Source organism: Flavobacterium sp. N2820, from assembly GCF_025947285.1.
In the GTDB taxonomy this organism is placed as follows: Bacteria; Bacteroidota; Bacteroidia; order Flavobacteriales; family Flavobacteriaceae; genus Flavobacterium.
The window spans coordinates 2,808,801-2,866,471 of the sequence record NZ_CP110008.1 but is presented as its reverse complement, the minus strand read 5'-3'; the positions used below and the strand labels follow the sequence as shown (position 1 = coordinate 2,866,471).

Below are 57,671 nucleotides of genomic sequence, written 5' to 3'. Positions count from 1 at the left end.
ATTAAAAACAAATCTAGCCTTTTAGTTGGAGGTAGAGCAACTTACTCTGATTGGATCTTAAAAATGATTGATAATGAAGAAATTAAAAATAGTAATGCCTCATTTTATGATTTATTTCTAAAATACAACCACAAAATAACTGACAAAACAACCCTTGAAGCACTAACATATTACAGTAGTGACAAATTTAATCTTAGTATTGATTCATCATACAACTACAGCAACAGAGTACTTGGTTTAAAAGTCAAACATTATTTCAGTGAGAAAAGCAATGCAGAAGCTGGAGTTACCAATTCTGAATATAAATTTAATATTGGCTATGATGGCAATAATTTAAACTCGTTTGATTTTGATTACAAAGTCAATGAAACTAAATTATTTTACAAAGGAATTTACAATTTGAATAAAAAACACAAAATCACTTATGGCCTTAATTCAACTTTGTACAATATCAATCCTGGAACATTTCAACCAAAGGATGAAAACTCAATTTTAACCTACAAATCCATTAATAAAGAGAAAGGATTAGAAAGTGCGTTATTTTTATCGGATAATTTTACGTTAAATGATAAACTATCATTAACCGCTGGACTTCGTTTTTCAAATTTTCTTGCGCTTGGGGAAGGTTCTCAAAGGCAATATGAACAAGGTATGCCCATTAATAATGAAAATGTGATTAATGAAATTAGCTATAAAAACAATGAAATCATAAAATCCTATAACGGGTTAGAATATCGTTTGGCTTTTAGATATTTATTAAATGAAACCATATCTTTAAAAACGAGTTATGATACTAATTATCAATATTTGCATAAACTTTCAACTAACACAACACAATCTCCTACCGATACATGGAAACTTTCTGATTTAAATATAAAACCTACATTTGGACAACAAGTTACTTTAGGTATTTATAAAAACTTCAAAGGCACTCCTTATGAATTAAGTTTAGAAACGTATTACAAAAAATCTTCTAACTTTTTAGATTATAAAACGGGTGCAGAATTAATACTTAATGATTACATTGAAACGGAAGTAATTCAAGGAGAAGGAAAAGCATATGGAATTGAATTTTTACTAAAGAAAACCAGTGGTAGATTAAATGGATGGTTAGGCTATACGTATTCAAGAACTTTAGTGAAATTAAAAAGTGATTTTCCTGAAGAAATAGTAAATAATGGAAAATATTTTCCCGCTAACTTCGACAAACCTCATGACATGAGTTTGATTTTAAATTATAAATTCACTAAAAGATATAGTATTTCTACAAATTTTATATATCAAACGGGCCGACCAATAACATACCCAATTGGAACTTATGAATATGGTGGCGCTCAATACACCTTGTATAGCGACAGAAACCAATTTAGAATTCCTGATTATTATCGATTAGACGTTGGATTTAATATTGAAGGAAATCATAAAATCAAAAAATTAGCGCATAGTTTTTGGAATATTTCAATTTATAACTTGTTAGGACGAAACAATCCTTATTCAATCTACTTTGTAACTGAAAACGGCAAAATAAAGGGATACAAAACTTCTATTTTTTCAATTCCAGTTCCAACAATAACCTATAACTTTAAATTTTAGTTATGAAAAAAAATAGTAATATTATATCAATTTTACAATTGCTTTTGATATTTTCAATAGTTAGTTGTACTGAGCCATATGCGCTTCAGTCAAGCACATATGAAAGCGCTTTAGTAGTTGAAGCTGTTCTTACCAATGAAGCAAAACAACATGAAGTAAAACTTACAAGAACATTTAGACTTGATGAAAATGAAAATGAAAACGAAACAGGTGCCATTGTAAAAATTTATGGTGACGATGGTTCTGTTTATGACTTTGTAGAATCTAATGGAACATACAAATCAACTATTACATTTCAAGCAATTCCCGATGTAAATTATCGATTAGACATTGAAACATCTAATGGAAATAATTATGTTTCTAATCTTGAAACATTAACTACAGCAACACCTCTTGATAGCATTACTGCTACTCCAGTTATAAGCAACGGTGTTAGTGGAGTCGAAATCGCTGCATTTAGTTTTGACCCTTTAAATACCTCAAAATATTATCGTTATACGTATGAAGAAACGTATAAGGTAATAGTTCCAAGATGGTCTCCAAATAAACTAACATTTGAAGAAGACAATTCAATTGAAATTTCTCTCAGAGATGACCCTGAAACAAGAACTTGTTACAGTACCAATATATCAAATGATATTATAATCACATCAACTAATGAATTATTAGAAGATAGAATTACGAATTTTCCAATACGATTTATACCACAAGACGACTACAGTATTGCTAATCGATACAGCATTCTTGTTACACAATATGTTGAAAGTTTTGATTCCTATAATTTTTATAGAATTTTGAAAAGTTTTTCAAATTCAGGAAACGTATTGTCTCAAATTCAACCTGGTTTTATCTATGGAAACATTCAATGTACAAATAATCCAAATGAAAAAGTAATTGGAATTTTCAATGTTGCTTCTGTTTCATCAAAAAGAATATTTTTTAATTATGATGACATTTTTCCAGGACAATTATTTCCAGATTATATAGATGTTTGTGACATAAAAGAGTTTGATAGTTCGTGTTTTGGTCCAAGCTGTGTCGCAAATGGTTTTTTTGCTTTAAAATCAGGATATCTAACAGGTAAATTAGTGTACTATCAAAACGAAGGTGTTATTTTCAAAATGGTAAAGCCAGTATGTGGAGATTGCACAAGTTTTTCATCTAACGTAATACCAACCTTTTGGGAATGAAAAAAATCATTTATTTAACGCTAGCAATTATTACTTTTAATACAATTGCATTATCTCAGGAAAATAATTTACCTGCAGAATCGATATACATTCATACTAATTCAACTACTTTTATAACTGGTGAATCACTATTATACAAAGTTTATTGTTTTGAAAACTCAAATAACATTTTAAGCTCAATTAGTAAAATTGCATACATTGAACTTTTTAATAGCAAAGGTGAAAGCCTTTCTCGAAATAAAATTGAATTAAACAGTGGAGTTGGAAACAATGAAATTTTTATTTCAACAAACTTTGAAACTGGAAAATACAAACTTGTTGGCTATACAAGTTGGATGCAAAATAATTCCAACAATAAGTACTTTGAAACCGAAATTACTATCATAAATCCATTTAAACCATTTCAAAATAAAGTAGAAAAAAAGACGCCTAAGCGTTTTGAAAAAATTGAAACTTCTAATGCTAACAATGAAATATCTTTAGTATTAAACAAAAAAATATTTTCGCCACGAAAAAAAATAATTATAGATATAGAAAAAAAGGAGTTAAAAAATGAATTAGGAAATTTTTCATTATCTGTTAGAAAATTAGATAGTCTGCAATTCAACAGCTCTACTACATCTAATGCAAATATATTGAATCAAAATGTTCAACAAGCTTCATTTTTACCAGAAGTAAGAGGCGAATTATTATCAGGCAGAATAAGTACAGAAAATCCAAACAAAAGTCTTATTAATAATAATGTTGCCCTATCCTTTACTGGAGAAAAATTTGATTTAAAAATATTTAAAACCAATGCCAATGGCGAATTCCATTTTGTGTTAGATAAAAATATTTTAAACACTAATGCCCATTTGCAGGTTCTTGATGATGAAACTAATGATTATAAAATCATCCTAAATAATCCTACTTCAATCTTGATAGAGAAAAATGAAACGGAAGAAATTTATATCAACCCAAATTTTGTAAATCAAATTGAAGAGCGACTTATTTCTTGCCAAATTTTGAACACTTATGCGGAACAAGATACGATTTCAACTAATCAACAATTTGTTCCTTTTTATCATCCAAATCAAACGGATTATATATTAGACGATTATAAACGATTTCCAACTTTAAAAGAAACTGTTATTGAAATTATTCCATCCGTTTATTTTAAGAAAAATAACGATCAATACAGCTTACACATTAGAGATTATGTAACAAGTGGCGATTCTTATGGAAAAGCATTGGTTTTAATAGATGGATTAATGATTCAAAATGTAAACGAATTATTTAATTATAACACAAAAAACATATACAAAATAAGTGTTGTAAATAAAGCATATGTGTATGGTTCAAAAATATTTAGTGGATTAATTTCAATTATTACTTTTGATAAAAATTACACCTCAATCCCAAAAGAAATAATACCTTTTTCTATTGAAAGATATCGTTCTTCTGCAAAATATATTACTCCTAACTATGAAAATCCAGACGATTTTAAAAGAATTCCAGACTTTAGATACCAATTATTATGGAATCCAGCTATTAAAATGGACCAAGAAAAATCTTCTGTAGAATTTTATACTTCAGACATAAAAGGTAATTTTGAAATAATACTAGAAGGCTTCACTAATAACGGAAAACATATTGTTGTTAAAGAATATTTTTCTGTCCAATAAAAAAATCCCAATTCATTAATTTTGAATTGGGATTTTTTAATTTGAAAAGCTAGAAATTCCAGCTTCCTGATACACCAAAATTAATTGATGAACCGCCAAAATTTCTTTCAACTTTTGAATTAAAAAAATCATAAGGAGCATAATGATAATTGCAATGCAAACCAAAACCATAAAAAACAAATTTTATGCCTTGGGTAACGGCTATAGTATTTAAAGTAGGCTTCAAATCCATTTCATCATAAATTTCATCTTCTGGCTTTGAATAATGAAGATATTTCCACCCAATTCCTGAATTAGATTCGATATGAAAATTTTCATTCTTAGATTGTATTAAAAATCGAGTGTACCGAAACCCTAAGAAAAGAGCCGATTTGCTTCCATCTAATTGAATATTTTCATTTTCAACTTTATAATCAACACTTTTTCCATTCACAATTCCGCTTAATTCTACGCCAAAATCAATAAACTGACGCTTTGCAATTTTCGTACGCATATAAAAAGCTGTTGTGATTGAGCTTTCATATTTACTCGCTAAGTTTCCAAGCGGTTTGCCATAACTAACTTCTAAAATATTTCGTTTAAAAACATCTATTTTAGGAAAAACAATAGTGTCTTGCGCCCAAACCGAACCACACATAAAAAGTAAAATTAATAACTTATTCATCTTTTATAATTTTAAATTTATAATCAAATCCTGAACTCTGACTACCTCCAATAAACAAGAGCATCCCTTCGCTAACATTGTGTTCTTCAAATATAATTTCATTATTATTTGACAAATAAACTGAGTATTTTGTCATTTGTTTACTCATGAAAAGTATAGGAAAAGTAATGGTCTCATAATTGGTATAAAAAACAAATTTTTTATTATGTTGTTTTCCATAAAACTTTAAAACATATTGTTTGTTGAAAGTGTCTTCAAATTTCAAATACAATTCGTTTTGTTTGATTTCAAGATGAATTGGTTTTGAAAAATCAATATCATTTTTATTTGAAAAATCTTTTATAAAACTTCGTGTAACAATTCTATTATCGAATTGCGTTGTAATAGTGTCTAATTTATCATAAAAGCGAACCGACATAGTTTTAGGAATTCTTTTAAATTCTTCTTTATTAATCTGGTTTTGAACGCTACATGAAACCAATAAAAACACGAAAACAAATCGGCACTTTCGTTTAAAATACTGATTCACAATTTTTGAATACTGTTTTAGATCTTTCTCCCGAAAAGACGCTAAATGCTCTTTAATTATTTTTCTCATACTATCGAATTAGCAGACCAAAACTATTTCATATTTCACAAAATTAAATGTGCTAAATAATAATATTTTTTTATATATTTGTGAAAATCGCAAAAATGAAACATCAAGAAGTTCTTTTAGCAACCATTAGAACGTTAATACCAAAAAGCATTTCATTAAATGATGAAATAGCCAAAATACTAGATATTAGCTACGATGCTGCACACCGACGTATTTCATTGAAAAGCAAATTTTCAATTGAAGAAACCATACAACTTTGCAAGCATTATAAAATTTCCATGGATACCTTATTTTGTAATAAAAACCATTTAATCATGGAAAAAACAAAAAAAATCGAAACCTTGTATGATTTTAAAAACTATTTTGAAACAACTAATGCGATAGTATCAACCATAAACCCTAACGAAACAACAATTTTCTATGCTGCAAAAGATATTCCTATGAATTATGCAGTTTCAGGAACTTTGTTTTCCAAATTCAAATTTTTTATCTGGTACAACCTACTTAATAAAGAAAAAACTTCAAGTTTTGAGCAGTTTGCTTTTGAGGAAACTGTATTTAATGAAAATAATTATTTAAAGAATTTCTTTGAAAAAGCTAAAAGAATTGAAATTTGGAACGACACCACCATAAATAGTTCACTACAACAAGTAACTTATTTTTTTGAAGCTGGATTATTAAACTATCAAAATGCCTTACACATCATAAAAGATATAAAAGAAATTATAACTGAAATTGAAAGAAAATGTGAATCAAATGCCGATATTTTTCAACTATATTTTAATGAATTACTAATTTTGAATAATACGGCATTGTTTTCATCAAAAAATAAATCTGCTTTTTTTCTACCCTACAATGCACTTGGATACTTTGTTACTTCTGATAAAAAAACATGTAAAGAACAACAAGATTACATTTCTAATCAACTAACAAACTCAAAATCAATGAACCAATCTGGCAAAAAAGACCGAAAAATATTCTTTAATAAGATGTATCAAAAAATTGAATTTCATATCCATAAAATTGAAAATTCAATACTGTAATAACTTTTTCTAAAACTTTTGTAACTTTTTTGAAACCACATACGTATAACTATCAGAACTTTTAAAAAGTAAGGAGAAAATATAAATGAGACAACTTAAAATTACCAAGCAGGTTACGAATCGTGAAACTGCTTCCTTAGACAAATACCTACAAGAAATTGGAAAAGTTGACCTTATTACTGCTGACGAAGAAGTAGAATTAGCACAAAGAATTAAAGCCGGAGATCAACGTGCTTTAGAAAAATTAACAAAAGCTAATTTACGTTTCGTAGTTTCAGTAGCAAAACAATATCAAAATCAAGGACTTACACTTCCTGATTTAATTAACGAAGGAAATTTAGGATTAATTAAAGCCGCTCAACGTTTTGACGAAACACGTGGTTTCAAATTCATTTCATATGCTGTATGGTGGATTCGTCAATCGATTCTTCAAGCTTTAGCAGAACAATCTCGTATCGTTCGTTTACCATTAAACAAAATTGGTTCGATTAATAAAATCAATAAAATGTATGCGTTATTAGAGCAATCTAATGAGCGTCCTCCTTCTGCCGAAGAAATTGCAAAAGAATTAGACATGACCGTGAATGATGTAAAAGAGTCTATGAAAAACTCTGGACGTCATTTATCTATGGATGCACCACTTGTTGAAGGTGAAGATTCAAACCTATACGACGTTTTACGTTCAGGTGAATCTCCAAATCCTGACAGAGAATTAATTCACGAAAGTTTACAAACTGAAATCGAAAGAGCATTAGAAACATTAACTCCAAGAGAAGCTGATGTAGTGCGTTTATATTTTGGTTTAGGCGATCAACATCCAATGACTTTAGAAGAAATTGGTGAAACATTTGATTTAACTCGTGAGCGTGTGCGTCAGATTAAAGAAAAAGCAATTAGACGATTAAAACATACTTCTAGAAGTAAAATATTAAAAACATATTTAGGATAACACCTAAATTACAATAACAACAGTTTAAAACTGTTCGTTTTTTGATTGATGATTGAAACTCCGGCTGATTACCGGAGTTTTATTTTTTACAAAAACTACAAAATGAAACATTCCCAATTCATTGTCCAACATTTTTAAACTTGGAATATTTTAAATTATTGTACCTTTGCCAAAACAACATAGCTACAATAACACAACATGAAAAACACACTTATTGCTCCATCAGTTCTTGCTGCTGATTTTGCAAATTTACAACGCGATATCGAAATGATTAATACTAGTGAAGCGGATTGGTTTCATATTGATATTATGGATGGCGTTTTTGTTCCAAATATTTCTTTTGGAATGCCTGTTTTAGATGCCATCAACAAACATGCAAAAAAAACTATCGATGTACACTTAATGATTGTTGATCCTGATAGATATATCACAACATTCAAAAAATTAGGTACAGATATATTAACCGTACATTACGAAGCTTGTACACATTTACACCGAACACTTCAAGCTATAAAAGCTGAAGGAATGAAGGCTGGAGTAGCTTTAAATCCTCATACAAATGTTGATTTATTAGAAGATGTTATTCAGGATATTGATTTGGTTTGTATTATGAGTGTAAATCCAGGTTTTGGAGGGCAATCATTCATTGAAAATACATATTCTAAAGTTGAAAAACTAAAAGCTTTAATCAACAAAAAAAATGCTCCAACTTTAATTGAAATTGACGGCGGTGTAACCAATAAAAACGCTAAACAATTAGTTGATGCTGGTGCTGATGTATTAGTTGCAGGAAGTTATGTTTTTGGCGCTCAAAATCCCATTGCAACTATTGCAGACTTAAAAGCAATTACAAAATAGTACAATTCATACTTTTAAATAATAAAATCTGACAGGTCTGAAAATTCCTGTCAGATTTTTTAATATTGCTCAATCAAATATTTTATTAAATCGGTTGTAGTTACAATTCCCACTAATAAATCTCCTTCACAAACAGGAAGCGCATGAAACTCTTTTTTAGATAAAATTTCTGCAGCCTCTCTAATAGTTGTTTCTGGCGTAATAGAAACTAATTTTTTTGCCATTACTTGTTCAACTGTAAACATATTATAAACCGTTGTATCTACAACATCTTCATCGTCGTCAATTGCGTCTGCAAATGAAATTCGTAACAAATCGGTATAACTCAACATCCCTACAATCTTATTGCTATAAACAACAGGAATGTGTCTTATATGATGCTTTTTGAATAGCATTTCAGCTTTTGTTAAATCATCTGATAAATTTAACTTTACTACATTTTTTGTCATTATTGTTGACACAGGAACCTTTTGTTTCATGACCTTGATTATTTATTGACATAAAGTTACTCAATAAATCAAAGCAAAAACATGATAGATGTCAGCAATTTTACTTAATTATGAAATAAAATAATTTTCATTATAATTAATCATATGCTTGACTTTCAAGAAAATAGACGGGAATTTAGTTTTAAATTCTTGTGGTGATTCAAAAAAGTATTCCAATAAAACCGCAACAAACTCAAATTGGTTTTCATAAGCATAATCACGTAAAAACCCAGATGAAATTAACTGCTCTTTCAATTGCGGATTAGATACTACTCGAAACAAATTCTGCAACGATTCATTAAATAAAACAGAGGTGGCTTTTTCGCTTTTTAAGGAATGTATGTGAAAAGCATGGGTAAATTCATGTAATCCTAAATTCAAATTATCATTTGTTATTTCAATGCCTTCTTTAAAATGTTTCCACGAAAAAACAATGCTTTTTAATCTAGGATTAAATTCTCCTTTATGATAATTTTCTGTTTGATCTGAATAATAAATATCTGGAAAAATGATAATTCGCTGGAATAATGGATTTAAATAATCTCTCATACCAAAAGTAAGCATAATTGCAGTTCCGGCAACAGTAACTTTCATTTCATCTGTTATCGAGATGTCTCTCCCCACAAACTCATAAGTATTGATGAAATTGGCTACTCGATGTTCAAAATAACGCTTGTATTTAGGCTTTAATCGTGTATAAAAATGAAAATTTTGCGACAATAAATGCTTTTGAGAATCTTTTAATTGATAAAAATTAACATTTGCAAAAACCACCAAAGGTTTTTTATAATTACGTAAATAAATGATTTCAACCACATAAAATGAGAAAAACAAAAACAATCCAGCTAATGGTGTTATCAGAAAAAAAATTCCAATGTAGTCCCCTAAAATTAGTTCGGGCTTATTTTCAAAATTTATTGCGATTAGACTGCTTATCATATTTACAAATAACGTAAAAAAATGTGTTTTATGAAATAAAAAACGCCAAGAAATCTTGACGCTTTTTTGTGACCTCGAAGGGATTCGAACCCCCAACCCTCAGAGCCGAAATCTGATATTCTATCCAGTTGAACTACGAAGCCTTTTTTTTAACAAAATAGAACAAAGAAGAAAGAATAAAGACCTCAATCTTTTCTCTTTTATCTTTGTTCTTCCTTCTTATTTTAAACTAATAATTTCTTTACGATTCCCGAAATAACTTTTCCTTCTGCTTGACCTCCAATTTGTGCTGAAGCCAACCCCATAACTTTTCCCATAGAAGCAATACCTGAAGCACCTGTTTCTGCTATGATTTTTGCAACGATTGTTTCAACTTCGGCTTCTGACAACTGTGCTGGTAAAAATTTTTCAATAACAGCTATTTGTGCTAATTCTGGCTCAGCTAAATCAGGACGGTTTTGTGTTGTAAAAATTTCAGCACTATCCTTACGCATTTTTACCAAACGTTGTAACATTTTGATTTCGTCAGCTTCTGACAAACCATCTGCTGCACCTGTTTCTGTTTTTGCTAAAATAATTGCAGATTTAATTGCTCTTAATGCTTCTAAAGCTACTGTATCTTTTGCTTTCATGGCTTCCTTCATGTGGTCCATGATTTTTACTTCTAAACTCATATATAACAATTGTTGTTTGTGATTTATTATTTTAAAACGCTGTGCAAAGATACTAAAAAAACCCGAAAATTGCTCTTCGGGTTTAATAGGGTAGGTTAGTTTATTATAGATTTAATCCACATTATCATGAAGAAATGAATTGTTTGAACGAAGTTGAATATCGTCGTTACTATCCATTCCTAATGACATACGAGATTGATTATTATTTACTGGTGTTGATGTTACATCAATTCCCATTCTTTTATAAGCTGGTTCTTTCTCAATTTCATCAATATGTGCATTGCTATTGTTGAATTTGTGATTGAAATCTTTCATTTTTCTTTTGCGTTCTTCAGCTCTGAATTTTAATGTTTCTTCGATTGACATTTCTAATGGAGAAACGGCATCAAACTGAATATTGTTTTCTAATTTTTCAACTTCTTTTTTCATTGTGAAGTTTAACTCCTCGTCAACAGGTTCAGCAACAACTTCAATTGGCTTAGAAGCAACTAATTCGTTTTCTTTTTCTAAATAATCTTCTAACGAATATTTGATGATCCCATTTTGATTTACTTCTGTAACAGGAACTACGTTTATTGGATCTTTTACCTCCATGGAACGTGTTTCTTCTGTTAAATCAAAAACAATTGTATTTTCTACTTTGTTCTCAACTTTAGATTCAAATAAGTCCAATGAAAAACTGAAATCGTCTTTAGCAACAACAAACTCAGGATCTTTTACTTCAATTTCTCTAATTTGAGGCGTAATAATTTCGAATCTAGTTTGTGCTGGTGCAGTTACTACTTCAAAAGTTACATCAATATTTTTTAAAAAATCTGTTGTAGGCACTAAATCAATAGTTGCAACAGGAGTATGAATTTCAAAAACTGGTTCTTCTACTTCTTCTTCTAAAGTAAAAACTACTTTTTGTTCTACTACTTCATCACAAATTGGATTAATGATATCCGATTTTACTTCTGTTTCAATTGGTGTTTCAAAAATAGGCTCGTTAACTGGAAGACTCGCAATGGTTTTATTCAACAATTCGTGAACAATTTTTTGTTCATCTTCTAAAGAATGAATAATTTTCTTAGGTTCCGTATTAACGATTTCAGCTTGTTGTTCGATGTTAAAGCCAGTAGCGATTACCGTTACCGAAATTGCCTCACCTAAAGCTTCTTCTTCACCAACACCCATAATGATGTTTGCATTGTAACCTGCTTCAGATTGAATGAAATCATTGATTTCTCCGATTTCATCAATTGTAATTTCATTCGCTTCATCAGTTCCAGAAACGATTAATAGCAATACGTTTTTCGCACCTGTGATTTTATTATCATTCAATAATGGAGAATCTAAAGCGCTTGAAATAGCTTGTTTTGCTCTATCTGTTCCTGCCGCTGTTGCAGAACCCATAATAGCTGTTCCGCTGTTTGACAACACGGTTTTAGCATCTTTAAGGTCAATATTTTGTGTGTAGTGGTGTGTAATTACTTCAGCAATTCCTCTAGATGCTGTCGCTAATACTTCATCTGCTTTAGAGAAACCTGCTTTAAAACCAAGGTTTCCATATACTTCACGTAATTTATTATTATTGATAACAACTAAAGAATCTACTTGTTTACGTAAACGTTCTACTCCGGCTAACGCTTGCTCAGAGCGAACTTTTCCTTCAAATTGAAAAGGAATCGTCACAATACCAACTGTTAAAATGTCGCGCTCTTTTGCCAACTGCGCGATTACTGGAGCTGCACCCGTTCCAGTTCCGCCACCCATTCCTGCAGTGATGAAAACCATCTTAGTATTGCTGTCCAACATTTTTTCAATTTCGGCAATACTTTCAATTGCAGATTGTTGACCTACTTCAGGATTTGCGCCCGCACCTAATCCTTCAGTAAGGTTAACACCTAACTGAATTTTATTGGGTACTGGACTATTTTGCAATGCCTGAGAATCAGTATTACAAACTATAAAATCAACACCTTTAATGCCTTGCTTAAACATGTGGTTTATGGCATTACTACCTCCACCTCCAACGCCAATTACTTTAATTACGTTAGATTGGTTTTTAGGTAAATCGAATGAAATGTTTCCAAATTCTGACATAGTATCTTCTTTTATTCTGCGTTATCTAAAAATTCTTTAATCTTATCTATATACTTATCAAAAAACGAACGTTTGATTCTATCATCCGTTGTTTCAGATTTAGTTGGTTGAGTTGCTTTTGGCATCTCTTTTTCTTCCTCAACAGCTGGCTCTTCAATCACAACTTGAGTATGAACAACTAGTGGCTCATCTTTTTTCATTTCTACGAATGGTGTAGCACTTTTCGTATTATTTCTAATACTATTCATCACTAAACCAACCGCTGTTGCATATAATGGACTTGACAATTCCTCATCTGAATCTCCTGCTAAATGCTCGTTTGGATAACCAATTCTGGTATCCATTCCTGTGATGTATTCTACCAGTTGTTTAATGTGTTGCAATTGTGCTCCACCACCTGTTAAAACAATACCTGCAATTAATTTTTTCTTAGGATCTTCGTGTCCATATAATTTTACTTCCGCATATACTTGCTCAATAATTTCCACAACTCTAGCATGAATAATTTTTGACAAGTTTTTTAGCGAAATTTCTTTTGGTTCTCTGCCTCTTAAACCTGGAATAGAAACAATTTCGTTGTCTTTATTTTCTCCTGGCCAAGCGGAACCAAATCGAGTTTTTAACAACTCGGCTTGTTTTTCGATGATTGAACAACCTTCTTTAATATCTTCTGTAATAACGTTCCCTCCAAAAGGAATAACTGCCGTATGACGAATGATTCCATCTTTAAAAATGGCTAAATCTGTTGTTCCACCACCTATATCTATCAAAGCAACTCCTGCTTCTTTTTCTTCCTGACTTAATACTGCATCAGCTGATGCTAATGGTTCTAAAGTTAATCCCGACAATTCTAATCCGGCGCTTTTAACACATCTTCCTAAATTACGAATCGATGCAGCTTGACCTACAACCACGTGAAAACTTGATTCTAATCTTCCACCGTACATTCCGATTGGTTCCTTAATTTCGGCTTGACCGTCAATTTTAAACTCTTGTGGCAACACGTGAATAATTTCTTCACCTGGCAACATGGCTAATTTATGCACTTGACCAATTAAAGCGTCTATATCAGCATCTCCAATTACTTCTTCTGCTTTTGGACGACTTACATAATCACTGTGCTGAATACTACGAATATGTTGTCCCGCAATGCCCACCACTACATCGTTTATTTTATAACCTGAATCGTTTTCAGCTTCTGCAACTGCTTGCTGAATTGATTGTATGGTTTGTGTAATATTATTTACAACACCTCTATGAACACCTAAGCTTTTAGATTTTCCTACTCCTAGGATTTCTAGCTTACCGTATTCATTCTTCTTCCCTATCATTGCTACAATTTTGGTTGTACCAATATCTAATCCTACTGCAATGTTGTCTTTGTTCATAACGCTAACTATTTCTTACAAACCACTTGTTGTGTAAACATCACGTTTACCTCTTTATAACTTTTAATCAATGTATCTTTTATAGCATGTTGAAAAAATGCTTTGTAATTCTTGAGCTTTTTTTCAACATTTATTGGTTTCCCAAATGCTATTTTATAATCATAACTTCTGTTGGTCAACACCACATTACCAGAAGGCATAATTTGTGCACCTGTAATGTTTTTACTTAAGAAATCGTCTTTTTTGATTTCATTAAATAACAACAAATAGGGTTTTTCGTTTCCTATACTAATTTCGCCAGATACTAGCGGAACTCGTGCCGAAAAATTTTGTGACAACGACATTCTATCACCTTTAGAATCAAGATAATAACTATCATTATCAGTAATAACTCTTACGATTGGGGTCTTTTGAGTAATACGCGTATTTAGAAGCCCGTCTATTGTTGAAAAAACTTGTGCTTTTTCAATCATCTCGTGATCATCGAGAACAGTTTCTAAAGTATTCAAATCTAATTTATCTTTTTGAATTGATGATGTCCCTCCCAATTTTTGTATTAACAAGTTATTAACCATTTCATGTGTTAAAAACATATTTTCATTTGACTCAAATTTGATGTCTATCTTACTGATTTTACGTTCACTATTCCTCTTTGATGAGAAAGAATAAAGGAAAATCATTACAAAAATGATTAACACCAATCGAATAGTATGCCAATTAATTTTTTTCATGAAGCGCTTTTTTTAGATCTTTTACAAGCTCACCAATGTCGCCCGCACCAATAGTTATGAACACCTCGGCATCTGAATTTTCAAAAGAAGTGAACAACTGGTCCTTGTTTACTAATTTTTTATTTGGATTATCAATTTTACTCAATAACCAAGTCGAATTTACCCCTTCCATTGGCAGCTCGCGAGCAGGATAAATTTCCATCAATAAAATTTCGTCAAACTTGCTTAAACTTTCAGCAAAACCATCGACAAAATCTTTCGTTCTGCTGAACAAATGGGGTTGAAATGCTGCAATAATTTTTTTACCAGGATATAATTCTCTTACCGCCTGATGCACTGCGTTAATTTCGGTTGGATGATGCGCATAATCATCAATATAAACCAATTTTTCTTCTCTAATTTGAAATGAAAATCGTCGACGAACTCCTTTAAAACTTGCTAAAGCTGCACTAATTTTTTCATTGGAAACACCATACGATTTCGCCATCGCAAAAGCTAATAATGCATTGGTTAGATTATGATGTCCTGGCAAACCAAATTTTACATTTTGCACTACTTCATTTGGTGTTTTAACATCAAACACATAAAACCCATTTTCAATTCGGATATTTTGAGCTGAAAAATCAGCGTCATTGTTAACTCCGATAGTATTCCCTTCTAATGGTAATCCTTTAATTACGTATAAATTTTCGCTTGGTGTTTTGGCTGCGAATTCTCTGAATGATTCTTCAATACTTGCGGCATCACCATAAATATCTAAATGGTCAGCGTCCATTGAAGTTACGCAAGAAACATTTGGATGCAAATGCAAAAACGAACGATCAAATTCATCCGCTTCCACCACCGTAACTGTTTTTCCTGAACCGATTAAATTAGAATTATAATTTTCGACAATTCCGCCTAAAAATGCCGTTACATCTACACCACTTTCGTATAAAACATGACCTAAAATGCTTGATGTTGTTGTTTTACCATGTGTTCCTGCAACAGCGAAACAATACGTGTCTTTTGTAATGATTCCTAAAACTTCCGCACGTTTTTTTATATTGTATTCTCTTTCTATAAAATAATTCCATTCGGAATGTGAAACTGGAACCGCTGGCGTAACAATTACCAACGTGTTTTCTACATAAAAATCTTCAGGAATTAAATGAATATTGTCTTCAAAATGAATTTCTAAACCGATAGCTTGTAATTCATCAGTTAATTGCGTTGGTGTTTTGTCATAACCCACTACTTTTTTTCCAATGTATTGAAAATAGCGAGCAAGAGCACTCATTCCGATGCCTCCGATGCCGATGAAATAAACGTTATGTATTTGATTTAGATTCATTTTTTTAGTTAAATTGTTTAACTGTTAATTTGTTTAATTGATTAGTTTTATTATCTCTTCAACAATATCTTTAGTTGCATTTGGTTTTGCTAATTTTTTTATGCTTTGACTTAATTCAGATTGTTTGTTTTCGTTAGAAATTAAATCGGAAAATATTCTTTCAAAATTTTCATTCAATTCAGATTCTTTGATTAAAATGGCTCCGTTTTTATCTGAAATTGCTTTAGCGTTTTTAGTTTGATGATCTTCAGCTACGTTTGGTGATGGAATAAAAATTGTTGGTTTTCCCACAATACACAATTCCGAAACAGATGATGCTCCTGAACGTGAAATTACAACATCGGCAGCTGCATAAACCAAATCCATTCTATCAATAAAAGCTACCACTTGAACAGCCTCCCCAACCCCTCCAACAGAGGGGCTTTTATCGTTATACTTTTTATATTCGTCGAAATATAATTTTCCGCATTGCCAAATAATTTGAATGTTTTGGCTCAGTAAAAAATCCAACTCTTTTTCAATTAATTGATTGATTCTTCTAGCACCTAAACTTCCGCCTAAAACTAGTAATGTTTTTTTATTCGCGTCTAAATTAAAATAGGCAATTGCTTCCTTTTTATCAGCAGCTTCAATTAAATCTTGACGCACTGGATTTCCTGTTAAAATCATTTTATCTTTTGGAAAAAATCGTTCCAAATTTTCGTAAGCTACACAAATTTTATGTGCTCTTTTTGCTAATAATTTATTGGTAATTCCAGGATATGAATTTTGCTCTTGAATTACTGTTGGAATGTTCAACATAGATGCCGCTCGTAAAACCGCTCCACTCGCAAAACCACCAGTTCCAATAACTACATCGGGTTTAAAACTTTTTATAATTTTGAATGAATTCCACATGCTTGAAGCTAATTTCAATGGAAACATTGCGTTGTTAAAAGTAATTCTTCGTTGAATACCTGAAATCCACAATCCTTTGATAGCATAACCTGCATGAGGCACTTTTTGCATTTCCATTTTATCTTTGGCACCTACAAAAAGAAACTCAGCGGCTGGAAAACGAGATTTTAATTCGTTTGCAATAGCAACTGCTGGATAAATATGTCCGCCTGTTCCACCTCCGCTAATTATGAATCTTGGATTTTTCATTTATCTTTTATTTAAAACAGCGTTCATCGGATTTTGTCCGTTTACTAACACATCTCCGTTTTCATCTTCTAGTAATGATTCTCGGATTGAACTTTTGATATCGTTTATTTTTTGCTGATTTTCATCGCTTTCTTTTTCTTCATTTAATGCCACTTGTGCATCAATAATTTGTTGCAAAGCTTCATCACGTTTGCGTTTTTCTTCTAAATCTAACGCTACTTCTTCTTCTTTTTTCGTTACACTTAAAATAATCCCAATAGCGATACAGGTCATCCAAATTGAAGTTCCTCCACTACTAATCAAAGGCAACGGTTGTCCTGTCACGGGAAGTAATTCTACAGCAACCCCCATATTAATTAAGGCTTGAAATATAATTGGGAATCCGAGTCCGATGATTAAAAGTTTTCCAAATAATGTCGTTGCTTTTTGTGCATCAATAATGAATCGAACAAATAACAACAAGTACAAAAACAGAATTCCTACTGCACCTATTAATCCATATTCTTCCACAATAATTGCGAAAATAAAATCAGATGAAGATTGTGGTAAGAAGTTTTTCTGCACGCTTTTTCCTGGTCCTAATCCGTACACTTTTCCAGATGCGATGGCAATTTTTGCTTTTTCAATTTGGTAATCATCTTCGTTTGGCTTGTCATCAAAAAAACTATCTACACGATTCATCCAAGTATCTACACGATTGGGCATTGCATCTGGAAAAGCTTTTGCTACTAAAACAAACATAGTCAAACTAACAATTCCTGCCCCAATAATAATTCCGAGATATCGCATAGGATATTGACCAATGAAAACCAACATACATACCATTGAAAAAATCAGAGCTGTTGTTGAAAAGTTTGCTGGAAGCACTAATGCTAAAACAGCAAAAACAGGAGCCCATAATTCTAATAACGAATCTTTGAACGAATATTCTTTATCACTTACTTTGGATAAATAACGCGCAACGTATATCATTAATACAATAAAAGCAAGTGTTGATGTTTGAAAACTGATTCCCACAAAAGGTATTTGAATCCAACGACTTGCATTTGCACCACCAATGACCGTTCCTTTAAACAAGGTATACACCAAGAGTAAAATCACTAACGGAATTCCGAAAATAGAAAGTGCCTTAAAGTAATGATAAGGTGTTTTATGCACAAAATAAATAATCATAAAACCCAACATTACATGCACAAAATGTTTAAACAAATACCCAATGGTAGTCCCTTTTCCGATGACGTAAACCAAGTTGGTACTTGCGCTATATACTGGCAAAAACGAGATAAGTGCCAATAGAAAAACTATGGCCCAAATGGTTTTATCTCCTCTTATTTTACCAATGATATCGAACATTTCTTATTTTTTTTGAAACACATAGGAACATAGTTTTATTTCCTAGATTGTGTTTAGTTATTGCATTTTATATAGTTAACAATAGACTTTACAAATTATATATAGCTTGTTTGAATTGTTTTCCTCTGTCTTCGTAGTTTTCAAACAAATCAAAACTTGCACATGCTGGCGACAACAAAACAGTATCTCCTTTTTCAGCTAAACGTTGTGCTATTTGAACGGCTTCTGCCATTGATGTGGTTTCCACCATAATATCAACTACATTATTGAAAGCGTTGCTGATTTTTGTATTATCAACACCTAAACAAACAATTGCTTTAACTTTTTCACGAACTAACGGCATTAGCTCATCATAATCGTTTCCTTTATCTACACCACCCACAATCCAAACGGTTGGCGTTGTCATACTGTCCAAAGCATAAAAAACCGAATTTACGTTTGTAGCCTTAGAATCGTTGATGTATTGCACCCCTTGAATTTTCAATACCTTTTCTAATCGGTGTTCAGCACCTTGGAAATTTGTCAAACTTTCTCTAATGGTTTGTTTTCTAATATTCAACAATTGCGCTACAGCAGTTGCTGCCATTGCGTTTTTTATGTTGTGTTTTCCCTCTAATGCAAGTTCGTTGATTGGCATAGTAAATGTGTCGTTTTTAATTGTGGTATTCATGTTGTTTTCTTCTAAAAATCCTCCTTCGTTTTCTGGTTTTGTTACCAGCGAAAAAGGAACTTTATGGGCTTTAATCGCATTATTTTTTAACCAATTTTGAATCGCTTCGTCTTCATTATCATAAATCAAATAATCGGCTTCTGTTTGATTTTTTGTAATTCTAAATTTGGAATCGATGTATAAATTATAATCGTAATTGTATCTGTCTAAATGATCTGGACTAATGTTTGTAATAATCGCAATGTGTGGCTTATAGTTTATAATTCCGTCCAACTGAAAACTACTCAACTCCAATACATAAATATCGTGCTTGTTTTCGGCTACTTGCCAAGCGAAGCTTTTTCCAATATTTCCTGCTAATCCTACATTTAAACCTCCTTGTTTTAACAAATGATAGGTTAAAAGTGTTGTGGTTGTTTTTCCATTGCTTCCTGTAATTCCAACTGTTGTTGCATCGGTAAACTGAATGGCAAACTCGATTTCAGAAATAACCGAAATTCCTTTTTCGATTAGTTTTTTTACGATGGGAGCTTTATCGGGAATTCCTGGACTTTTCATTACTACATCAGCATTTAGAATGAATTCTTCTGTGTGCTTTTCATCTTCCCAAGCGATTCCATTAATAGTAAGAACTTCTTTATAATTTTCTTTTATTTTTCCAAAATCCGACACAAAAACATCGTATCCTTTTTTCTTTCCTAAAATGGCGGTTCCTACTCCACTTTCGCCTCCGCCTAAAACTACCAGTCGCATCTTATCTTAATTTTAAAGAAACGAGTGAGAAAATCGCCAATAGAATTCCAACAATCCAAAAGCGAGTTACAATTCTGCTTTCGTGATAGCCTTTTTTCTGATAATGGTGGTGCAAAGGCGACATTAGAAAAATTCGTCTTCCTTCGCCATACTTCTTTTTAGTGTATTTGAAATAACTCACTTGTATCATTACGGATAAATTTTCGGCTAAGAAAATGCCGCAGATAACTGGAATTAATAATTCTTTACGAATAGAAATTGCAATTACAGCGATGATTCCACCAATTGTTAAACTTCCGGTATCTCCCATAAATACAGATGCTGGATAAGCATTGTACCACAAAAAGCCAACCAACGCTCCAACAAAAGCGGCGATGTAAACCGTCATTTCACCCGAATTTGGGATGTACATGATGTTCAAATAATCAGAAAAAATGATATTTCCCGAAACAAAAGTGAATAATCCGAGTGTTAGTACAGAAATTGCGGATGTTCCAGCGGCTAAACCGTCAATACCATCCGTAAGATTGGCACCGTTTGAAACTGCTGTGATGATTAAAATTACCATTGGAATAAAAATCAACCAAGCGTAATCTTTATAATCATCGCCCATGAACGACAATACTTCAGCATAATCGAATTCGTTATTTTTGAAAAATGGAATTGTAGTTGCTGTCGATTTTTCTTCTAAATCGGCAGGTTTGATATTGTTTTCAATTTTTACTCGTGATGTTAAAGTATCTTTACGAACGGTTACATCTGGACTCAAATACAAAACTGTTCCTACAATTAAACCTAAACCAACTTGCCCAATTACTTTGAAAATTCCTTTTAAACCTTGCTTATCTTTCTTAAAAATTTTAATATAATCATCAATAAAACCGATAGTTCCCATCCAAAGCGTAGTCATAATCAATAAAATGATATAAATATTATTCAACTTCGCTAATAACAAAACCGGAATTAAAGTGGCTAAAATGATGATAATTCCACCCATTGTTGGTGTTCCTGCTTTTGCCGTTTGACCTTCTAAACCTAGCTCACGAACGGTTTCACCTACTTGTTGATTTCTCAAATAATTGATGATTTTTTTACCGTAAATTGTTGCAATTAACAACGACAATATAAAAGCTAATGCCGAGCGAAAAGTAATGTATTGAAACACTCCTGCTCCAGGAACATCAAAGGCTTTGTCTAAGTATTGAAAGATGTAGTATAACATATAATCAGTTTAAAAGTTTATGAGTTTAAAAGTTTAAAAGTTGGCTCTAGAAAACTTTAATGCTACTCTTTTATTTGTTTAATTGCTGTAATAACTCGGTTACTATTTGTAAATCGTCAAAATCATGACGCACTCCGTTAACTTCTTGATACGTTTCGTGGCCTTTTCCAGCAATAAGAATAATATCATTTGGATTTGCCAATTGACAAGCAGTTTTAATAGCCTGCTTTCTATCTAAAATTGAAACTGTTTTTTTGAAATTTTGAGGTTCAACCCCTTTTTCCATTTCTTCAATGATGGTTTCTGGGTTTTCAGTTCTTGGATTATCTGACGTAAAAATGGCTTTATCGCTCATTGATGAAGCGATGTTTGCCATAATTGGTCTTTTCGTTTTATCTCTATCGCCACCACAACCTACAACTGTTATTAATTGTTCGTTTTTAGTGCGAATATCTTCAATGGTATTTAATACATTTTCCAAGGCATCAGGCGTGTGTGCATAATCTACAATTGCCGTGATTTTTGTATCGGAAACAATAAATTGAAATCGTCCTGAAACACTTTCCAATTCAGAAAGTAAACGCAACGCTTCCATGTTTTCGATTCCTAATTCGACAGCTACACCATAAATGGCTAGTAAATTATAAGCATTGAACGAACCTATTAATTTTACCCAAACTTCGTTATCATTGATTTTTAACAACAATCCTGATAATTGGTTTTCTAAAATTTGCGCTTTGTAATCAGCATACGATTTTAATGCGTAAGTCAATTTCTTAGCTTTTGTATTTTGAAGCATTACCAATCCGTTTTTGTCATCGATATTGGTAATTGCAAATGCAGCTTTTGGTAAATTATCGAAAAACGATTTTTTTACATCACGATATTCAGCAAACGTATTGTGGTAATCTAAATGATCGTGTGATAAATTAGTGAAAACGCCACCTGTGAAATGCAAGGCTTCCGTACGTTTTTGATGAACACCGTGCGAAGAAACTTCCATAAAACAAAATTCGCAACCTTCTTGAATCATTTGATCTAAATAAAAATTCAGCGTCAATGAATCTGGAGTAGTGTGAGTTGCCTTGAATTCTTCGGCATCAACCATAATTTTTACGGTAGATAACAATCCTACTTTATATCCTGCTTTTTTGAACAATTGGTATAATAAAGAAGCTATCGTTGTTTTACCATTAGTTCCTGTAACACCAACTAATTTTATATTTTCGGAAGGATTATCGAAATAATTTGCTGCTAAAAAAGCCAGAGCTTCGTTAGAATCTTTTACTTTGATGTAAGTAACGCCGTTTACAATTACACTAGGAAATTCTTCACAAATTATAGCAACAGCACCTAAACTTAAAGCTTTTTCAATATAATCATGACCATCAGAAAGTGTTCCTCTGATTGCCACAAAAACATCGTTCAATTCAATTTTTCTCGAATCAAATTCAATTTTTGAAATAGTAATATCTGTAGCGCCATGAACTGCTTCAATTCCTACTTTATATAATATGTCTTTTAATTGCTTCACGATAATTCGATTATGATTGTTTGATTTTTGTTAAAAGCTTGTCCAGATGTAAGAGATTGTTTTTTCACTTTTCCAGCACCAATAACTTTTACTTTTAATCCTAAGTTTTCTAATAATGCAACAGCGTCCATTCCGCTCATTCCTTTTACATTTGGAACAATTCGTTCCTCTTTTTCAACTTTTTTATAATAGTTTGAATAATCCGACTCTTGCGAAACTACTTTGGCATCAATATTTTTTACATGATTAGTTGATGGTGAATCGGTGAATATTTTTTGAGCAATTCTTTTAAAAACGGGTCCAGCAACATCCGCACCATAATATCCCGCAGCGACATTTGGTTTATGTACTACCACAATGCATGAATATTTTGGTTCGTTTGCAGGAAAATAACCCACAAATGAAGAAGCGTAATATAATTTTGATTTGTCTTTATAATTTACCTGAGCAGTTCCTGTTTTTCCTGCCATTGAAAAATCTTTAGAATACAATTTAGAACCAGTTCCTCTTTTTACTACATTTTCCAAAACTGCTTGCACTTTATTTAAAGCGTCTTGCGAACAAATTTTTGGATTAATTACTTCTGTATTGTACTTTTTGATGGTTTTGTTCCATTCTTTAATTTCGCTGACAAAAATTGGCTTAACCATCACTCCATCATTCGCAACCGCATTATACAAAGTCAATGTTTGCAATGGTGTTACTGATAATCCATAACCAAAAGCCATCCAAGGCAATGCTACACCAGACCAACGATTTGTTCCTGGTTGAGGAATAACTGGAATTCCTTCGCCTTTTATTGGTAATCCTAAGGGTTTATTTAATCCATAGCTGTTGATTCTGTCAGTAAATTGCTTTGGATTATTTTTATAACTCTCATAAACCGATTGTACTAAAATGGTATTGGATGACACTTCAAAACCTCTTGCTAACGAAATTTTTCCGTAACCTCCTTTATGTGAATCTCTTACTCTTCGTCCATAATATTGAATTTCTCCGCCATTTGAATCATAAACGGTACTTGTATCTGCTTTTTTATCGTCTAAAACAGCAATTAAATCTACTAATTTGAACGTTGAACCTGGCTCATGAGACTCAGCAATAGCATAATTTTGTGTTTCATAATACGAACCATCATCTGCTCTTCCTAAATTTGAAATCGCTTTAATGTGTCCTGTTTTTGTTTCCATTACTACCACACAACCGTGATCTGCGCTATAATATTCTAATTGTTTCAATAAGGCATGATGTGCAATATCTTGAATGTAAACATCAATTGTTGAAATAATATCATAACCATCTTGTGGCTCTTTTTCGTTGATGTCGCTAATAGGTTTCCATTGATTTTTAGCGATTTTTTGCATCATACGATGTCCGTTTTTCCCATTCAAATAATCGCGAAAAGCATATTCTAAACCTTTTCCATCTTCGTTTGAACGTTCGTAACCGATGGTTCTTTTTGCAACTAAACCAATTGGATGTTCTCTCACAATTTTTTGTTCGATGATTAAACCACCTTTGTTAGCCCCTTTATTAAATAACGGAAATGTTTTTAAACGCATTTGCTCAGTATAGCTCAATTTTTTTGCTAAGAAAACGTAGCGACTTTTATTGGCTCTAGCTTTTTGCAATTTTGCCTGATAATGTCCAGCTGATTTTCCAAACATCACTGATAATGAATCGGAAAGTGCTTCTACATTTTCTTTGAAATTTTCATCAGACGGCGCCACGGCATCAAAATAAATCGCATATTCTGGAATTGAAGTTGCTAACAAGCTACCGTCTGCAGAATACACGTTTCCTTTATTGGCTGGAATTGGAAAATTTTTAACCGTTCTTTCGTTTCCTAACTTGCGGTAATATTTCCCTTCAACCCATTGAATATTATTTAGTTTAATCAAAACAAAAACTGCCATCATGAAAAACATGAAGGCTACAAAATACATGCGATACGATATTTTTTTATCTTCTATTGCCATATTTTCAATTTGTCCCAAAAACTTTTTTTATCTTTTTTACTTTCAACTACTATTTTAACGGGAGGAACTTCTGATGGTAGAATTTGGCGTGCTTCCATTTTTTTTGCCACCGTAGATTCCATTTTTAACTTCATCAATTCAGAACGGCGGTCAACAAATTCGGAGCGCAATTCTTTTACTTGATTAGTTAATTCGGTAATTCTATAATTTTTAGCATCGTATTGGTGATTATTAGCAATCATAATCATTCCTAAAATCACTAAAAAAACTATAAATTTCCAGTTCTTAAGAGCGTCATCACTAATAAGAAATTTGGCTTTTAATAAACTGTAAACTCCGTTTTTCATATCGTTAAATCTTTTCTGCTACTCTTAATTTTGCACTTCTAGCTCTATTATTGATTGCGATTTCCTCTTCAGATGGAACTATTAATTTCTCAATGGTTTTAAAAGGGACTTCAAAATTTCCAAAGAAATCACGTTCTGGTTCTCCTTCAAACATGCCGTTTTTCACAAAACGTTTAACCAATCTATCTTCTAATGAATGGTAAGAAATCACACTCAATCTTCCACCAGGCTTCAAAATCTCTAATGATTGCTCTAAAAATTCTTTCAAAACTTCCATTTCTTGATTCACTTCAATACGAATAGCTTGATAGATTTGCGCTAAAATTTTATTGCTTTTGTGTCCTGGTAAAAACTTAGCCAATATTTGTTTTAGTTGTTCAGAATTCTTAATTTCTTTATCTTTTCTGGCAGTAACAATTACGTTAGCCATCGCTCTAGCATTTTTTAATTCGCCATAATTGAACAATACACGAGAAATTTCTTGCTCATCATATTCATTTACTACGTGATAGGCACTGATATCACCTTTTTGATTCATTCGCATATCCAATTCCGCATCAAAACGAGTTGAAAAACCTCTTTCAGCGACATCAAATTGATGTGATGAAACGCCTAAATCAGCTAAAATTCCATCCACTTGCTTGATTCCGTGGAAACGTAAAAATCGTTTTATGAATCTAAAATTTTCATTAATTAAAGTAAATCGCTCATCGTCAATAGCGTTTTTCAAAGCATCCAAATCTTGATCAAAAGCGAATAGTTTTCCGTTTTCACCCAAACGACTCATAATTTCTCTCGAATGTCCGCCGCCGCCAAAAGTAACATCCACATACACTCCATCAGGACGAATATTCAATCCATCAACCGTTTCTTTTAACAATACCGGATTATGATATTCCATCTTCGTCGTCATTTAAATTACCCATTACTTCTTCTGCTAAATCTGCGAAATCATCCATAGCGTTTTCAATCGCATTTTCATATTTGTCTTTATCCCAAATTTCGATGATATTAATTGCTGAATTCAATACAATATCTTTATCAATTTGAGCAAAAACCACTAAATCTTTTGGAATCAAAAGTCTTCCTGTTGCATCAATCTCTACCATTTTAACTCCTGCCGTAAATCTTCTAATAAAATCGTTGTTCTTTTTTACAAAACGATTTAGCTTGTTGATTTTCAACATCATTTTATTCCACTCACTCATTGGAAACAACTCCAAACAAGGTTGAAAAACGGAACGCTTTAACACGAAACCTTCCTCCAAAGAAACCAATTGTTTCTTTAGCGACGTAGGCAGCATCAGCCTTCCTTTGGCATCTACTTTACATTCGTATGTTCCGATTAATGTTTTCAATTTTTTATTTCGATTAGAATAAGGACAAATTTAGAAAAATTTTACCACTTTCTACCACAAACTACCACTTTGTTAATAAGTTTTTGGATGTAAAAACTAAAATTCCCACTTTTAACAAAAGTTTATTTGCAAAAACAAAGATTTTAGAAGAATTGTTCTAGAAAAACAAACCAAAAAAAATTGGCCATTTCTTGAATAAAAAGCTTGAAAATTGTTGATAACTAACATTTTAGAAGCTGTAAAAGTTTAAAAATATCTCTGTTAAATTTTTCTTTACTTTCTTCAATAAAATAGTATATTTGTCAATCATTAGAACTAATACCTTAAGTGGAATTTATGTTAAGAAAAGAAAAAAAATACACCTATTTTGAAGCTGGCGAAGGAACCCCAATAATCATTCTTCATGGTTTAATGGGCGGACTAAGTAATTTTGATGGTGTGGCTAATTTTTTTCCTCCTAAAGGATACAAAGTGGTGATTCCAGAATTACCGATTTACACGCAAAACATTCTAAAAACCAATGTTAAAGCTTTTTCAAAATTTGTCAAAGATTTCGTGGCTCATAAAGGATTTGACCAAGTAATTCTTGTAGGAAATTCGTTAGGCGGACACATTGGATTGTATTTTACTAAAATGTATCCTGAACTTGTAAAAGCATTAGTAATTACAGGAAGCTCAGGTTTATATGAAAGCGGAATGGGTGAAAGTTATCCAAAACGTGGTGATTATGAATACATTAAAAAGAAAGCCGAAGACGTTTTTTATAATCCAGAAATAGCAACAAAAGAAATTGTTGATGAAGTTTTTGCAACCGTTAACGATAGAATTAAGTTGATTAAAACTTTAACCATTGCAAAGAGTGCTATTCGTCATAATATGGCAAAAGATTTACCAAAAATGACTACACCTACGTGTATTATTTGGGGTAGAAATGACAAAGTAACACCTCCAAATGTAGCCGAAGAATTTGATAAATTATTACCAAATTCAGAGTTATTTTGGATTGACAAATGTGGGCACGCTGCCATGATGGAGCATCCAGAAGCATTCAATCAAATTCTGTTTGATTGGTTACAAAAGAAGAATTTATAATAGTTCCCCTTTTTGGGGAATTTTATTTTATAGCCTATGAAAATTAATACCGCCGAATTCGTAATTAGCAATTCAGAAGTAGATAAATGTCCAAAAGAACGTTTACCTGAATACGCTTTTATTGGTCGTTCCAATGTGGGAAAATCATCTTTGATTAACATGTTGACGAATCATAAAAATTTGGCAAAAACGTCATCAAAACCAGGGAAAACTCAGTTAATCAATCACTTTAAAATCAATAGCAATTGGTTTTTAGTGGATTTACCAGGTTATGGTTATGCGCGAGTTTCTAAGAAAACCAAAGCGGTTTTTCAACAATTTATTATGGATTATTTTGAGCAAAGAGAACAATTGGTTTGTGCCTTTGTTTTGATTGACATCCGATTAGAAGCTCAAAAAATTGATTTGGAATTCATGGAATATTTAGGCGAAAGCGAAATTCCGTTTGCAATTATTTTTACCAAATCAGATAAATTAGGAAAAAACAAAGTCAATAACCATGTCGAAGCTTATAAAAAGCAGCTACTCGCTGGCGATTGGGCCGAGATGCCTCCTTATTTTGTAACTTCCTCATTAGAAGCCATTGGAAGAGAAGGGATTTTAGAATACATCAATCAAATTAATGAAGATATTTTTAAGAATGATGGATTTGCTTAAAAACAGAAAACAAATAAAAAAGCCACTAATTAAACGTTAGTGGCTTTTTTGTTATTCTGCTTTTAGTTCCATTTTTTCGGCAAAGTAATCACAGAAATCGCGCATGGTATCCGACATTTTTTCATCGGCTGTAGCCCTTTGAAACGTATCTGCCATTGCAACTAATGTTTGATGAAAAAACTGCTTCATTTCATCTACTGGCATATCCTTTGTCCATAAATCGATACGAAGTGTTTCTTTGGCTTTGCTATCCCAAACTGATAACAATAAAGCTTTCGCTTCTTCTTGCTCAATTCCACCGTCTTGTGCCGTCCACAATAATTTATCTGGGACATTGTTTTCGTCTAAACCTACTGTAATTTTTATATCTGATGATTTCATTTTTGTGTTATTGTTTTTTTGGTTTGTATTTTGAATTTTCGAAGATGGTTTTTGCATCCATTTCTAATAATTCTTGTAAAGTAACGTCTTCATTGTTTTCCATATAACTTCTAACGATTTGCCAACCAAGCCATTGTCCAACTCTTCCTGGAATTTGATTATCAATTTCTAAATAAAATTTTGAAAATGGAGCCGGATTTATAAAACGTTGTTCGTTTTTTGGATTGGAATCGTATAATAATTTATTTTCCACTAAATTACTCCACATATAATATTCGTTTTCTTGACAAAATTTCAGTTGCAAATCGGTGTATCCCATTTTATCTGCATCAGAATATTCTGGGATTAATTTATCTTTCATGTACAATTCTTTACCGTAGTAAATCATTGCAGAAAGTAATGTTCGATCAGTTGGAGTTGCAATTTTTCCATAACAAAAACTAGAAACTAAATTGGGTAAAATCTGATTTTCTTCGAATTCAAACTTCTTAAATTCAGGAAAATCAACATAAAAACGATGGTCTTTCCCTAAATAACAATCTAGCGAAACCAAAGCCAATGTATCTACATAAAAAACTCGTCCATCTGTATCTACTTCATTAATTAAGGTTATTACACGAGGCGTTTTGTATTTTGGAAAATAATATTGCACATGTGCAAACAATTTTTCCATATCATTTTCAATTTTCCCTAGGTTTGGATATTTCATTTGAACTTCTTTATAAAGTTCTTTCAATAAAGGATTTTTTAATTTATTGATTAATGTTGAATCTGGAATATTAGCAGGAAAAAAATAGGGATATTGCGCTTTTACCTTTTGCAAATCTTCAGGTTTTGAAGTCCAAAAAACTTGATCAAAGCGTTCAACTTTAAATTCTACAGGAATTTGCGCTACTGCTTCTTCTACTTTACTTTCATCTTTACATGAAAACAAAGAAACTGCAATAAGTATGGTTAAAAATTGCTTCATTTGAGGTATTTTTTATATTTTTATCAAAATAAAATTGGTTGCAAATATACAGTTATCGACTCATAAATTTTCATAAAAAAATGACAAATTCTTCTACATTTCAGTCCGAAAAAATAAATCAACATATTGTAAAATGGTTACTTGACTATGCTACTAACGCAAAAGTAAAGGGTTTTGTTGTGGGAATTTCAGGCGGAATTGATAGCGCACTAACCTCAACACTTTGCGCGCAAACAGGTTTACCTACATTATGTGTGGAGATGCCAATTCATCAAGCGCCTAGTCATGTAAATAGAGCTAACGAACATATTGACCAGTTAAAAAATCGTTTTCCGAATGTTTTTAACGAAAGAGCGGATTTGACTCCAATTTTTGAAACGTTTAAAAATCAAGTTCCATCTTCAGAAAACGAAGCCGTTTTAAATTTATCTTTAGCCAATACACGTGCGCGTTTACGGATGACAACTTTATATTATTTTGCAGGGCTACACGGATTTTTAGTTGCAGGAACCGGAAATAAAGTAGAAGATTTTGGTGTAGGATTTTTTACAAAATATGGCGACGGTGGCGTAGATATTAGTCCAATAGCTGATTTAATGAAAAGTGAAGTGCGAGAACTAGCCACTTTTTTAAAAGTTCCTGAAAGTATTTTAAAAGCAAAACCTACCGACGGTTTATTTGGCGATGACAGAAGCGATGAAGATCAAATAGGTGCTAATTATGATGAGTTGGAATGGGCTATGTTACAAATGGAAAAAGGCAAAAAAGCAGAAGATTTTTCTGGAAGAGAAGCAATTGTTTTTTCAATTTACAAACGATTAAATACTATAAATCAACACAAAATGAACCCAATTCCTGTGTGCGAAATTCCTTATAATCTAAAGAAATATATTAAATAATTAATAATTTACTTCTTTTTTTTGATTAACTTTGAATAATTTATATTTATTTCATATAATTTTTTCAATTATGACAAGAGTATGTATCGCAGATAGTTTTCCAATTGTAACCAGTGGAATTCAATCCTATTTTCAAGGAAATTCAAAAATCGAAATTGTCGCAAAATCTAATAACTTAGAGTCGCTTTTGCGTGAATTAAATGCAAAAAAAATAGATGTTTTAATTCTTGAAATTGAACTTGATGGCTTATCAAGTATTCGAGATATTAAGAGTTTATTGAAAGACTTTCCTGAAACAAAAATTATTCTGTATACCTCAGTTTCGGAACAAATGTATGCACCTATTGCAATTAAAGCTGGTGTTTCTGCATATGTTTCCAAAAAAGCCGAGTTAAAAGAACTAGAAAGCATCCTAATAAAAGTTGTTGAAGGCACAGTAGTTTTGAGTGAATCAATCAAAAAAAACATTGCTCTTTTAAACAAAGGAAAAAAAGCAGATCGATTATTTAAAAAATTATCTACTAGAGAAATTGAGGTGCTTCGCTATTTAAATGACGGAAAAAAGAATAAGGAAATTGCTCAGATATTAGGTTTAGATGAAAAAACAATCAGCACGTATAAATTAAGACTTTTAGCCAAATTAAATGTTACCAACTTGGTAGATTTATTGAAAAAAGCAAAAGACTTAGATGTGATTTAATTGTATCTTGACAAAACCCTCCCTAAACTATTAGAAAAAATATGGGTCAAGCCCAAATATGCCATAACCATTTCTAAAGTTTCTCTATTATCAGGTTCTTCATCAGTAGATAAATTATTTTTTAATTCATCGATAATATTGTTTACCAAATACCACCGAAGTGTAATAATCGTTTCGGTTACATACTGACTTATAGTAGCTTCTTTTTGCTTTACATAAATTTGTTGCACTTCCCAATTGTGCAAAACTTCACGCTCTTCATTCATCAAAACAGTGGTAACTTCTTGCGCTAATTCTTCTGGAAGATGCATTAAATACTTATCTAATTCATAAACTTCGTTTTCGTTATAATAGGCAATTAGGTGATTATATATCGCTTTAAAAACAGGGTTCGCCAATTCAACTTCATCCTCTTGCAAACTCAAATAAATGCGTTGATATACTTTGTAATTTTTTTTCTCTTTTACCTCAGCTAATTCGCCTTCTTCATTTTGAGCTAAAATAGTATCTTCAAATTCAACTTCTTTATCTCCATATAACAATAAAATTTGAATAATTTTATGTTCTAATTCATATTGTATGTCAACTTTAGAAGTAGACTGAGTAATATCATTTTTAACAACTTCAAATGCTTTTTGCTCTTCTTTATATTGTTTATTAGCTTCCGATAAATCTTTTTTAACTAATTGAGCCAATGTATTAAAAAGTACATCCTCAGAAATATCCATAATTCTAGAACATTCCTTAATATATACTTCCCGTTTAATTCGGTCAGGAATTTTAGAGATACTCACGACCATATCACGAATTAAATCTGCTTTTTTAATCGGATCATTCTTTGCCTCTTGCATCAATAAGGACGCCTTGAACTGAATAAAATCTTTAGCATTTTCTTCAAAATACAACAACAAATCTTCATACGATGTTTTTCGTGCAAAACTATCTGGATCATCGCCATCAGGAAACGTACATACTTTTACATTCATTCCTGCTTCCAAAATCAAATCAATTCCACGAATGGAAGCGCGAAGTCCAGCTGCATCTCCATCAAAAAGCACAGTAATATTAGGTGTTAAGCGATTGATTAAACGAATTTGATCAGGCGTTAAAGCTGTGCCTGAAGAAGCCACTACGTTTTCAATTCCCGCTTGGTGCATTTGAATTACATCGGTATATCCTTCCACCAAAAAACAATTATTCAATTTTGCAATGGATTGCTTTGCATGAAAAATTCCGTATAAAACTTTACTCTTGTGGTATATATCACTCTCTGGTGAATTCAGGTATTTTGCTGCTTTTTTATCATTGGTCAAAATACGACCTCCAAAACCCAAAACACGCCCACTCATACTTTGAATCGGAAACATTACTCGACCTTTAAAACGGTCAAATTGCTTGTCTTCTTTCACAATAGAAAGTCCGGTTTTGTCTAAATAGTCTAATTTATAGCCTTTTCCAAGCGCTTCTTTTGTAAAAGCATCCCAAGTTTCTGGCGAATATCCTAAACCGAATTTCTTAATTGTATCAGAAGTAAACCCTCGTTCTTTAAAATAGGATAATCCAATAGCTTTACCTTCTTCGGTTTCTAATAAAGTGTGATGAAAATACTTTTGTGCGAATTCAGAAACCAAATACATGCTCTCCTTTTCATTAGCTTGCGCTACATCTTCATCAGACTGAACGGTTTCTTCAATTTCAATATTATATTTTACAGCTAAATATTTGATTGCTTCTGGATACGTAAAATGTTCGTGTTCCATTAAGAAAGTCACTGCATTTCCTCCTTTTCCAGAAGAAAAATCTTTCCAAATTTGTTTTACAGGAGAAACCATAAACGAAGGCGATTTCTCATTTACAAACGGACTTAATCCTTTCAAATTACTTCCTGCACGTTTGAGTTGTACAAAATCACCAATAACCTCCTCAACTCGGGCGGTTTCAAAAACTTTTTCTATGGTGTCTTTTGATATCAAATTTAGATTTTCAGCTATTTAGATTTTCAGCTATTAGAAAATCGAATTCAAAGTTACAAAGTTAATCCATAAAAAACACTCAAAAACAAAAAAAGCACTCCATATAACTGAAGTGCTTTTTCAAACAGAGAACTTAACCTAACCCTAAATTTAATTAAAATCAAAGCGTAATCCTAATGAAACGTTATTTTGATCTATATTATTGTTCTTGAACATTGGATTTAAATCATATTTAACATATAAGCTGGTTTGACCATACCCTACATAAGCACTTAAACCATAAGTAAAATCAGAAACATTGAAATCTCCTTTTTGTTTTTCTTTTACTTTAATGTCATCTGCTTCGTATTTTAAAATTTGTTTTGATTTGATGCGAACACCTCCATAACCACCAATTCCTAAACGAACAGATTGATGCGTTCTAAAATATGTTTTGCTTCCATCAGCAGATAGTTTTTTAGGCGTAAAATCAAATTCTAGATGTAATGGAGCTATCAAATACACATTTCTAAAACGCGATTCATCTAAATTTACACTTGAAGTAACCAAATCTGTTTGATTTCCATTTTTTACAAAATAGCGATTATCGGTTGGACGAAGATTGTTATACATTAATGAAAGTCCGTATTTGGCGTGTAGCAAGTTGTTGTTTTTAAAAATTCGTGAGTTGTATGTAATTCCCCACTCATAAAAATGCGAACCCCAAACTCTGTAATCTGAGTCTTCAAAATTTTCGCCATCTGTAACCACATTATTTAAACCAAATGCGAAAACAAATTGAGAAGTAGTTCTTTTTGATCTTCTTTCTGCTTTGTCTTTCTCTCCCTTGTAGATTTTCATTGAACCAAAGTTAATTTCGGTTTTATTTTTACCGATTGAATCTTTAGAATTACTTCCTAAAATAATTGTAGTTCCACCTCTTGTCGATTCTTCACTGATATCTACAATTTTTCCGTCTACTTTATCTTGTACCAATTGTGCTAATTTTGCTTCTTCAATTGCTACTTTAGTTTCAATGTTATTGGCACGTTCTTGCGCAATTTTAGTTTTTAATTCTTGTGCTTTTTCAGGTGTAATTTTACCTTCCTTTACCTGAGAATCAATCGCTTCAACTTCTTTTTTCAAAGCATTTTTTTCTTCAGTGGTAATCATTTCAATAGTTACAGCAATACTTTTTGCTTGCTGTTCAAATGTTTTTTCTTGTGCAACTGCCTTTGTGAGTACACTAAAAACGATAATAACGGTGTAAAGAATAATTTTGTACATAACTGTTCGATTTTTGATTAATGATGATTTTTAATTTATTCGTAATTTCTGTTGGCTAATGCCGATTTTGCATCTTGAAATTTTCTATTTAATTTATCTAAAGTTGTTTCTCTGTGATTATCGTCTAATTCTTTTTCAACAGTCGTTAGTAAGGAATTAGCATCAACTTTCATCTTAACTTTGGGAATTATTTTTTTATCCGAAGTAATTACTTTTTCTCCTGTTTGTGCTTCGGCTAACAATTCATCTGGAGAAACGTATTTGTATGTGTTTGGTGATGAATGATGGATGATGGGTGATGAATGATCTTTAGTTAAATTCTCCTCATTTGTCAATTTATTTGTCTCTTTTGAGTTTTTATTTGTTGAAGTTTTTGAATAATTCACTGCATTCTGAACCAAAACAGATTGCTCTGTTTTAACTAAAAATTCATCTATTTTATTTATTTGAACTGAATCAATTTCGTTGTTGTTAGTAGTTACAATTGGGTTTGAATTATCAATTTTTGGTGTTTCGTTTGTATTGAAAAGGAAAAACCCCAATCCAAAAAAAAGTAGCGTAGAAGCGGCAACAAAAAACCAACCATAACCTTTCTTTGATTTTTTTTCTTCCGAAACAGCAAGCATAGCATCTAATCGATCCCAGGCTGGAGCAGAAGGCTGAATGTCTCTTGCATTTAGCTTTTCTCTTATTTGATTATCTAATTTATTTGGTGCCATTTAATTTGTTTTTTAAGTCGGTAATTTGTTGTTGCAATAACTTTCGAGCGTGAGATAATTGCGATTTTGATGTGCCTTCACTTATTTTGAGCATTTCTGCTATTTCTTGATGTTTATAACCTTCAATTGCATATAAGTTGAACACCATTTTGTAACCATCTGGTAAATTATCGATCATATTTTGTATATCATCTACCGAAAAGTTCTCCATTTCATATACCGATTCATTTTCGCTTATGGTGATGTCTTCTATATCTTGATGATTGAAAGTATTCTTTTTAACCCTAATAAAATCAATACATTCATAAATCATGATTCTACGAATCCAACCTTCAAAACTACCCTTGTGCTCAAAATTTTTCAAATGGGTAAATACTTTCATAAAACCGGTAATCATTACATCTTCTGCGTGATGAATGTCTTTTATATATTGACGACACACGCTCAACATTTTTGAAGAAAACTTGGCATAAATTTGCTGTTGGGCTTGCCGATTATTTTCGACAGCCAACACTATAAGTTGTTTTTCTTCTTGATGTAATTGAATTACTTTCATTTTCGAATTTAGAATTCTGAATTTAAAATCATGCTTCTATTTACATAGACGAGAAAGTAAAAAAAAAGGTTGCATGGAACAAGAAAAAATATTGAATTATTTTCCTTGTATTTTTTGTTTTATGTATTTTTTTGGAGAAAGACCCGTGTAATTTTTAAAGCAAATAGAAAAATAAGAGGTTGAATTAAAGCCGCTTTCGTTAGCTAAAGTATCTACATTAACTTCTCCAGCCTCAATTAAACTGATAGCATAGTTGAGTCTTATTTCTCTAATGTAAGTAGAAACATTAACCTCTTTAAACTTTCTGATTTTTTTATCTAACGTAGATTTACTAACAAAAATTTCCTTTGAAAGTTTTTCAATAGTAATATCTGTTTTAATATTTCTAATTATAATTTCATCAATTTTTTCAAAAAAATCATTTTTTCTTGATTTTACTTGAATTTTAGAAATCGGATTTTGAGCTTGTTTTATGACATTTTCTTTATAGTAAAGAAAATTTTTAATTTTCAAAACTAATTCTTGAATTTTAAAAGGCTTATTAATAAAGTCGTTTACTCCATTTTGCAGTTGCTTGATTTTGCTTTCAAAAGTCATATCTGCTGTTATAATTATGAATGGAATTTGATCAAACTTTCTAAAATTTCTAATTTTTAAAAATAGTTCTTCTCCAGACATTACAGGCATCATTAAATCACAAACAATTAAATCTGGCGCATTATTTTCTAGGTATTGAAAAGCTTCTAAACCGTTTTGACACCACTTAACATTGTAGTTATTAACTATTAACAACTCAGAAATTGTTTGTCCCAAAGAAACATCATCTTCTACTAAAAGTAATTCTGACTTATTTTTTTTCATGTAGTAAAATTAATTCATATTTTTTTAAACTATCTATAAATAAATTTAAATCATAAGTAAATACACTGTCTGTTATTTTTAAAAAAAATAGATTTGTAAAAATAAAAACGATGAACTTTACACTCGAACCATTTCAAAAATACGAAGACACTCTAGCATGTCATTCTTGTCATGACTCGATTGATTACAACAGTTTCATCAACAACTACAATATTGAAAATATTGATTCTTTAAAGATACTTAGAAAAGAGAAAAAATCATACTTAAATTTTATTTTTATATTAAATATTACATTTATTTGTTTTTATTTAGTAGAATTTAGTTGGCCTATTTTATTTTTACATTCAATATTATATTTAGTAAGCTTTTTGTTTTTTAATCAATATGATTACTTCATAAAATTTTCGACAAATAGCCAAATAAATGAATTTAAAATTTTATCTAAAGATTATGATTTATTTAGTCAATTAGAAAGCAATTTTTACTCGAAAAAAATAATCCCTACACTATTTAAAAATGAATCACCTTTTAAAAGCTATATCAGAAGCAAACAATCATCTTCTTAAAGAAGCAAACATCCACAACGCCTTACAAAACTGTATTACGGCATTAGGAAGTAACATAATGATTGACCGTTGTTACATCTTCAAAAATGAAGTAACTAATGATGGAATTACGATTTTAAATTACGAATATGAATGGTGCAAAATAGGTGCTATTCCTTTTATTGGAAGTCCTGATTTAAACGGACATACTTATGAAGCCTTTCCAGGTCTTTATGAACCTTTATCCAACAACTTACCATTATATGGACTTGTAAAAGAAAGCACAAACGAGTTCTTCAAAGAAATAATGGAGATGCAAGACATCAAAGCTTATTTATTTACACCTATTTTTTCTGATAATAAATTTTGGGGATGGATTGGATTTGATGATTGTGAAAATGAAAGAAACTGGCTAAACGAAGAAGTGAACGCTTTGCACACGGTAGCTCACAATATTGGTTTGAGGCTTAATCAAAACAAAGTAAGACTTGACTTAGAAAACACTTTAAACGAATTAGACTTTTATATGAAAAGTTCTAATCAAGCAAAATGGGAATGGAACTTTATTACTAATGAAGTTAAATTTTCATATAATTGGTTTGGAATGTTGGGCTATGGAGATGATGAACTTGAACATAAATTTGAGACTTGGGAGTCGATAATTCATCCTGATGATTTTGATGAAATCAAAAATAAAGTTGAAAATTACATCAATAAAAAATCAGATAAGTACGAAGGTATTGTAAGACTAAAACATAAGCTGGGCAACTATTTATGGGTTAAATATTCTGGAATTTTAATTGAAAATGATTTTGGGATACCAGAAAAAATCATTGGAACACATATTGACATTAGTGAAATTAAAAACAAAGAAACAGCACTTGCAAACCAACGAAACGAATATGATCATTTGGTAAATAATTTGGCCGAAATTATATTCAAAACAGACCTAAATGGTAATTTAATTTTTTTAAATAATCAATGGGAAGAAATTACAGGTCACAAGATTAAAAACTGTATTGGAACAAGCATTTTTAGTTATCTTAAATACTTCAATACTATAAAAGCGAAGGAATTAATTGTTAACTCAAAAAAACCAAAAAGTTTTGAAGTTCAACTGATTAAAAAAAACAACGAAAAAATCTGGGGCTTACTTTTATTAAGTATTGATTTTAATGTTAGTACTAACGAAAAAATTATCATTGGTAGTATTACAGACATCAATGACACTGTAAATTTCAAAAATCAGCTCGAAATATCTGAACAAAAATATCGATTTATTGCTAACAATACGTCGGATTTTATTATGCAACATTTAAACGATGGAACCATAACCTACGTATCAAATACCGCTGAAAAAATAACTGGATATACACCAGAAGAATTGTTGCAAAAAAACCCGTATGATTTTTTTCATCCAAATGATGTAGACAAAGTACAAAAACAACACCTGAATATTCTCGATAATAAAAATGAAATTATAACATTTAGATTTAAAAAGAAAAGTGGCAAATATATTTGGCTAGAAACATATTCAAAAACCATTTTAGACAATAAAAATAATGTTGTTGGTATACAAACATCAAGTAGAGATATTACTAAAAGAATAAAAGACAAGGAAAATATACAACAAGCCTTAAAAAAGGAAAAAGAATTAAGCGAATTAAAATCGGGCTTTGTCACAATGGCTTCGCATCAATTTAGAACACCATTGTCTGTAATTTATTCAAATGTTGAATTATTAAATTACAAAATTGACTTACTAAATGTGATTCAAAAAGAAGAAATAGAACGCATTTCTGGCAGAATCACAAATGAAGTAAATCGAATGACCGAGCTAATGAATAACATCTTGGTTTTTGGAGCATACGAATCTAAAAATCTTAAAGTAGAATTAAAAGAATTTAATTTAAACGATTTTATAGACAACCTTATTGAAACCTATTTTAATAACGAAAAAGATGGCAGAAAAATAATTGTCGATAAAAGCGAGTATGAAAATAATATTCAGTCTGACGAAAGTTTATTAACTCATATTCTAAACAATTTAATTTCTAATGCTTTTAAATATTCGGTAGGAAGTTCAAATCCAATGATCAGAATAAATTACTTAAAAGATAAATTTAAAATTGAAATTATTGATTTTGGTATCGGAATTCCTGAACTAGAGAACAAACATCTTTTTCAATCTTTTTACAGAGGAAGTAATACATCAACCATTAAAGGTTCTGGTTTAGGATTAATTATCGCTAAACAATTTACCGAATTATTAAATGGAACCATTTCTATTTCAAGTAAAGTAAATGAAATCACAACTGTTACAGTTACAATACCATACAAACAAAATTAACTACAAAAACAAACTCTCAAAAACAAACATGGATTCATCATTAAAAGACTTTTTAAACTATTACAACGGATTTATTAAACACAAAGGTTTTGAACCTACAGCTTATGATGTAAATTTTTGGATAATAAATTTCTTTAAATCGAAGGATAAAAATAAGCCTGAAAAAAACAATAAACTTGAAAAAAACAACTCGTAAAGTTTCCATTAAAGGAAACTTTACTTTTTGCGTTCAATAACGTAATTCACCATTAACACAAGGGAGTCTTTGTAAGCAGAAGCTGGAAAATCATGCAACAATAAAAGTGCTTCTTGCTGAAATTGCACCATTTTTGCTTCAGCATACGTTAACCCATTTTTGTCTTTTACAAATTGAATCACTTCTTTAACACGTTTTTTATCTTTATTGTGGTTTTTAATCGAATTGATTACCCAGCTTTTTTCTTTAGAAGAACAATTATTCAACGCGTATATTAATGGTAAAGTCATTTTTTGTTCCTTGATGTCAATCCCGGTTGGTTTCCCAATAGCATCATCAGTGTAATCAAATAAATCGTCTTTGATTTGAAATGCCATTCCAATTAGCTCTCCAAATTTGCGCATTTTTTCCACCACATCCTTATTTTCGGGAGCAACTGAACAAGCTCCAAGCGAACAACAAGCCGCAATTAACGTAGCTGTTTTTTGTCGGATTATTTCATAATAAATATCTTCGGTGATATCTAATCTGCGCGCTTTTTCGATTTGAAGTAATTCACCTTCACTCATTTCGCGCACTGCAACTGAAATAATTTTTAATAAATCGAAATCATTATTATCAATCGAAAGCAATAATCCTTTTGACAACAAATAATCACCCACTAAAACTGCGATTTTGTTTTTCCAAAGTGCGTTTAAAGAAAAAAATCCACGACGTTTGTTGCTATCATCAACCACATCATCATGAACTAAGGTTGCTGTATGAATCAATTCAATAACCGAAGCACCGCGATAAGATCGCTCATTAATTGTTCCACCAGAAACCATTTTAGCCGTTAAAAAAACAAACATAGGACGCATTTGTTTTCCCTTTCGGTTAACGATATAATGGGTTATTCTATTTAATAAAGCCACTTTTGAAGACATGGAATCGCGAAACTTTTCTTCAAAAAGTTCCATTTCATTTGCGATAGGCAGCTTTATTTGTTCGGTTATTTTCATTTATATAGCAAAAGTAATGAAAACAATCTCGTTAGTCAAAAGTTTATCAAAAGTTTAAATTTTGAAAATTCTGAAAACTGATTCCAAAACGAGTTCAGAATGATAAATCTTAGATTACGATTTATTCGCCAATTGACCACAAGCTGCATCAATATCTTTACCACGACTTCTTCTCACTTTTGCAACAATATTACTTTTTGCTAAAGCAGTAATATAAGCGTTTGTGGCGTCTTCTGATGCTTGTTGAAACATTCCGTCGTCAATAGGATTATATTCAATAAGATTGACTTTACAGGGTACATATTTACAGAATTTAACCAAAGCATCAATCGACTTTTTATCGTCATTGATTCCTTTCCAAACCACATATTCGTAAGTGATTTTGCTCTTGGTTTTTCGGTACCAATATTCTAAACTCTCACGCAAATCGGTCAATGGAAAATTCTTGGTAAAAGGCATGATTTCATTTCGAATTTCTTCAACCGCTGAATGTAATGAAACCGCTAATTTGAATTTTACGTCATCATCGGCCATTTTTTTAATCATTTTCGGAATTCCAGAAGTTGAAACTGTGATGCGTTTTGGCGACATCCCTAAACCTTCGGGAGACGTAATCATATCGATAGCTTTCATTACGTTTGGATAATTCATCAACGGCTCACCCATTCCCATAAAAACAATATTTGACAGTGGGCGGTCATAATACAAACGACTTTCGTTATCAATAGCAGCAACTTGGTCGTAAATTTCACCTGGTTCTAAATTTCGCATGCGTTTTAAACGAGCAGTAGCACAAAAATTACAATCTAAACTGCAACCTACTTGCGAAGAAACACAGGCAGTAGTTCGGGTTTCAGTAGGAATTAAAACCGATTCTACAATTAAATCATCATGCAAACGAACGGCGTTTTTAACGGTTCCGTCTTCGCTACGTTGTAACGTATCAACTTTAATGTGATTGATTACAAAGTTAGCTTCTAACATTGAACGTGTTTCCTTAGACACATTGGTCATGTCCTCAAAAGTATGCGCCCGTTTTTGCCATAACCATTCGTAAACTTGGTTACCACGAAAGGCTTTGTCTCCGTTTGAAACAAAAAAGTTACGCAATTGTTCTTTTGTAAGTGCTCGTATGTCTTTTTTCTCGATTTGCATGGTGCAAAGTTAGGTTAAAATGTTAATTCGTTTAATTGTTAATTCGTATTTTTGTCGAAATTTGATTTCATCATGCATTTTATATCAGAAGATTTAGAAGATTACGTAGCCAATCATTCAGAAAATGAACCTGAATTATTAGCAAAACTTAATAAAGAAACGCATCAGAAAATTCTTCAACCAAGAATGTTAAGCGGTCATTTTCAAGGTAGAGTTTTGAGTATGTTATCTAAAATTATTCGTCCAATACATATTCTTGAAATTGGTACATATACGGGTTATGCAGCTTTGTGTTTGGCAGAAGGTTTGCCTGAAAACGGCACTTTAGACACTATTGATATCGAAGAAGAATTAGTTGATTTCCAAAAAAAATATTTTGATGCTTCGCCATGGAGTACACAAATTATCCAACATTTAGGAGATGCCATTGAAATTATTCCAACATTAAACAAAAAATTTGATTTGGTTTTTATTGATGCCGATAAAGAAAATTATGTGAATTATTTTCATTTGATTGTTCCGATGATGAACAAAGGCGGCATTATTTTATCCGATAATGTGTTGTGGAGTGGAAAAGTATTGGAAGAAGTGAAAGCAAACGACATGAGTACGCAGGTTTTATTAGAATACAATAAGCTTTTAAAAGAAGACCCAAGAGTTGAAACTGTTTTGTTACCTATTCGTGATGGCTTGACGGTTAGTAGGGTTTTGTAGTGTTCAGTCGCAGTGTTCAGTTTTTGGATAACCAATTATATTTATTGGAATAATGGTTATAAATTTTATAAAAAACAAAACCAGAACTCCCTCCAAACAAATACCCAGCTAAAATATCACCTGGAAAGTGCAATCCAAGGTAAATTCTACTATATGCAAATATGAGTGGAAACAAGAATAACAAAAAAGTGTGCTTATAAAATTTTCTAATTACCAAGAAAACAAACATGGTGGAAGCCATTGAATTGGCAGCATGACCAGAGAAAAAACTGAATGATTTTCGGGTGATAACTTCTCTTATTACACCATCAAATTCAGGAACATTACAAGGTCTTAAACGTTCAAAAGTATTTTTGAATACATTTGTTATTTGGTCGGTAAATGTGATTAAAACGGCTAAAAAAAGAATAATAACACCTAAATTCTTCCAACCTACTTTTCGCTGTAGCAAATAAAAAACGGCTAAAAAAAAAGGTGTCCAATAAATTTGCTTGGTGATAATTTTCCAAAAAGCATCAAAAGGTTCGCTGCCTAAATTGTTTAAAAAAACAAATAATTCTTTATCTAAATTAATCAGTTGTTCCAAAATTACAATTGTCTTTTAATAGGTCCAGTAATAGTTTCAATATCTTCTTGTACTTTTTCTATCGGATTTTCGATGCCTAAATCAATATTTTCAATGGGATTTACCATTTTATTAATACCTTCTTTGGCTTTATTAATTTCATCTGAAATACCACCCGTTAAGGTATTCATATCCAAACCGCTGTCTTTTGCACCGTTATGTATTTCATTCTTGATTTCGTTGGTAGCGTTTTTTAATTGCGCCATACCTTTTCCTAGAGCACGAGCAATATCAGGAATCTTATCAGACCCAAATAACATTAATACGACTAAAATGATGAAAAATAATTCACCGCCACCAATTCCAAACATAATCTAATTTTGAAAGTTAACTTCGCAAAGTTACAAAGTTTTTAAACCTATTTATCTTAAAGTAATCAAAAAAAAAGACTATCCGAAGATAGTCTTAATTCTTATTTTTTCTCTAATGAATCAAATTTTGATTCCACCGTTCCGTTTGGCCAAAAATTGTTAGTAACATCTACATCAGCTGTTTCTAATTTTGGATCCAGTTGAATTTTTACTACTTTCTTTTCGGTAGCAAAAACTCGTTTTGCAGTTTCATTATTTCTTCTCCAAATTTGAGCTGGAAACGTTTGTATTTCTGAAGTTCCGTCCTCAAACTGAAGTTCTACAATAATTGGCATAATCAATCCTCCTGGTTTTGCAAATTCTACTTCGTAGAAAAACTTAGGCGTACTTAATTTACTGATTTCTTCCGCGGTATAATTTTTATTCAAATAATCATTTAATGCTTGAACTTTAGAATAATCAAAACCATTTTTCAATTCTGGTTTAAACTCTGTTGAACCTTCTAAAACCATTTTCAACATCGGTTGATTTTCATCACCAATTTTTCTTCCTCTTCTATTGAATTGTGCTTTTGCTTCTTTTGGATCTTGCTCAATAACATAATATTGTTTTACATCTTTCACTGCAATATCAGTAACGTCTGTTGAATAAAACCAACCTCTCCAAAACCAATCTAAATCTACTGCAGATGCATCTTCCATTGTTCTAAAGAAATCTTCTGGTGTAGGATGTTTAAATTTCCAACGGTTTGCATAGGTTTTGAAAGCATGATCAAACAGTTCATGACCCATAATAGTTTCTCTTAAAATATTTAATCCTGTAGCTGGTTTTCCATAAGCGTTTGCACCAAAATTGTAAATATTTTCAGAATTCGACATAATTGGTTCTAAATATTGTTGATTTCCTTTCATATAAGGCACAATATTTTTTGCTGGTCCGCGTGTTGCAGGAAAATTTGGATCAAATGTAGTTTCGGTTAAATATTCTAAAAAGGTATTTAATCCTTCGTCCATCCAAGTCCATTGTCTTTCGTCTGAATTTACAATCATTGGAAAGAAATTATGTCCAACTTCGTGGATAATTACGCCTAACATTCCGTATTTAATTCTATCGCTTACAAATCCTGTTTCATCAGGACGACCATAGTTCCAGCAAATCATTGGATATTCCATTCCTTGGTCTTCTGCAGAAACTGAAACAGCTTTTGGATATGGATAATCAAATGTATAATGTGAATATGTTTTTAAGGTGTGAGCAACTGCTTTTGTTGATAAATCTCCCCAAAGTGGATTAGCTTCTTTAGGATAAATAGAAATAGCCAATGGTTTATTTGTTGGTAAATCAACAGCCATTGCATCAATTATAAATTTTCTTGAAGTTGAAAAACCAAAATCACGTACATTTTGTGCTTTGAACTTCCATGTTTTCTTTTGGTCAGAAAAACTGCTTTCTTTTGCAGTTGCTTCTTCTTGTGTTACAATAACAACTGGCTTATCAAATGTTTTTTCGGCTAATTCCCAACGTTTTACTTGTGCAGGTGTAAACACTTCACCTCTATTTTGTAATACTCCTGTAGCTTCCATTACGTGGTCAGCAGGAACTGTAATATTTACTTCGTAATCTCCAAAAACTAAAGCAAACTCACCTCTTCCCCAAAACTGCATATTTTGCCAACCTTCAACATCATTATAAACCGCCATTCTTGGAAAAAACTGTGCCATTACATACAAGCGATTTCCGTCTTTAAATTGCTCATAACCCGAACGACCATTGTTTGCTTGCTCTTGATAATTTACAATATTATACCACCATTTAATTGAAAATGTAATTTTATCACCACTTTTTAAAGGTTTTGCTAAATCAATACGCATCATGGTTTGATTCACTGTGTATTTCATAGCATTTCCTTTAGCATCTTTTACATAGTCAATATTAAATCCGCCTGGAAAAGGGTTTTCAACGAATTTTTTTGCAAATCCATCCGTTGTAATACTTTTAGGAAGTGTTTCGTTGTCCACTAAAGGTGTTTTAGAATCTGGTCTTTCAATATTTTGTTCTAATTGCACCCATAAATATTCTAAATTTTCGGGTGAATTATTGTAGTATGTGATGGTTTCTGAACCATATAGTTTTTTGTTTTTATCATCTAATTCCAGATTCATTTTGTAATCTGCTTTTTGCTGATAATATGCTGGTCCGGGAGCACCCGAAGCTGTTCTGAACATGTTAGGAGTTGCCATTTCATCATACATTTGACGAAATTTATTCTCATTATAATGTCCTTGTACTGGTTTTTTTTCGTCTGGTTTTACTTCTTGAGCAGTTGCTCCAAAAGCCACCACTATGGATAAAAACGCACTGAAAACAATAGAATTCTTCATAATATAGTTAGGTAGTTAATAGTCAATTTTTTCTTGTAATTCTGTATTAGTCAACAAAATACTTTTTTTGTTACTATTTATATTCGTATGAACAATATTTTGTTGATCAGAGTATACTTCAGTTAACAATGAATTATAGATTTCGAAGGTATTTATTTTTTTTGAAATAGCAATTTTTGTGTATAAAATTAACACATCACCTTCCACTTCCCTAGCCAAAAACTCTATATTTTGTGGTTTTTTATTGATTGATATTTTTATTTTTTCTTTCAGATAACTTTTGATTAATTCTTCGGCTTCGGGTAATTCTTTGGTAGATGTTAAATTTACTTTTTTGTTGAATCTTTTGTTTAATCCCTTTTCTAAATCATCTATAAAGATTCGATAAGTAATTTCAATCCTTTTTTTGGAGGGAACATAATCAATTTGAGTCACCGAAACATAAAATTTATGCGCACTAAATGAACTTAAAAATAAAACGACAAATAAAAGCAACAATTGTTTTTTCATGTGGTAAAAATAGGAATTATTCTTTTTCTTTTTGCAATTTGAATTCAGTTGATTTGTTAATAAGGTATTCAATCAATTTTAATTCATTTTCTGCTTTTAAAAGAGGTGAAAGTTCATAGACGTTTAATTCTGCAAAACTCATATACATTGGAATATCCTCGTTTTTAATTTTTAAAGTTTCTATGAAAAAATTATGTGAAAACCGTTCATAAATATGTTCTGAAAAAGATTTAGACTGAATATCTCTAATTCTTCTTTCTTCGAAAACACGTTCAGAATTCTTTTTCGGATTTTCATTTTTCACAAGCATACTTATTATACCTGCACCAATTGCCATAAAATTAAAATTAGAGCCATTAGGCGCAAACTGACTAGGCATTGCGGTATTTTCTGGCGTTCCAAGTCTTATATCATCATCATAATATTTAACTACTTTGGCGTCAATTTTTGCAAATCCTTCTCCATATACTTGAATACGTTTCGTATCTTCATTTAAATTACCCGTCAAAGTATAGGGTGTAATTATAATTTCATTTAACTCTGTGATTTTTATATGCAATTTTATTTCTAATACAGGCAGCCAAAAATCTTTATCTGTTAATACATATCGCATAGAATCATATGATAACCCTTGAATAAATAATGTATCAGTTGCTCTTGCATTGATTGAGAATTTTCCATCAACATCCGTAATTGCACCTATGTTTGAAGTAATATTATAAACCGTTAAGTTTTCAACTTCTAATGAATCCGCAACAATTTTTCCTCGCAAAACTTTTCGTTCTACACCTTGAGAAAAACTGATTTGGGTGATGATTAAAACAAATAAAAGTAAAATTTTATATTTCATGGTTTGGCTATTTTTCAGTTTCTATTTCTTTTAATTTCAAATATTCAACTGCTAATCCAGACAAAACAAAAGTTGCCATTGTTTTATTTTTGTCTCTCATTGCTCGAATATAACTAGAATTTTCAACTATATAAAATAAAAACCCATCAACATATTCTTCTGGGATTTTTAAATTATCAGTAAAATATTTTCTTTCAAAATAATCAGAAGTTTTTGCTTGCAATTCTTCTTTTCGTTCCACTGCAAGTTCTTTCTTCAACATACTTGTTCTTCCGCTAACGGAATTAATTAATCCGTCAACACTCATACCTCCTAAAGGAATTAATAAAGGACTGTACCAATGAAATTCTTCTGCTGTAACAAGTTTACGTTCAGCAGGAGTATATGTTTTCTGATTTGCAGGAATAATTCCTAATGCAACGGCATTAATATTTTTATATTCTGTAAGCGTAATTTCATCCAGCTCACTAATTAATGATTTCATTTGAACAAAAATTAATTCAGCTTTTAAGTCGTGTTGTTGAATTATATATTGTGTTGCTTTCAAATGAACTGCACTAAATTGCAGGGTATCATTTACTTTTACTTTTATTTTGAAATAACCACGAGCGTCTGTAATTTCACCTTTATTTTGAGAAGTATTTAAAATATGAATTCCTTCTAAACTATTAGATTCTGAAACTACCTTACCGCTAATAACAGTATCATTTTGCGAAAAAATGAACATTGGAAAACACAAAAAGAAGAAAAGTAGTTTTTTTAGCATGAAATAAAATTGAATATTTTTGTAAATGTACCAAATACACCTCAAAACGAAATCCTAACAAGATGATAAACTTATGTTAATAGAATAATTTAAATTTGTAAAAAAAATCAATGAAAAATATACTTATAGCCAGTACCTCAACACTACATAATGGAAGTTACTTAGATTATTTATTGCCCGAATTACAATCTTTTTTTGCCAATTGTAATGAAATTCTTTTTATTCCTTATGCCCGTCCAAGCGGTATTTCACATGAAGAATATACTAAAAAGGTAGGCGAAGCTTTTGCGAAAATTAACATTTCGGTCAAAGGAATACACGAGTTTGAAAATCCAATAGCAGCTCTTGAAAACGCTAAAGGCATATTCACCGGAGGCGGAAACACCTTTTTATTAGTAAGCCAACTTTACAAAAACAATGTAATTGATACTTTAGAAAAAGTAGTTAAAAACGGAACACCGTACCTTGGAACCAGCGCAGGAAGCAATATTTGCGGCTTAACCATGAGCACTACAAACGATATGCCAATTGTGTATCCACCAAGTTTTAGAACTTTAGGCTTTGTTTCCTTTAATATAAATCCCCATTATTTAGATCCAATTGAAGGTTCAACCCACATGGGTGAAACGCGAGAAACGAGAATTAATGAATTTCATCAATTTAATCCGCAACCTGTAGTTGGATTGAGAGAAGGAAGTTGGTTAGCTGTAAAAGGTGATTCTATTAAATTAAAAGGAACTTTAACCGCCCGGATTTTCAAAAGAGGCGAAACACCAATAGAAGTTGCCCCAGAAACTGAGCTAAATGAATTGAAATAAAAAAAGCCTTGCAAATGCAAGGCTTTTTTTGTGGAGCGGAAGACGAGGCTCGAACTCGCGACAACCAGCTTGGAAGGCTGGAGCTCTACCAACTGAGCTACTTCCGCAGGTGATAATTTTTAAAACTTTATCTTGTTTTGGAGCGGAAGACGAGGCTCGAACTCGCGACAACCAGCTTGGAAGGCTGGAGCTCTACCAACTGAGCTACTTCCGCAAATCAAAAAAGCAAATAATACTTATTTTGTGGGTGCAAATATACTTTAAAAGTTTTTTTAATTGCAAATTTTTAAGCATATTTTTTCAATTCCTTTGTTATAAATTTGTTGACGCTTTATCAATATTCGTTAATTCGTTAAAATATAAATAGTTAGAAATGCAAGTTGTTAAAAAAATTACTGCTTTAGAAACTTACATCGTTCGTCAAGAGGTTTTAAGAAAAGGAAAACCAATCGAAACCTGTCATTTTAATGGAGATGATGCTACTACAACTACTCATTTTGGATTATTTGAAAACGAAAATATAATTGGAGTAGTTTCGGTTTTCAAAACAAACTCGCTCCTTTTTTCAGAGAAAACACAATTTCAAATTAGAGGTATGGCCGTTTTAGAAAATTTTCAAAGCAAGGGTTATGGTGAACAACTTTTAAAAGCTGCAGAAAATTTTTGTTGGCAAGAAAAAGCCCATTTAATTTGGTTCAATGCACGCGAAAAGGCAGTTTCATTTTATAAAAAATCAGGTTATACTGTTTTAGGAGATTCTTTTAATATTCCCGATGTTGGCATTCATTTTGTGATGTTTAAGAAAAATTAAAAAGATTTTTATTACATTTATATGTCCAAACGGATTTTCCCTATGAAGATAATTACTTCTCTATTAGTACTAACTATATTTATTTCTTGTAAAAAAGAAGATAAATCAGTTGCCTTTGACGATAGCATCATTAAAGATACTATTCACGACGTAATTATAAGACCTGTAAATCCAGAGCTACTTACAGACAAATCAGATAGTTTAAAATTATACTATCAAAAAATGAATTTTCACGAAATTTGGTATTTGGATGAAAACCGAAATGATTTAATCAACGAAATCAAATTTTGTTATCAAGAAGGATTAAATCCTAGAGATTATTCCATCGAATTTATTGATCTTTTAGAAACCAAAAGAACCGAATTATCTGATGAAGATATTGTAAAGTATGATATTTTGCTTACTGAATCGTTTGAAAAATTGGCACTTCATTTACACAAAGGCAAACTAAATCCAAAAGAATTGTATACCGATTGGGATTTAAAACCCAAAGAAATTGCACTTTCTCCTTTATTGGAAACAGCAATTAAAGAACAAAAAGTAGCTTCTACCTTTAAAGACTTAAAACCAAATCACATTGTATATCAATTACTTAAAAAAAGTTTAATTGCATTAGATAAATTCCCAAATACTACATTTTCTAAAATTGAAATTAAAAAAGATAAAATTGTTTTGAACGATACTTTACCCGAAATGGTAAAAATTAAAAAAAGATTAGCTTATTGGAACGATTACAAAAACAAAGATACCATCCTAACTTGGGCATACGACACATTAACTTTTAAAGCTATTAAAAAATTTCAAGGTCGTCACGGGTTGCTACAAGATGGAGTTATTGGAAAAGGAACTTTAAACGCGTTAAACGTGACAAAAAATGAAAGAAGAGAACAAATATTTGCCAATTTAGAAAGATGGCGTTGGTACCCAAACGATCTAGGCAAACAATATTTAATTGTAAATCTTCCTGAATATATGCTAAATTATGTAGTAGACAACGATACAGTTGCTACACACAAAACAGTGGTTGGAACAGCAAAAAGAAAAACACCAATATTAACTTCAAAACTTTCAAACTTTGTTTTTAATCCTACTTGGACCATTCCACCTACGATTATAAAAGAAGATTTAACACCTTCTGCTTCAAAAAATAGAAATTATTTTCCTTCAAGAAAGTTAACTATTTACAACAATAAAGGTGAAGAAGTCAACCCATACGAATGGAATCCATCAAGAGCAAATAGTTATCGATATGTTCAAAAACCCGGCTACAATAATTCGTTAGGATTGGTGAAATTCAATTTTCCGAATAGTCACTTGGTTTATTTACATGACACAAATCACCGTGATTATTTTGTAAGAAACAATCGTTCTTTAAGTTCGGGATGTGTTCGTATTGAAAACCCATTGGTTTTAGCCAAGCAAATTTTAATTAAAGAAAATGCAAAAAAATGGGAATCAGCAGAAATTGACTCTATTATAAAACGAGAAAAAACAAAAACAGTGTCTGTAAAAGACACTGTAAATATTCATATTTTCTATTGGACAAGTTGGTTCGAAAACAATCAACTTCAATTTAGAGACGATATCTATAATTTAGATAAAGAATTGTTTGAAAAACTTAGAGAAAACTAAGAAACTAACTTAGATTTAACTATGTAATTTCTAGAAGGATGATAGATGAAAATACACGATTTATTTTTGATTGTCTCAATTAATTGTTTATGAACTTCATAAGGAACAGCTGGACATCCTTGACTTCTTCCTATATAACCTTGTGCTCTTGCTAATTTTTTACTTACATAATCCGCACCATGAATCACCACTGCTCTATCACGAGCTCTATCGTTAATTCCATATTCCATTCCATCTAATCGTAATGAAGTTCCATGCTTTCCTTGATAAACTTCACCAGTTATATAAAAACCTAAACTACTTTTATAAGATTCATTTTCATTAGAAAAATTTGTAGCAAATTCAATACCCGAATTTCTCCCATGCGCAACTAGCGTTTTCAAAATTACTTTTTGCGTTTTCATGTCAATTACCCACATTCGCTCTTCAGTTGAAGACAAGCTAAAATCAATAACCGTTAAAACCTCATTCACTATTTTGCCTTGCAATTTCAAGATCTCATAACCTTGAAAAGCAGCAAAAAAACTTTCAAATTTTGGCAATGACAAATTATTAGCATCAATAGCTGTGTAAACTGTTTTACACTTTGTTTCTAAAGTTGCTTTTGCATTAGCTGCTATTAATTTTGGATCGGTAATTGAAACTGAATTTTTTTTCAAATCAGCCGTAGTTAGTGGCTTAAATGAAAAAACGCAGAATAAAATTAGGGGTAAAAACTTGTAAATCATTGTTAATCTTGTAGTTATATTGCTATTGAAAGTGCCAAATATATTTATTATTTTTCAATAAACAAATTAATTTGTGTTTTTTATCGAAATTTTATGTACTTCATCGATTATTTTGAAAAAAGTTAAACATAATATAAAAAAAGTAGACCTATATGATAATCACATAAATTTGTGCGTTAATTTCAGTCATATGGTAAATAAATTCAGCATTACTATCCTTTTTTGCTTAGCAAGTTTTCTTTTTTCGTTTTCACAAACTAAAAAAAGCATCACAACTCAAAAAATTAATAAACCGATTACCATAGATGCTAATTTAAACGAAGAATCATGGAAAAATGCTGAGACAGCTTCCGATTTTGTAATGTTTGAACCTGACAATGGGAAAGCAATTGACAATAAGAAAAAAACAGAAGTCAAAATTTTATATGATGATGAAGCAATCTATGTTGGTGCGCTACTATATGATGACGCACCCTCAAAAATCATGAAAGAAATTACAGAGCGTGATGATTTTGGAACTACAGATGCTTTTGGAATATTTGTAAATGGATACAATGACGGACAACAAGATTTTCGTTTTTTTGTAACTGCAGCGGGCGGACAACTAGATTGTTTAGCTACGGAGCAAATAGGCGAAGATTTTTCATGGAATGCCATTTGGGAAAGTAAAGTAAAAATAACTGATTTTGGCTGGGCAGTGGAGATGAAAATTCCATATGCTGCGCTTCGTTTTCCATCAGACGCAATTCAAACATGGGGCTTAAATTTTGTACGCGAAATTAAACGTGATCGACAAGTTTATACTTGGACTCATGTAGATTCAAAAATTGGAGCGGTTATTCAACAAGCTGGAATTCTAAATGGAATTGAAAATATTAAAACTCCTACACGGTTATTCTTAATTCCTTATTCATCTTTTTACTTATCGGGTAGTGAAACTCAAAAAACGAAAGGAGAATTTAAAGGCGGTTTAGATGTTAAATATGGTATTAATGATGCTTTTACATTAGATGCCATCTTGGTTCCCGATTTTGGCCAAACAAAATTTGACAATGTGGTCTTAAATTTAGGTCCATTTGAGCAACAATTCAACGAAAATCGTCCTTTTTTCACAGAAGGAACAGACTTGTTTAGCAAGGGAAATCTTTTATATTCTAGAAGAATCGGTCAAACACCTGATTTTTACCCAGTGCTTGAAAACAATGAATATATAGATAAATATCCTGGTGCCATTAACTTGTTAAATGCAATGAAAATTTCTGGTCGCGATAAGGATGGATTAGGTATAGGATTCTTGAATGCAATTACCGAAAAGACATCTGCCAAAGTTTTAAATAATGATAATGCTTCTTCAAGAGAAGTTATTGTTTCTCCACTTACTAATTATAATGTCACCGTTTTTGACCAACGATTTAATCAAAATTCATCGGTAACTTTTATCAATACAAATGTTACCAGAAATGGAAGTTTTAGAGATGCAAATGTAACTGGATTGCTATTTGATTTAAACAATAAAACCAACAAATATAACATTTCAGGAGGAATTAAATCTAGCAGTATTAATGATATTGAAAACACTAACGGAATTAACGCTTCGTTATATTTTGGAGAAACTAGTGGTAAATTCAGATATAGTTTTGGAGGGGATTATATTTCAAAAGATTTTGACAATAACGACTTAGGTATTAATTTTAGAACAAACTATTATTCGGTATACAACAATGCAAATTATCGCATTTTAAACCCCAACAAAACCTTTAATACATTCCGAATTAATTTTAATTCTTATTTTGAATTTTACAAACCAACTAATCAAATTCAATCGAGTAACTTCAATGTCAATTTGAATTCTACAAATAAGAAAAATCATTATTTTGGTGGTGGTCTAAACTTCAATCCATTTGAAAATTACGATTATTATGAACCTAGAGTTGCTAATAGATATTTTGTAAACCCAAAGAATGCAGGTGGATTTTTCTACTTTTCCTCAAATTACAATAATAAATTTGCCCTAGACATAAACCCATATATTACTCATGTAATCAATGAAAATCGTTACGAAGCTGGAATAAACATCAGCCCAAGATATAGATTTAGCGATAAATTTTCGCTAGTTTATAGCTTTGATTATTTCAAACAACAAAATGATATCGGCTTTATCGATTTTGAAAATTCAGATATTATTTTCGCCCGAAGAGATAGAGATACTTACACTAATTCTATTACCAGTAAATATTCTATTAGTAGTGTAATGAATTTTAGTTTATCGGTAAGACATTATTGGTCACTAGCCGAAAATAATCAAATAAACACATTGAACACTGATGGGAGTTTAACACCAAATACTACTTACACAGGCAACAAAAACTCAAACTTTAGTACATGGAATTTAGATTTGTCTTATTCTTGGTGGTTTGCTCCAGGAAGTCAAATGTCTATTTTATATAGAAATAACGCTTCAACTTTTGAACGCGAGATTAATAAAAATTTTAACTCAAATTTCTCTAATTTATTTGAAGACAATTTGAACCATGTTTTATCAGTTAGTGTTCGCTATTTCATTGATTATAACCAAGCCAAAAATTGGATTAAGAAAGGGTAAATCACTTAATCGTTTTCGTAATTTTAAAGCTCTTTTTGATTTAAAAATTTGGCAAATGATTATATTTGTACAAATACAAAATCATGAACAAAAAAGTAATTTTAATGATATTGGACGGTTGGGGAAAATCACCTGATCCGAGAGTTTCTGCAATTGACAATGCAAATACACCTTTTATTGATAGTTTATATAGAAAATACCCAAATGCTCAACTTAGAACCGATGGTTTAAATGTAGGTTTGCCAGAAGGTCAAATGGGAAATTCAGAAGTTGGTCATATGAATTTAGGCGCTGGTCGAATTGTATATCAAGACTTAGCAAAAATAAATTTAGCCGTTGAAAATAAAAACGTAAACCAAGAAAAACCACTTATTAATGCGTTCAAATATGCCTTAGAAAATAATAAAAAAGTACACTTTTTAGGATTAGTTTCTAATGGTGGCGTGCATTCACATACCTCACATTTATATGGTTTATTGGACGCTGCAAAAGAATATGGTTTAGAAAAAATATTTGTTCATGCCTTTACTGATGGTCGTGATGTAGATCCAAAATCGGCTTTATTAGACATCGAAAATTTAGAAGAGTATGTAAAAGATTATAATGCAAAAATTGCAACCGTTATTGGCCGATATTATGCAATGGATAGAGATAAACGTTGGGAACGCGTAAAATTAGCTTACGATTTATTAGTTAATTCCATTGGTCATCACACCACAAATTTTGTAGAAAGCATACAAAAAAGTTATGATGAAAATGTAACAGACGAGTTTATTCAACCTTTAATTAAGGTAGATGAAAACAACGAGCCATTGACAAAAATTGAGAATGATGATGTGGTAATTTTCTTCAATTTCAGAACCGATAGAGGAAGAGAATTAACCGAAGTTTTATCGCAAAAAGATTTTCATGAATTCAATATGCACAAATTGAATTTATATTATGTTACTATGACAAATTATGATGATACCTATAAAAATGTACACGTAATTTATGACAAAGATAACATTACCGAAACGCTTGGAGAGGTTTTAGAAAAAGCCAATAAAAAACAAATTCGTATTGCCGAAACTGAAAAATACCCTCATGTAACCTTTTTCTTTTCAGGCGGAAGAGAAGAACCTTTTGAAGGCGAAACACGTATTTTGAAAAATTCTCCAAAGGTAGCCACATACGATTTACAACCCGAAATGAGTGCTTTTGAATTGAAAGATGCCCTAATCCCAGAACTTAAAAAGGGGAAGTTGATTTTGTTTGTTTAAATTTCGCCAATGGTGATATGGTGGGCCATACTGGTGTAATGTCGGCAGCAATTAAAGCCTGCGAAGCTGTTGATGTTTGTGTAAAAGAAGTGGTTGAAACAGCTTTGGAAAAAAATTATACAACAATCATAATAGCCGATCACGGAAATTGTGAAACAATGATAAACCCTGATGGTTCGCCAAATACTGCCCATACAACCAACCCGGTACCAATTATTTTAGTAGATAAAGATTTAAAAGAGATACATGATGGTGTTTTGGGAGATATTGCTCCTACTATTTTAAACTTAATGGGAATTGAAAAACCTAACGTAATGACTTGTAAATCATTATTATAAAAAACATTACACGAAAATTCAAAAAAAAGAGATTCATTAACTTGAGTCTCTTTTTTTTGATTTAACAATTCTAAATTAAAAGTTAAACTTTTACATATCAATAGTATTACTATTATATTTGCATTGTTAAATATTAATTTATGCAAAATTTACTATCTAATTTAAAAATAACCATCAACGAAAAATTATACGTTAAAGATCCAGAGACTTCTGAATTAGGACGTAATATTTTAAAAAACAGCATTCTACTAATTGATGAAATTGGTTTTGAAGCGTTCACTTTCAAAAAATTAGGCGAGAAAATTCAATCAAATGAAAGTTCTATTTATCGCTATTTTGAAAACAAACATAAATTATTGGTATATTTAACTTCATGGTACTGGTCGTGGATGGAATATCGAATGGCTTTTGCAACTACAAATGTTTCAAACCCGTTTGAAAAATTAGAAAAAGCAATTAAACTTGTTACCGAAAACATAATTGACGACCATTCAACACCACATATTAATGAAGAAATTCTAAGTCGAATAATCGTTGAAGAGTTCACCAAAACTTTAATGACGAAAGAAGTGGATAACGAAAATAAAGAAGGTTTTTTCTTAGTATATAAAAGAGTCATTAATCGTATCATTGACATTATAAAAGAAGTAAATCCAGCTTATCCCTATGCAAAAAGTTTGGCTTCAAGCGTTGTGGAAGGCGCACTGCATCAACATTTTTTAAAAAATCATTTAAAAACCATCACCAACTTATCTGAAAAAGAATGTGCTACTGAATTCTATACAGATATGGTAAAAAAAATATTGCTATGACACCTTTAAAAAGATTCAAAAACCTCATCTTAATCGACAAACAAGATATTTACCAAATCTTCTTATATTCCATTATTGCAGGATTAATCAGCTTGTCGCTACCATTAGGTATTCAATCAATAATCAATTTTATCCAAGCAGGAAAAGTAAGCACATCTTGGATTGTTTTGGTAATTATTGTTGTTGTCGGAGTAGCTTTTGTAGGATTACTAAAAATCATGCAATTTAGAATCACAGAAAACTTACAACAAAAAATATTTGTTCGTTCTTCGTTTGAATTTGCTTATCGCTTTCCAAAAATAAAATTCAACGAATTACACAATCAATATCCACCAGAATTAGCAAATCGTTTTTTTGACACTTTAACCGTTCAAAAAGGGTTTTCTAAACTATTATTGGATATTTCCGGAGCAGCATTACAAATTTTTTTCGGAATTGTATTGCTTTCCTTGTATCATTCATTCTTTATTTTCTTTGGAATTATATTGCTTTTGTTGTTGTATTTAATTTTTAAAATGAACTTCAATTTAGGATTAGAAACAAGTTTAAAAGAATCAAAATACAAGTACAAAATCGCACATTGGCTACAAGAAATTGCCAGAAATCACTTGAGTTTCAAAAGTAATTCCAT

At 31.3% G+C, this 57,671-nt stretch carries 53 protein-coding genes, 3 tRNA genes and 1 pseudogene (1 of these 57 only partly in view); 20 read left to right on the top strand and 37 right to left on the bottom strand.

Translation table 11 applies throughout. From position 1 onward, the window contains the following. Positions 1-63: 63 nt before the first annotated feature. From OLM52_RS13460 to OLM52_RS13450, 3 genes are read left to right on the top strand one after another with little or no spacing between them, the layout of a single operon-like run. Complete coding sequence (locus OLM52_RS13460) at positions 64-1,593, top strand: TonB-dependent receptor plug domain-containing protein (RefSeq protein ID WP_264549008.1); 1,530 nt, start codon at positions 64-66, stop codon at positions 1,591-1,593. Between the two features lie 2 nt (positions 1,594-1,595). Further along, positions 1,596-2,783, top strand: coding sequence for a DUF4249 domain-containing protein (locus tag OLM52_RS13455; protein WP_264549007.1), 1,188 nt, complete (start codon positions 1,596-1,598; stop codon positions 2,781-2,783). After that, the gene (locus tag OLM52_RS13450; protein WP_264549006.1) at positions 2,780-4,447 is read left to right on the top strand and encodes a hypothetical protein; all 1,668 of its coding nucleotides are present in this window, start codon (positions 2,780-2,782) and stop codon (positions 4,445-4,447) included. The genes OLM52_RS13455 and OLM52_RS13450 overlap by 4 nt, the downstream gene beginning before the upstream one ends. A 49-nt stretch (positions 4,448-4,496) precedes the next feature. Here the strand turns inward: OLM52_RS13450 and OLM52_RS13445 are convergent, their stop codons facing one another. Together OLM52_RS13445 and OLM52_RS13440 are read right to left on the bottom strand one after the other, a co-directional pair. Further along, positions 4,497-5,111: a hypothetical protein gene (locus OLM52_RS13445; protein WP_264549005.1), complete on the bottom strand. Its 615-nt coding sequence runs from the start codon at positions 5,109-5,111 to the stop codon at positions 4,497-4,499. Beyond that, positions 5,104-5,709: a hypothetical protein gene (locus OLM52_RS13440; RefSeq protein WP_264549004.1), complete on the bottom strand. Its 606-nt coding sequence runs from the start codon at positions 5,707-5,709 to the stop codon at positions 5,104-5,106. Before OLM52_RS13440 ends, OLM52_RS13445 begins: the two co-directional genes overlap by 8 nt. Positions 5,710-5,804: 95 nt before the next feature. On the opposite strand from OLM52_RS13440, the gene OLM52_RS13435 reads away from it, so the two are divergent. The 3 genes from OLM52_RS13435 (at position 5,805) to rpe (ending at position 8,559) form a co-directional block, all read left to right on the top strand. Next, the gene (locus OLM52_RS13435) at positions 5,805-6,752 is read left to right on the top strand and encodes a hypothetical protein (RefSeq protein ID WP_264549003.1); all 948 of its coding nucleotides are present in this window, start codon (positions 5,805-5,807) and stop codon (positions 6,750-6,752) included. A gap of 85 nt (positions 6,753-6,837) precedes the next feature. Next, positions 6,838-7,701 (top strand): RNA polymerase sigma factor RpoD/SigA, encoded by an 864-nt coding sequence (locus tag OLM52_RS13430; protein ID WP_008256407.1) that lies wholly within the window; start codon positions 6,838-6,840, stop codon positions 7,699-7,701. A gap of 198 nt (positions 7,702-7,899) precedes the next feature. After that, the gene (gene rpe / locus OLM52_RS13425) at positions 7,900-8,559 is read left to right on the top strand and encodes a ribulose-phosphate 3-epimerase (protein ID WP_264549002.1); all 660 of its coding nucleotides are present in this window, start codon (positions 7,900-7,902) and stop codon (positions 8,557-8,559) included. Positions 8,560-8,618: 59 nt separating this feature from the next. Here rpe and OLM52_RS13420 read toward each other — a convergent pair whose 3' ends face one another. From OLM52_RS13420 to mraZ, 17 genes are all read right to left on the bottom strand, one after another. Then, a complete protein-coding gene (locus OLM52_RS13420; protein WP_264549001.1) occupies positions 8,619-9,038 on the bottom strand; it encodes a CBS domain-containing protein in 420 nt (139 codons plus the stop codon). A 78-nt stretch (positions 9,039-9,116) separates the two neighbouring features. Continuing rightward, positions 9,117-9,986 carry a zinc-dependent peptidase gene (locus OLM52_RS13415; RefSeq protein WP_264549000.1) on the bottom strand — a complete coding sequence of 290 codons (870 nt, stop codon included), beginning with the start codon at positions 9,984-9,986 and terminating at the stop codon, positions 9,117-9,119. Positions 9,987-10,055: 69 nt separating this feature from the next. After that, positions 10,056-10,129: transfer RNA gene (locus tag OLM52_RS13410), tRNA-Arg, on the bottom strand. 81 nt (positions 10,130-10,210) lie between these two features. After that, positions 10,211-10,660, bottom strand: a complete 450-nt coding sequence (locus OLM52_RS13405; protein WP_264548999.1) for a GatB/YqeY domain-containing protein — start codon at positions 10,658-10,660, stop codon at positions 10,211-10,213. A gap of 111 nt (positions 10,661-10,771) precedes the next feature. Beyond that, on the bottom strand, positions 10,772-12,745 hold the full coding sequence (gene ftsZ, locus OLM52_RS13400; protein WP_264548998.1) for a cell division protein FtsZ: 1,974 nt from the start codon (positions 12,743-12,745) through the stop codon (positions 10,772-10,774). A gap of 11 nt (positions 12,746-12,756) precedes the next feature. Beyond that, positions 12,757-14,133 (bottom strand): cell division protein FtsA, encoded by a 1,377-nt coding sequence (gene ftsA / locus OLM52_RS13395; protein ID WP_264548997.1) that lies wholly within the window; start codon positions 14,131-14,133, stop codon positions 12,757-12,759. Between the two features lie 8 nt (positions 14,134-14,141). After that, the gene (locus tag OLM52_RS13390; protein ID WP_264548996.1) at positions 14,142-14,864 is read right to left on the bottom strand and encodes a cell division protein FtsQ/DivIB; all 723 of its coding nucleotides are present in this window, start codon (positions 14,862-14,864) and stop codon (positions 14,142-14,144) included. Next, on the bottom strand, positions 14,851-16,197 hold the full coding sequence (gene murC / locus OLM52_RS13385; protein ID WP_264548995.1) for a UDP-N-acetylmuramate--L-alanine ligase: 1,347 nt from the start codon (positions 16,195-16,197) through the stop codon (positions 14,851-14,853). Before murC ends, OLM52_RS13390 begins: the two co-directional genes overlap by 14 nt. 33 nt (positions 16,198-16,230) lie before the next feature. After that, positions 16,231-17,343: an undecaprenyldiphospho-muramoylpentapeptide beta-N-acetylglucosaminyltransferase gene (gene murG / locus OLM52_RS13380; protein ID WP_264548994.1), complete on the bottom strand. Its 1,113-nt coding sequence runs from the start codon at positions 17,341-17,343 to the stop codon at positions 16,231-16,233. Beyond that, complete coding sequence (locus OLM52_RS13375; protein WP_264548993.1) at positions 17,344-18,696, bottom strand: FtsW/RodA/SpoVE family cell cycle protein; 1,353 nt, start codon at positions 18,694-18,696, stop codon at positions 17,344-17,346. An 88-nt stretch (positions 18,697-18,784) separates the two neighbouring features. After that, entirely contained in the window at positions 18,785-20,119 is a 1,335-nt protein-coding gene (gene murD, locus OLM52_RS13370) for a UDP-N-acetylmuramoyl-L-alanine--D-glutamate ligase (RefSeq protein ID WP_264548992.1), read from the bottom strand. 1 nt (position 20,120) lies between these two features. Continuing rightward, positions 20,121-21,341: a phospho-N-acetylmuramoyl-pentapeptide-transferase gene (gene mraY / locus OLM52_RS13365; protein WP_264548991.1), complete on the bottom strand. Its 1,221-nt coding sequence runs from the start codon at positions 21,339-21,341 to the stop codon at positions 20,121-20,123. A 70-nt stretch (positions 21,342-21,411) separates the two neighbouring features. After that, the gene (locus OLM52_RS13360; protein ID WP_264548990.1) at positions 21,412-22,875 is read right to left on the bottom strand and encodes a UDP-N-acetylmuramoyl-L-alanyl-D-glutamate--2,6-diaminopimelate ligase; all 1,464 of its coding nucleotides are present in this window, start codon (positions 22,873-22,875) and stop codon (positions 21,412-21,414) included. Continuing rightward, positions 22,872-24,854, bottom strand: a complete 1,983-nt coding sequence (locus OLM52_RS13355) for a penicillin-binding protein (protein ID WP_264548989.1) — start codon at positions 24,852-24,854, stop codon at positions 22,872-22,874. Before OLM52_RS13355 ends, OLM52_RS13360 begins: the two co-directional genes overlap by 4 nt. Beyond that, complete coding sequence (locus OLM52_RS13350) at positions 24,845-25,201, bottom strand: FtsL-like putative cell division protein (protein ID WP_264548988.1); 357 nt, start codon at positions 25,199-25,201, stop codon at positions 24,845-24,847. The genes OLM52_RS13355 and OLM52_RS13350 overlap by 10 nt, the downstream gene beginning before the upstream one ends. Before the next feature lie 4 nt (positions 25,202-25,205). Beyond that, positions 25,206-26,114, bottom strand: coding sequence for a 16S rRNA (cytosine(1402)-N(4))-methyltransferase RsmH (gene rsmH / locus OLM52_RS13345; RefSeq protein WP_264548987.1), 909 nt, complete (start codon positions 26,112-26,114; stop codon positions 25,206-25,208). After that, a complete protein-coding gene (gene mraZ / locus OLM52_RS13340; protein WP_264548986.1) occupies positions 26,089-26,559 on the bottom strand; it encodes a division/cell wall cluster transcriptional repressor MraZ in 471 nt (156 codons plus the stop codon). The genes rsmH and mraZ overlap by 26 nt, the downstream gene beginning before the upstream one ends. Positions 26,560-26,895: 336 nt before the next feature. Between mraZ and OLM52_RS13335 the strand changes: the two genes are divergently transcribed. Both OLM52_RS13335 and yihA read left to right on the top strand, forming a co-directional pair. Then, positions 26,896-27,651: an alpha/beta fold hydrolase gene (locus tag OLM52_RS13335; protein WP_413614415.1), complete on the top strand. Its 756-nt coding sequence runs from the start codon at positions 26,896-26,898 to the stop codon at positions 27,649-27,651. 36 nt (positions 27,652-27,687) lie between these two features. Beyond that, complete coding sequence (gene yihA, locus OLM52_RS13330; RefSeq protein ID WP_264548984.1) at positions 27,688-28,308, top strand: ribosome biogenesis GTP-binding protein YihA/YsxC; 621 nt, start codon at positions 27,688-27,690, stop codon at positions 28,306-28,308. 51 nt (positions 28,309-28,359) lie between these two features. Here yihA and gldC read toward each other — a convergent pair whose 3' ends face one another. Next, a complete protein-coding gene (gldC, locus tag OLM52_RS13325) occupies positions 28,360-28,689 on the bottom strand; it encodes a gliding motility protein GldC (protein ID WP_264548983.1) in 330 nt (109 codons plus the stop codon). Between the two features lie 7 nt (positions 28,690-28,696). Beyond that, positions 28,697-29,659, bottom strand: coding sequence for a gliding motility lipoprotein GldB (gene gldB, locus OLM52_RS13320; protein ID WP_264548982.1), 963 nt, complete (start codon positions 29,657-29,659; stop codon positions 28,697-28,699). Positions 29,660-29,739: 80 nt separating this feature from the next. Here gldB and nadE point away from each other — a divergent pair, with 80 nt between their 5' ends. Continuing rightward, positions 29,740-30,558, top strand: a complete 819-nt coding sequence (gene nadE / locus OLM52_RS13315) for an NAD(+) synthase (RefSeq protein ID WP_264548981.1) — start codon at positions 29,740-29,742, stop codon at positions 30,556-30,558. 70 nt (positions 30,559-30,628) lie between these two features. Continuing rightward, positions 30,629-31,258 (top strand): response regulator transcription factor, encoded by a 630-nt coding sequence (locus OLM52_RS13310; RefSeq protein WP_264548980.1) that lies wholly within the window; start codon positions 30,629-30,631, stop codon positions 31,256-31,258. Here OLM52_RS13310 and dnaG read toward each other — a convergent pair. From dnaG to OLM52_RS13285, 5 genes are all read right to left on the bottom strand, one after another. Further along, positions 31,255-33,231, bottom strand: a complete 1,977-nt coding sequence (gene dnaG, locus OLM52_RS13305; protein WP_264548979.1) for a DNA primase — start codon at positions 33,229-33,231, stop codon at positions 31,255-31,257. The two genes, OLM52_RS13310 and dnaG, sit on opposite strands and share 4 nt — an antisense overlap. Positions 33,232-33,381: 150 nt before the next feature. Continuing rightward, entirely contained in the window at positions 33,382-34,497 is a 1,116-nt protein-coding gene (locus OLM52_RS13300) for a hypothetical protein (protein ID WP_264548978.1), read from the bottom strand. A 35-nt stretch (positions 34,498-34,532) separates the two neighbouring features. After that, positions 34,533-35,216, bottom strand: a complete 684-nt coding sequence (locus OLM52_RS13295; protein ID WP_264548977.1) for a hypothetical protein — start codon at positions 35,214-35,216, stop codon at positions 34,533-34,535. Continuing rightward, positions 35,203-35,772 carry an RNA polymerase sigma factor gene (locus OLM52_RS13290; protein ID WP_264548976.1) on the bottom strand — a complete coding sequence of 190 codons (570 nt, stop codon included), beginning with the start codon at positions 35,770-35,772 and terminating at the stop codon, positions 35,203-35,205. Before OLM52_RS13290 ends, OLM52_RS13295 begins: the two co-directional genes overlap by 14 nt. A gap of 96 nt (positions 35,773-35,868) precedes the next feature. Beyond that, entirely contained in the window at positions 35,869-36,633 is a 765-nt protein-coding gene (locus OLM52_RS13285) for a response regulator (protein ID WP_264548975.1), read from the bottom strand. A gap of 516 nt (positions 36,634-37,149) precedes the next feature. On the opposite strand from OLM52_RS13285, the gene OLM52_RS13280 reads away from it, so the two are divergent. Then, a complete protein-coding gene (locus tag OLM52_RS13280) occupies positions 37,150-39,528 on the top strand; it encodes a PAS domain S-box protein (RefSeq protein WP_264548974.1) in 2,379 nt (792 codons plus the stop codon). A 28-nt stretch (positions 39,529-39,556) separates the two neighbouring features. Then, the gene (locus OLM52_RS13275; protein WP_264548973.1) at positions 39,557-39,724 is read left to right on the top strand and encodes a hypothetical protein; all 168 of its coding nucleotides are present in this window, start codon (positions 39,557-39,559) and stop codon (positions 39,722-39,724) included. 20 nt (positions 39,725-39,744) lie between these two features. Here the strand turns inward: OLM52_RS13275 and OLM52_RS13270 are convergent, their stop codons facing one another. Next, positions 39,745-40,725 (bottom strand): polyprenyl synthetase family protein, encoded by a 981-nt coding sequence (locus OLM52_RS13270; RefSeq protein WP_264548972.1) that lies wholly within the window; start codon positions 40,723-40,725, stop codon positions 39,745-39,747. 114 nt (positions 40,726-40,839) lie between these two features. Then, the gene (rlmN, locus tag OLM52_RS13265) at positions 40,840-41,880 is read right to left on the bottom strand and encodes a 23S rRNA (adenine(2503)-C(2))-methyltransferase RlmN (protein WP_264548971.1); all 1,041 of its coding nucleotides are present in this window, start codon (positions 41,878-41,880) and stop codon (positions 40,840-40,842) included. A 72-nt stretch (positions 41,881-41,952) separates the two neighbouring features. On the opposite strand from rlmN, the gene OLM52_RS13260 reads away from it, so the two are divergent. Then, positions 41,953-42,594, top strand: coding sequence for an O-methyltransferase (locus OLM52_RS13260; RefSeq protein WP_264548970.1), 642 nt, complete (start codon positions 41,953-41,955; stop codon positions 42,592-42,594). A 16-nt stretch (positions 42,595-42,610) separates the two neighbouring features. On the opposite strand, the gene OLM52_RS13255 is transcribed toward OLM52_RS13260, so the two are convergent. The 6 genes from OLM52_RS13255 to OLM52_RS13230 all read right to left on the bottom strand — a co-directional run bounded on the left by OLM52_RS13255 (position 42,611) and on the right by OLM52_RS13230 (position 48,037). Further along, entirely contained in the window at positions 42,611-43,183 is a 573-nt protein-coding gene (locus OLM52_RS13255) for a phosphatase PAP2 family protein (RefSeq protein ID WP_264550553.1), read from the bottom strand. Beyond that, entirely contained in the window at positions 43,183-43,530 is a 348-nt protein-coding gene (locus OLM52_RS13250) for a twin-arginine translocase TatA/TatE family subunit (RefSeq protein ID WP_264548969.1), read from the bottom strand. Before OLM52_RS13250 ends, OLM52_RS13255 begins: the two co-directional genes overlap by 1 nt. Before the next feature lie 101 nt (positions 43,531-43,631). Then, positions 43,632-45,911, bottom strand: coding sequence for a M1 family metallopeptidase (locus OLM52_RS13245; RefSeq protein WP_264548968.1), 2,280 nt, complete (start codon positions 45,909-45,911; stop codon positions 43,632-43,634). Between the two features lie 15 nt (positions 45,912-45,926). Further along, entirely contained in the window at positions 45,927-46,421 is a 495-nt protein-coding gene (locus tag OLM52_RS13240; protein ID WP_264548967.1) for a DUF6702 family protein, read from the bottom strand. A gap of 16 nt (positions 46,422-46,437) precedes the next feature. Beyond that, the gene (locus tag OLM52_RS13235) at positions 46,438-47,271 is read right to left on the bottom strand and encodes a carboxypeptidase-like regulatory domain-containing protein (protein ID WP_264548966.1); all 834 of its coding nucleotides are present in this window, start codon (positions 47,269-47,271) and stop codon (positions 46,438-46,440) included. A gap of 7 nt (positions 47,272-47,278) precedes the next feature. After that, positions 47,279-48,037, bottom strand: a complete 759-nt coding sequence (locus OLM52_RS13230; protein WP_264548965.1) for a carboxypeptidase-like regulatory domain-containing protein — start codon at positions 48,035-48,037, stop codon at positions 47,279-47,281. Positions 48,038-48,147: 110 nt separating this feature from the next. Here OLM52_RS13230 and pepE point away from each other — a divergent pair, with 110 nt between their 5' ends. Continuing rightward, a complete protein-coding gene (gene pepE, locus OLM52_RS13225; RefSeq protein ID WP_264548964.1) occupies positions 48,148-48,855 on the top strand; it encodes a dipeptidase PepE in 708 nt (235 codons plus the stop codon). Positions 48,856-48,886: 31 nt separating this feature from the next. Here pepE and OLM52_RS13220 read toward each other — a convergent pair. Together OLM52_RS13220 and OLM52_RS13215 are read right to left on the bottom strand one after the other, a co-directional pair. Beyond that, positions 48,887-48,962, bottom strand: a tRNA-Gly gene (locus tag OLM52_RS13220). A 31-nt stretch (positions 48,963-48,993) separates the two neighbouring features. Next, positions 48,994-49,069: transfer RNA gene (locus tag OLM52_RS13215), tRNA-Gly, on the bottom strand. A gap of 159 nt (positions 49,070-49,228) precedes the next feature. Between OLM52_RS13215 and OLM52_RS13210 the strand changes: the two genes are divergently transcribed. Next, positions 49,229-49,666: a GNAT family N-acetyltransferase gene (locus tag OLM52_RS13210; RefSeq protein WP_264548963.1), complete on the top strand. Its 438-nt coding sequence runs from the start codon at positions 49,229-49,231 to the stop codon at positions 49,664-49,666. A 42-nt stretch (positions 49,667-49,708) separates the two neighbouring features. Continuing rightward, positions 49,709-51,298 (top strand): L,D-transpeptidase family protein, encoded by a 1,590-nt coding sequence (locus tag OLM52_RS13205; RefSeq protein ID WP_264548962.1) that lies wholly within the window; start codon positions 49,709-49,711, stop codon positions 51,296-51,298. On the opposite strand, the gene OLM52_RS13200 is transcribed toward OLM52_RS13205, so the two are convergent. Continuing rightward, complete coding sequence (locus OLM52_RS13200) at positions 51,295-51,957, bottom strand: murein L,D-transpeptidase catalytic domain family protein (RefSeq protein ID WP_319800212.1); 663 nt, start codon at positions 51,955-51,957, stop codon at positions 51,295-51,297. The two genes, OLM52_RS13205 and OLM52_RS13200, sit on opposite strands and share 4 nt — an antisense overlap. Positions 51,958-52,216: 259 nt before the next feature. On the opposite strand from OLM52_RS13200, the gene OLM52_RS13195 reads away from it, so the two are divergent. The 4 genes and pseudogenes from OLM52_RS13195 to OLM52_RS13180 form a co-directional block, all read left to right on the top strand. Further along, positions 52,217-54,628: a carbohydrate binding family 9 domain-containing protein gene (locus OLM52_RS13195; RefSeq protein WP_264548960.1), complete on the top strand. Its 2,412-nt coding sequence runs from the start codon at positions 52,217-52,219 to the stop codon at positions 54,626-54,628. A gap of 83 nt (positions 54,629-54,711) precedes the next feature. After that, a pseudogene (gene gpmI / locus OLM52_RS13190) lies at positions 54,712-56,228 on the top strand (2,3-bisphosphoglycerate-independent phosphoglycerate mutase). A 140-nt stretch (positions 56,229-56,368) separates the two neighbouring features. Next, on the top strand, positions 56,369-57,040 hold the full coding sequence (locus OLM52_RS13185) for a TetR/AcrR family transcriptional regulator (RefSeq protein ID WP_264548959.1): 672 nt from the start codon (positions 56,369-56,371) through the stop codon (positions 57,038-57,040). Continuing rightward, a protein-coding gene (locus tag OLM52_RS13180; protein WP_264548958.1) for a peptidase domain-containing ABC transporter crosses the window boundary here: on the top strand, positions 57,037-57,671 show its start. It continues 1,018 nt past the right edge of the window; 635 of the gene's 1,653 nt are visible here — the first part of the coding sequence; it begins with the start codon at positions 57,037-57,039; its stop codon lies off the right edge, out of view. Before OLM52_RS13185 ends, OLM52_RS13180 begins: the two co-directional genes overlap by 4 nt.

What these genes read in the sequence shown, in the direction of transcription:
- OLM52_RS13420 (WP_264549001.1), bottom strand. Translation starts at nt 9,038, where the DNA reads ATGAAACAAAAGGTTCCTGTGTCAACAATAATGACAAAAAATGTAGTA.
- gldC (WP_264548983.1), bottom strand. Translation starts at nt 28,689, where the DNA reads ATGAAATCATCAGATATAAAAATTACAGTAGGTTTAGACGAAAACAAT.
- OLM52_RS13450 (WP_264549006.1), top strand. Translation starts at nt 2,780, where the DNA reads ATGAAAAAAATCATTTATTTAACGCTAGCAATTATTACTTTTAATACA.
- OLM52_RS13335 (WP_413614415.1), top strand. Translation starts at nt 26,896, where the DNA reads ATGTTAAGAAAAGAAAAAAAATACACCTATTTTGAAGCTGGCGAAGGA.
- OLM52_RS13235 (WP_264548966.1), bottom strand. Translation starts at nt 47,271, where the DNA reads ATGAAATATAAAATTTTACTTTTATTTGTTTTAATCATCACCCAAATC.
- murD (WP_264548992.1), bottom strand. Translation starts at nt 20,119, where the DNA reads ATGCGACTGGTAGTTTTAGGCGGAGGCGAAAGTGGAGTAGGAACCGCC.
- OLM52_RS13245 (WP_264548968.1), bottom strand. Translation starts at nt 45,911, where the DNA reads ATGAAGAATTCTATTGTTTTCAGTGCGTTTTTATCCATAGTGGTGGCT.
- OLM52_RS13250 (WP_264548969.1), bottom strand. Translation starts at nt 43,530, where the DNA reads ATGTTTGGAATTGGTGGCGGTGAATTATTTTTCATCATTTTAGTCGTA.
- OLM52_RS13405 (WP_264548999.1), bottom strand. Translation starts at nt 10,660, where the DNA reads ATGAGTTTAGAAGTAAAAATCATGGACCACATGAAGGAAGCCATGAAA.
- OLM52_RS13435 (WP_264549003.1), top strand. Translation starts at nt 5,805, where the DNA reads ATGAAACATCAAGAAGTTCTTTTAGCAACCATTAGAACGTTAATACCA.
- OLM52_RS13440 (WP_264549004.1), bottom strand. Translation starts at nt 5,709, where the DNA reads ATGAGAAAAATAATTAAAGAGCATTTAGCGTCTTTTCGGGAGAAAGAT.
- OLM52_RS13210 (WP_264548963.1), top strand. Translation starts at nt 49,229, where the DNA reads ATGCAAGTTGTTAAAAAAATTACTGCTTTAGAAACTTACATCGTTCGT.
- mraY (WP_264548991.1), bottom strand. Translation starts at nt 21,341, where the DNA reads ATGTTATACTACATCTTTCAATACTTAGACAAAGCCTTTGATGTTCCT.
- OLM52_RS13260 (WP_264548970.1), top strand. Translation starts at nt 41,953, where the DNA reads ATGCATTTTATATCAGAAGATTTAGAAGATTACGTAGCCAATCATTCA.
- OLM52_RS13350 (WP_264548988.1), bottom strand. Translation starts at nt 25,201, where the DNA reads ATGAAAAACGGAGTTTACAGTTTATTAAAAGCCAAATTTCTTATTAGT.
- OLM52_RS13185 (WP_264548959.1), top strand. Translation starts at nt 56,369, where the DNA reads ATGCAAAATTTACTATCTAATTTAAAAATAACCATCAACGAAAAATTA.
- OLM52_RS13205 (WP_264548962.1), top strand. Translation starts at nt 49,709, where the DNA reads ATGAAGATAATTACTTCTCTATTAGTACTAACTATATTTATTTCTTGT.
- ftsZ (WP_264548998.1), bottom strand. Translation starts at nt 12,745, where the DNA reads ATGTCAGAATTTGGAAACATTTCATTCGATTTACCTAAAAACCAATCT.
- OLM52_RS13275 (WP_264548973.1), top strand. Translation starts at nt 39,557, where the DNA reads ATGGATTCATCATTAAAAGACTTTTTAAACTATTACAACGGATTTATT.
- OLM52_RS13195 (WP_264548960.1), top strand. Translation starts at nt 52,217, where the DNA reads ATGGTAAATAAATTCAGCATTACTATCCTTTTTTGCTTAGCAAGTTTT.
- OLM52_RS13460 (WP_264549008.1), top strand. Translation starts at nt 64, where the DNA reads ATGATTGATAATGAAGAAATTAAAAATAGTAATGCCTCATTTTATGAT.
- OLM52_RS13285 (WP_264548975.1), bottom strand. Translation starts at nt 36,633, where the DNA reads ATGAAAAAAAATAAGTCAGAATTACTTTTAGTAGAAGATGATGTTTCT.
- rsmH (WP_264548987.1), bottom strand. Translation starts at nt 26,114, where the DNA reads ATGACGACGAAGATGGAATATCATAATCCGGTATTGTTAAAAGAAACG.
- OLM52_RS13290 (WP_264548976.1), bottom strand. Translation starts at nt 35,772, where the DNA reads ATGAAAGTAATTCAATTACATCAAGAAGAAAAACAACTTATAGTGTTG.
- OLM52_RS13375 (WP_264548993.1), bottom strand. Translation starts at nt 18,696, where the DNA reads ATGTTCGATATCATTGGTAAAATAAGAGGAGATAAAACCATTTGGGCC.
- OLM52_RS13300 (WP_264548978.1), bottom strand. Translation starts at nt 34,497, where the DNA reads ATGTACAAAATTATTCTTTACACCGTTATTATCGTTTTTAGTGTACTC.
- OLM52_RS13390 (WP_264548996.1), bottom strand. Translation starts at nt 14,864, where the DNA reads ATGAAAAAAATTAATTGGCATACTATTCGATTGGTGTTAATCATTTTT.
- OLM52_RS13415 (WP_264549000.1), bottom strand. Translation starts at nt 9,986, where the DNA reads ATGATAAGCAGTCTAATCGCAATAAATTTTGAAAATAAGCCCGAACTA.
- OLM52_RS13455 (WP_264549007.1), top strand. Translation starts at nt 1,596, where the DNA reads ATGAAAAAAAATAGTAATATTATATCAATTTTACAATTGCTTTTGATA.
- rlmN (WP_264548971.1), bottom strand. Translation starts at nt 41,880, where the DNA reads ATGCAAATCGAGAAAAAAGACATACGAGCACTTACAAAAGAACAATTG.
- OLM52_RS13355 (WP_264548989.1), bottom strand. Translation starts at nt 24,854, where the DNA reads ATGGCAATAGAAGATAAAAAAATATCGTATCGCATGTATTTTGTAGCC.
- murG (WP_264548994.1), bottom strand. Translation starts at nt 17,343, where the DNA reads ATGAAAAATCCAAGATTCATAATTAGCGGAGGTGGAACAGGCGGACAT.
- ftsA (WP_264548997.1), bottom strand. Translation starts at nt 14,133, where the DNA reads ATGAACAAAGACAACATTGCAGTAGGATTAGATATTGGTACAACCAAA.
- OLM52_RS13280 (WP_264548974.1), top strand. Translation starts at nt 37,150, where the DNA reads ATGAATCACCTTTTAAAAGCTATATCAGAAGCAAACAATCATCTTCTT.
- OLM52_RS13310 (WP_264548980.1), top strand. Translation starts at nt 30,629, where the DNA reads ATGACAAGAGTATGTATCGCAGATAGTTTTCCAATTGTAACCAGTGGA.
- OLM52_RS13445 (WP_264549005.1), bottom strand. Translation starts at nt 5,111, where the DNA reads ATGAATAAGTTATTAATTTTACTTTTTATGTGTGGTTCGGTTTGGGCG.
- OLM52_RS13240 (WP_264548967.1), bottom strand. Translation starts at nt 46,421, where the DNA reads ATGAAAAAACAATTGTTGCTTTTATTTGTCGTTTTATTTTTAAGTTCA.
- gldB (WP_264548982.1), bottom strand. Translation starts at nt 29,659, where the DNA reads ATGAAGCAATTTTTAACCATACTTATTGCAGTTTCTTTGTTTTCATGT.
- OLM52_RS13295 (WP_264548977.1), bottom strand. Translation starts at nt 35,216, where the DNA reads ATGGCACCAAATAAATTAGATAATCAAATAAGAGAAAAGCTAAATGCA.
- pepE (WP_264548964.1), top strand. Translation starts at nt 48,148, where the DNA reads ATGAAAAATATACTTATAGCCAGTACCTCAACACTACATAATGGAAGT.
- OLM52_RS13430 (WP_008256407.1), top strand. Translation starts at nt 6,838, where the DNA reads ATGAGACAACTTAAAATTACCAAGCAGGTTACGAATCGTGAAACTGCT.
- yihA (WP_264548984.1), top strand. Translation starts at nt 27,688, where the DNA reads ATGAAAATTAATACCGCCGAATTCGTAATTAGCAATTCAGAAGTAGAT.
- OLM52_RS13230 (WP_264548965.1), bottom strand. Translation starts at nt 48,037, where the DNA reads ATGCTAAAAAAACTACTTTTCTTCTTTTTGTGTTTTCCAATGTTCATT.
- murC (WP_264548995.1), bottom strand. Translation starts at nt 16,197, where the DNA reads ATGAATCTAAATCAAATACATAACGTTTATTTCATCGGCATCGGAGGC.
- rpe (WP_264549002.1), top strand. Translation starts at nt 7,900, where the DNA reads ATGAAAAACACACTTATTGCTCCATCAGTTCTTGCTGCTGATTTTGCA.
- nadE (WP_264548981.1), top strand. Translation starts at nt 29,740, where the DNA reads ATGACAAATTCTTCTACATTTCAGTCCGAAAAAATAAATCAACATATT.
- OLM52_RS13270 (WP_264548972.1), bottom strand. Translation starts at nt 40,725, where the DNA reads ATGAAAATAACCGAACAAATAAAGCTGCCTATCGCAAATGAAATGGAA.